Below are 57,671 nucleotides of genomic sequence, written 5' to 3'. Positions count from 1 at the left end.
ATGCTGGTGCTCATTTAAATGATGCAAAAACCGGTGAGATCATTTGGAAAAAACCATCAATAAAAGCAGGTGAAGATGGCGAGGGCCCAGGCCGTGCATGTGCGTTGGATCTGGATCCACGTTATCCCGGCGCTGAATGTTGGGTTGCTGGTGCAGGCATTACCGGAATGTTTGATATCAAAGGAAATAAGATCGCTGAAAAAACGCCGCCTTGTAATATGGGAATCTTTTGGGATGGTGATGCACTCAGCGAAGTACTCAATGGTGTAAACATCAGCAAATGGGATTATATCAATAGTGCATCTGTAAAATTATTTGATGGCCGTGATGATGGTTGTGCAAGTAATAACGGAACAAAAGCTAATCCATGTCTCAGTGCTGATCTGTTTGGCGATTGGCGTGAAGAAATTATTTGCCGTACAACTGACAGCAAGGAGTTGCGCATTTATAGTACATCAATTCCAACAGATATTAAATTATATACGCTGATGCATAATCCGCAGTATCGCTTAAGTATTGCCTGGCAGAATGTGGCGTACAATCAACCGCCACATACAAGTTATTATTTAGGCGATGGAATGAAGATGCCGCCGAAACCAAATATTGTAATTGTAAATAAGAAATAAATTGAATAAAAATTTTTTACTTCTGGGTTCAGTTTTTATAATCGCAACATCTTTTTTCATTTTTAAAAAAGATAAACCAACCTTATATATCATCGGTGACTCAACTGTACGTAATACCAATCGTCCTCAATGCGGCTGGGGCGAAATGCTAAATGAGTTTTTAGATACTACACAGATAAGCATCAGCAACCAGGCCATGGCCGGCAGAAGTACAAGAACATTTGTCAAAGAAAAAAGATGGGAAAAAGTTTTATCAACTTTAAAAGCTGGTGATTTTGTGATCATGCAATTCGGACATAATGAAGGAAGTAAGCCCGATACATCAAGAGGAGGCTATCGTGGTGTATTAAGAGGAACGGGTGATGAAACAATTGACTTACTTTGGAAAGACAGTACATTAGAAACAGTACATACTTATGGCTGGTATTTAAAGAAATTTGTAAATGATGCAAAAGCAAAAGGTGCAACCGCTATTATTTGCTCAATGATTCCCCGCAATCAATGGGATGATAAAATAAAAGGCGATACGACGAGTGGGAAGATCGTTAGAAGGGCAAATAATGATTTTGGAAAATGGGCAAAAGAAGTAGCTGAAAGCGAAGGAGCATTTTTTATTGACCTCAATGCAATAACAGCAGATAAATATGATAAACTGAGCCCGGATGAAGTAAGCAAACTGTTTCAGGGTGATCATACTCATACGAATGTTGATGGAGCAAGGATAAATGCGGCATCAGTTGCAGAAGGAGTGAGAATGTTGAAGAATCTCCAATTGAATAATTACCTGCCTGCCGGACAGGCAGGTTTAAAAGAAAAAAATTAGATTATGAGTTCACAGAAAAAGATTATTGCAATTTTAATGATAGCGGTAGTAGCTCTTTCTTCTTTTATGTTATTAAAAAAAGAAAAACCGGTATTTTATATTATTGGTGATAGCACGGTAAAGAACGGTGATGGTACAGGCAAGAACAACCAGATGGGTTGGGGAACTGTTATCCCTCCTTTTTTTGATACAACAAAAATAAGTGTCCGTAACCATGCTATTGGTGGCCGCAGCAGCCGCACATTTATTACAGAAGGAAGATGGAATAAAATTCTGGAAACATTAAAGAAAGGTGATTATGTAATAATGCAGTTTGGACATAACGATGCAAGTCCGTTGGATGATACAGCAAGGGCAAGAGGAGTCATTAAGGGAATTGGTGAAGACAGCACAGAGATATGGAACCCTATTCGGAAAATAAAAGAAGTGGTTCATACTTATGGCTGGTATATGCGGAAATATGTAAGAGAAACAAAAGCAAAAGGAGCGATTCCTATAATATGTTCGCTTGTTCCAAGAAATAACTGGAAAGACAATAAGGTCGGCCGTTCAAATGATTCATGGGCATTATGGGCCAAGCAGGTCGCTGAACAGGAAGGTGCTTTTTATATTGAGTTGAATGGATTGGTTGCTGATAAATATGATGCAATGGGTCAAACGGCAGTTAAAGCGTTCTTCCAGGTTGATAATACGCATACAAATAATGATGGGGCAAAATTAAATGCTGAAACTGTAGCCAATGAATTAAAAAGGATCAATCCCGGAAAGATCAAAAAATACATGAATTAAACTGATGCGGAATATTTTTCAGAAAATAGCTTGCTCAATTTTTGTTATTGCAACTCCTGCCATCTTATTCTCTCAAAAGATCGATCGAAAATCTGTAGTGCAACGGCATAATATTATTATAACAAAAATAGATTCGCTTTCATCGCTCTCTGTCGGAAATGGAAATTTTGCTTTCACTGTTGATGCTACCGGTATGCAAAGTTTCCCGGAGGCGTATGCAAAAGGAGTTCCATTGGGGACACAATCAGTCTGGGGCTGGCATAGTTTTCCCAATACTGAAAATCTTAAGATAGAAGAAGCACAAAAAACATATGAACTGGAAGGAAGAAATATTTCTTATACAGTTCAGTTGAAAGAGCCAGAGGAAAGTAAAAAAGCAGTTGAATACTTCCGGGTCAATCAGCATCGCCTGCAATTAGGTAATATCGGATTGGAAATAAAAAAGAAAGATGGTTCACTGGCAACTGCAGATGATATAAAAGACATAAAGCAAAAGCTTGATATGTGGACGGGAACTATCACAAGCTCATTCACTGTTGAAGGTGAACAAATAAAAGTCACAACGATCTGCCATCAACAATGGGATGCTGTTTCTTTTAGAGTAGAATCTTCTTTGTTGCAAGTGAATAGTATTCAAATACGAATTCGTTTTCCTTATCCCACCGGACAGTGGAAAGATGTTGGGAATAATTGGCAAAATGATGAAAAACATACTTCTTCTATTGTATCCCAACATATCGGGCAAGCAATTATCAAACGAACGCTGGATACCAATGTTTATTACACATCATTGAACTGGACTTCGGGTACTATTAAAAAAAATAGCGATCATTATTTCTTACTTCAACCCTCCAACAAAAAAAAATCATTTGAGTTTACTTGTCATTTCAGTCAAAGAGAACCCGTAACTATGCTTACTGATTTCTCGAAAACACAATCAAGCAGTACTGTTAGTTGGAATAAATTCTGGCTTAGTGGTGGGGCAGTTGATTTTTCACAGGTAAAAGATAAACGGGCATTTGAAATAGAAAGAAGAACTGTTTTATCACAATACTTGACAAAGATCCAATGTTCATCGCCTTATCCGCCGCAGGAAACAGGATTGACATATAATAGCTGGTATGGCAAACCTCATTTAGAAATGCATTGGTGGCATGCTGTACATTATGCACAATGGGGAAGAGTAGAGTTGATGGAAAAAAGTTTGGACTGGTATTTTAAAGTTGCTGATAAAGCTTTTGCAATAGCCAAACGACAAGGCCTCGATGGATTACGATGGCAAAAGATGACCGACAACGATGGCAATGAATCGCCGTCATCGGTCGGGGCATTTTTGATCTGGCAGCAACCACATTTTATTTATATGGCAGAAATGCTCTATCGCAGCAAACCAACAACGCAGGTATTAAATAAATATAAAGACCTTTTATTTGCAACTGCTGATTTCATGGCTTCATTCCCTTCTTACAATCCACAAACAAAAAAATATAATCTTGGTAAAGGATTAATTCCTGCACAGGAATGTTTTGATGCAGTTACAACTTTTAATCCAACGTATGAACTTGCATACTGGAGTTGGGCTTTGAATGTGGCACAACAGTGGAAAAAAAGATTAGGTTTATCAAGAGATAAAAAATGGGATGAGATAATAAATAATCTTGCTCCATTACCACAGGCAAATGGAGTTTATTTGGCAACTGAAAGCACACCCGATTGTTATCAACCTGATTCAAAATATCTCACCGATCATCCTGCAGTGTTAGGTGCATATAGTAGTTTACCTGCTGTTCATGGGCTTGATACAACGATCATGAAAAATACATTGGATACTGTTTGGAAAGTCTGGAAATGGAATGATACATGGGGCTGGGATTTTCCTTTGGTTGCAATGACAGCAGCAAGATTGCATTTGCCTGAAAAAGCCATTGATGCGCTACTTATGCCGATAAAGACGAATACTTATTTAATCAACGGACATAATTACCAGGATGACAGGCTCACGATTTATCTGCCGGGTAATGGTGGCATTTTAAATGCAGTTGCATTAATGTGTACAGGTGTTGATGCAGATAAAGAAATTAATATTGGGTTTCCTAAAGACTGGAAAGTGAGATGGGAAGGTTTGAAAAAAATGTTTTAGCACAGGATGCTGCGTGATAGATAAAGGTCTGAATTAATTTAACATTGAATAATATTTAATTGCTTCATATGAAAAGAATTTTTTCTTTTGTGTTGTTAATATTTCTAGCCGTTGCTTCAACAGCACAAAAACTTCCTGCTAAGAAAAAGATTTTAAAAACACTCAGGCTTACCAATCAATACTTCATGGATAAATGGCCGGATGCTGGCAAACCGATCTTTACTAATATAGAAAGACCGAGTAATATCTGGACGAGGGCTGTATATTATGAGGGTTTGATGGCTTTGTATAAAATAGATAAACAAAAATCATATTATGATTATGCTTTACAATGGGGTGAAAAGCATAAATGGGGTTTACGTGGTGGTGTAAGAACCAGGAATGCTGATAACCATTGTTGCGGGCAAACTTATATTGATATGTACCTGCTGGATAATAAACAACATCCTGAAAGAGTAAAAGACATTAAATTGTCTATTGACTCTATGATGCTTACAAGTAAGATTGATGACTGGAACTGGATCGATGCACTTCAAATGGCAATGCCAGTATTTGTGAAGTTGGGTAATCTTTACAGCGATTCAAAATATTTCGACCGGATGTATGCGATGTATGCTTTTACAAAAAACAAACATGGCGATAATGGATTATATAATCCAAAAGAACATTTGTGGTGGAGAGATAAAGATTTTGATCCGCCATACAAAGAACCGAATGGCGATGATTGCTACTGGAGCCGCGGCAATGGTTGGGTAGTAGCTGCTTTGGCAAAGACATTAGGGGCTTTGCCAAAAACTGACCCGCATTACAATGAATACCTGCAGGATTTTAAAGATATGTGTGTTGCATTACTTCCGTTGCAACGTGAAGATGGTTACTGGAATGTAAGCTTGAATGATCCGAATAATTTCGGTGGTAAGGAAGTTTCAGGCACATCTTTATTTATTTATGGTTTTGCATGGGGAATCAATAATGGAATATTTGATAAGAAGACTTATTTGCCTGCAATTACAAAAGCATGGAATGCGATGAGTAAGGAAGTTGTTCATCCTGATGGTAAATTAGGGTATGTGCAAGGAACAGGTATACAACCAAAAGATGGTCAACCTGTAAATTATGAACACACACCCGACTTTGAAGATTATGGCTTAGGTTGTTTTCTGTTTGCAGGCACTGAGATTTATAAGTTGAAATAATATCTTAATGAAACAATTTGTATTCTTAATAGTAGCATTTTTTACAACTATCACATTACCTGCACAACGACAGAAATATAATTTCAATCCCGGCTGGAAAGTATTTGTTGGCAATAATGCTGATGCTTATAAAAATGACTTTGATGATTCCCGTTGGAAGAATGTAACGCTTCCTTATGCTTGGAACGAAGATGAAGCATTTAAAAAAGATATTAAAGATCTTTCAGACAGTATTGCCTGGTATCGCAAACATTTTAAAATTCCTGCATCAGCAAAAGGCCAGAAAATATTTTTGGAATTTGAAGGCATACGACAAGCAGGAGAATTTTATCTCAATGGAAAGTCAATAGGCATGCATGAGAACGGTGTTATGGCTTTTGGCTTTGACATAACCGATCTTGCAAAATTTGGTAATGAAGAAAATGTTATTGCTGCACAAATTGATAATAACTGGGATTACAGGGAGAAAGCAACCAACACAAAATTCCAATGGGAGGATAAAAATTTTAATGCAAATTATGGAGGCATCAATAAAAATGTTTACCTGCATGTTACTCCTAAAATTTATCAAACGCTTCCATTGTATTCAAACCTGCAAACAACAGGAGTTTATATTTATGCAGATCAGTTCAACATTAAAGCAAGGTCTGCAACTATACATGCAGAAAGCGAAGTGAAAAATGAAAGTTCTGCGACGCAGCAGGTAACTTATCGTGTTTCTATAATTGATGTGAATGGTAAGCTCGTAAAATCTTTCACTGGCGATAAAATAAATATTGCAGCGGGAGAAACAAAAATAGTAAAAGCATTTTCACCTGTGTCAGGATTGAATTTCTGGAGCTGGGGCTACGGTTATTTATATGAAGTGCAGACAACTTTACTTATAAATAATATTCCTGGTGATGCAGTTACAACAAGAACAGGTTTCAGGAAAACTGAATTCAAAAATGGCATGATCTATTTGAATGATCGTGTTATCATGGTGCATGGCTATGCTCAAAGAACCAATAATGAATGGCCTGCCATTGGTGTTTCTGTTCCTGCATGGATGAGTGATTACGGCAATGGATTAATGGTAGAGGGTAATGGAAATCTCGTTCGCTGGATGCATACCACCCCATGGAAACAGGATATTGAAAGCTGCGACAGGCTAGGTTTGATGCAGGCAATGCCAGCAGGAGATGCAGAGGGAGATGTTACAGGCACAAGATGGGATCAAAGAAGATCAGTGATGAGAGATGCGATCATCTACAACAGGAATAATCCAAGTGTGATCTTTTATGAAAGTGGCAATAAGGGAATAAGAGAATCGAACATGAAAGACATGCACGACCTTAAATATAAATATGATCCATATGGTGGCAGAGCAATCGGTAGCCGTGAAATGCTCGACAGTAAAGTGGCAGAATATGGCGGTGAGATGTTGTATACAAATAAAAGTGCATCGATTCCTTTATGGGCAATGGAATACTCAAGAGATGAAGGTTCAAGAAAATACTGGGATGATTATACACCGCCCTATCATAAAGATGGTGTTGGCCCTTTGTACAACGGACAAGATGCATCATCTTACAACCGCAACATGGAAAGTCATGCAGTGGAAAATGTAAAGCGCTGGTTCGAGTTTTGGAATGAAAGGCCGGGAACAGGAAAAAGAGTAAGTGCAGGTGGGGTGAACATAGGCTGGGCCGAAGCAAATTCTCATCATCGTGGTGAAGAGAATTACCGGAGAAGCGGAGAGGTAGATGGATTAAGAATCAAAAAGCAAAATTTTTATTCCGACCAGGTAATGTGGGATGGATGGGTAAATCCTGAAAAGCAGCGTATGCACATTGTAGGTCATTGGAACTATGAGCCCGGTGTCAAAAAAAGTATTTATGTTATTTCTACTTCTGATAAGGTTGAATTAAAATTGAATGGACAATCATTGGGCTTTGGAGAAAAAAGTGATGGCTTTCTTTTCACTTTTAAAAATGTTGAATGGAAACCGGGTACTATAAGTGCAATTGGGTATGATACAAATAACAAACAGGTTACAAGCCATCAAATAAATACCGTTGGCCGGCCTGTTGCTTTGCGCTTAACACCCATAAAAAGACCTACAGCCTTTATTGCTGATGGGCATGATATTGCTTTGGTAGAAGTAGAGGTGGTGGATGCAAAAGGTAACCGCTGTCCAATTGCATTGAACATGATAAACTATACATTAGAAGGACCAGCAGAGTGGAGGGGTGGAATGGCAATGGGACCTGGCAATTATATTCTTGAAAAGAGTTTCCCGGTAGAGAATGGCGTTAACAGGTTCATGATAAGATCAACAACAACTCCGGGAACCATAACAGTTAAAGCATCAGCAGACGGATTAAAAGATGCAAAGATTACGCTGGTCACAAAACCATTTGCAACGCAGAATGGATTAGCAACAATATTGCCTTCTGCAGGTCTTCCATCAAGATTGGATAGAGGACCAACACCTTCGACCCCGTCTTATTCCATGACAAGAATTCCCGTTATGATCGTAAAGGCAGCCGCCGGAGCCCGTGCTGACAGCAGTTTTGCCAGCTACGATGATAATGAAAGAACTGAATGGGTAAATGATGGAAAGCTTTCAACAGCATGGATAGAATATGAGTTGGATGATGTGAGAACAGTAAGCGAGGTAACTATCAAGCTTAATAATTTCCGCTCAAGAATATATCCTTTAACAATTACTGTTGATGGCAAAGAGGCTTTTAATGGAAATACACAAACCAGTCTTGGTTATTATACTATCATATGCAAACCACAAACTGGTAAGAAGGTGAAAATACAATTGTCAGGTATTTCCCAGGACAAGGCAAATAATGAAATGGAAGTCTCCGGGAAAAAATTGGATGATGGTGTAGCCCGGGATGATGTAAATGCAAAAGGAACTTTAAGTATTATTGAGGTGGAAATTTATGAAGCTGTAAAACCCAAACAATGAAACTGGTTCTCTCAATAGTGCTTCTGGCATTTTTTTCATTTTCCCTTAATGCGCAGAAAAAAACCACAAAGCCAAATATCATTTTCATTTTCGCTGATGACCTGGGTTATGGAGAAGTTGGTTGTTACGGCCAGCAGAAAATTGAAACACCCAATATTGATAAGCTGGCAAAAAATGGAATGAGGTTTACGCAATTCTATGCCGGTTCTACAGTATGTGCTCCTTCAAGATCCAGTTTCCTTACCGGTTTGCATACAGGACATACTGCTGTCAGAGGAAATATTTCTTATGAACCCGAAGGACAAACTCCTCTCCCCGATTCCGTAATCACATTTGCAAATATGCTTCAGCAAAATGGCTATGCCACTGCTGCATTTGGTAAATGGGGACTGGGATATATAACTACCAGCGGCGATCCAAACAAAAAAGGCTTTGATAAATTTTATGGCTACAATTGCCAGACACTGGCACATGACTATTATCCTGATCATTTATGGAATAATCATGAGAGGATTGATTTGTCCATCAATTTAAAATATGATTCTGTTTATTCGGCAGATATGATTCATCATGAAGCAATGAATTATATAAAACAAAGCTCCGGCAAACCGTTTTTTCTTTATCTCCCTTACACATTACCACATGGTGATGTGATTGTGCCGCATGACAGTCTTTATAATTATTACAAACAAAAATTTAACGATCCTCCTTTAACAGGCAAAGCATTAAAGCCTTTGGATCACAATATGAATCCCGAACCATATCCTCATGCGGGTTTTGCTGCTATGGTAAGCAGGCTTGATAAATATGTTGGTGAAATTGTAAAACTGGTAAAAGAAAAAGGTATTGCAGATAATACACTAATCATCTTTACAAGTGACAATGGCCCGCATAAAGAAAATGGAGGCGATCCGGAATTTTTCAACAGCAATGGAATTTATAAAGGAATAAAAAGAGATTTATATGAAGGCGGCATCCGTGTTCCGTTTATTGCTTACTGGTCAGGTAAAATAAAACCCGCTGTAAATAATAATGCTGCTGCTCTTTGGGATATGTATCCAAGTTTTTTACAGCTGGCTGGTGTGAAGTATAAAAATAAAATTGACGGTATTTCATTAGTACCTTCTTTGCTGCAAACAGGAAAACAGAAACAACACGACTATTTTTACTGGGAATTTCATGAGAATAATGGAAGACAGGCTGTGCATTGGGGAAAGTGGAAGGGAGTGAGGCTTGCTGTAAATAAAAAAGCTGATTCAGAGATCGAATTATATGATCTTGAAAAAGACCCGCAGGAAATGAATAATATTGCCTTACAAAACGCAGCTATAGTCAGGCAGATAGAAAGCTTCATGAAGAAAGCTCATCATTCAAATATAGATTGGCCGCTTTTGCCTGCGGAAATAAAACAGTAGTTGAAGAATTAATTTTTTGAATGTACTGAGTCAGACGATGGAGAAAACCATTTAATGATCAATGATATATTGGCAAAAATATAAGTCACCAGTATCATCAATGCAAATAGGAAAGCCAGCGTCCATTCCTGTCTGAGATTCCGCATCACATACACATCAATAAGTATAATTGCATGTACAAAACAAATGATACGTGTTGACATGGCATGACTAATTCCTGCATTGGTTAATAAATGATGAATATGAGTTCTATCAGCAACAAAAGGAGATTTACCCTTCCATATTCTCATACCAAATACACGCATTGTATCAAAAACAGGTATCATTACAAGCCCAAGTGTAAAAACAGGAGCAAAGCTGATAACTGAACTTGAGTTGCCTGGGTTTATTTGCATAAACCGGATACAAAGCACAGAGATTATAAATCCCAAAACCAATGAGCCGGTATCACCCATAAATATCCGGGCAGGGTTTAAATTAAAATATAAGAATGCAAGTACACCGCCTGAAATGGCAAATGCAATTAAGGCAGTATTGGCGTCTTTAGCTATCGTAAGAAAAAGGCCAAGCGTAATGAGTGTCATAAAACTCAAACCACCTGCAAGGCCATCAATGCCGTCAATAAGATTAATAGCATTAGTGATGCCAACAATTGCAAGTATGGTCATTGTGTATTGTGCAGAAAGAGATAACTCATATACCCCGAATAGTCCTTCAAAAGAAGTTATTCTTATCCCTGATAATGCAATCAAGGTAGCCAGCCCGATCTGAATTATGAATTTATAACGGGCTGACAGATCTTTTAGATCATCCATTATTCCCAAACCCGTTAAAACTAATATTGAAAAGAAAAAACATACCTGCGTTAAGTTATTTGTAAACGGAAACCAGATTAATAGCGCAGCACACATACCTGCAAAAATTGCCAGGCCTCCCATCGTGGGTATAGGTATCGTGTGCTCTTTGCGGGCACCGGGTTGATCAAACAGTTTATATCTTTTAATGAAATAAATCAGTGGGGGAATTGCAAGCAGTGTAACTATAAATGCTGTTACTAAACAAAGCAAGGCGAATTTAAAGTCGCCGAGTTGCAGATTGGTCTGCAAAAGGTGGATGTGGAATTTCATTTAGTTATTGGCTTTAGATACCTGGTTAGGATAAAAGTAGGGTGAATATCCGGAAAATGCAACAGGCTATTTATTGTGTAAGCCTGTAGATAAAATTTAATACTATCTCGAGGTTATAACTGCAGATTTATGGCATGAACTTTCAGTTATTTTTGCCATAAATCGTTTAAACAATAGCCGCATCCCAAAATATATTATCAAATCCAATTGAGTACCTGAAAGGTGTTGGCCCTCAACGGGCTGATCTGTTGAAAAAAGAGTTGGGTATCTTCACTTTTGGTGACCTGCTCAATCATTTCCCTTTTCGCCATGTAGATAAAACGCAGCTCAACAGGATAAGCGATATAAATGCCGAAACCGAATACGTTCAGGTGGCTGGAAAGATCATCAGCTTTGAAGTGATAGGACAAAAATTCAATAAAAGAGCTGTCGCAATTTTAAAAGATGGCTCAGGCGAATTGGAACTTGCATGGTTTCAAAGTGTAAGTTGGGTACAAAAAACAATTGAGATCGGAAGACCCTATCTCGTTTATGGCAAACTCAGTTTTTTCCAGGGAAGGCCACAAATAGTACATCCTGAAATAGAAATACTCACTGAAGAAAAAAAAGATGGTAAAGGATATCTTGAACCTGTTTACCCAACTACTGAAAAACTAAAAGCAAAAGCTTTGGGCGGAAGGCAGATCGCAAAACTCACACAGGCTTTAATGAATATGGTTAGCGAAAAAGATATTCCTGAAAATCTTCCTGATCCCATTCTCAAGCAATTGAAACTTGCATCAAGGTTTGATTCTTTTTCCAAAATTCATTTTCCCAAAAACCCGGCCGACTTTGAACTGGCATCTTCAAGAATAAAGTTTGAAGAACTTTTTGTTGCACAGCTAAAGATGATTCAGATCCGCAGCAACCGACATCGCCATTCTAAAGGTGTATTGTTTGAAAAAGTAGGAGAGCTTTTTAATAACTTTTATAAAGACTATTTACCATTTGAATTGACGAATGCACAGAAAAGAGTGTTGAAAGAAATAAGAACAGATACAGCAACAGGCCACCAGATGAATCGTTTGCTGCAAGGCGATGTAGGAAGTGGAAAAACAATTGTCGCTTTGCTTACAATGTTGCTTGCGTCAGATAACGGTTATCAATCCTGCATGATGGCCCCAACGGAAATATTAGTTCAGCAACATTTCAACAGCATAAAAAAAATGCTAAAGGATATGCCGGTTAAAGTAGAGATCCTCACTGGCTCAGCAAAAGCAGCAGAAAGGAGAAGGATTGCTGCTGGTTTAAATGATGGTTCAATACAAATTTTACTAGGCACCCATGCAGTGATTGAAGAGGTGGTACAATTTAAAAATCTTGGTTTAGTGATCGTAGATGAGCAGCACCGCTTTGGTGTAGCACAGCGGGCCAAGCTTTGGGAAAAAGCCGAAACTCCACCGCATGTATTAGTGATGACGGCTACGCCTATTCCCCGCACATTAGCAATGACTGCTTATGGCGACCTGGATTATAGTGTGATCAATGAACTTCCTCCGGGTAGGCAGTCTATCACCACTGTTCATCGCTACGATACACAGCGCAGTAAAGTGATGGATTTCTTAAAAACAGAAATAGCAAAAGGCCGCCAGGTCTATATCATTTTTCCGTTGATAGAAGAAAGTTCTAAAATGGATTATGAAGACCTGATGAAGGGATATGAGAATGTGAAAGCTTATTTCCCTGAACCAAAATACTGGATAAGTATGGTGCATGGCCGGCAAACTGCGGAGCAAAAAGAAACTAATATGCAACGATTTGTCACCGGAGACACTCAGATTATGGTATCAACCACGGTGATTGAGGTAGGGGTGGATGTGCCGAATGCATCGGTGATGGTGATTGAAAGCACAGAACGCTTCGGACTTTCGCAACTTCATCAGTTGAGGGGCAGAGTAGGGCGGGGAGCAGAAAAAAGTTATTGCATACTTATTTCTTCCACCAGCATAGGTAATGATGCCCGTGAACGCATCAGGATAATGACATCAACTAATAATGGTTTTGAGATTGCAGAAAAGGATCTTGAGTTGCGTGGACCCGGTGATATTGATGGAACAAGGCAGAGTGGCATGTTAAACTTTAAGCTGGCAAACATAGTCAGAGACAGACCTCTGCTTGATATTGCCCGTAACACTGCTTATGACTTGATTGAGAAAGACCCGGATCTTATTTCGGCCGAAAATTTGCGACTAAAGAACTTCCTTCAACAAATGCATGGGGGAAGGATTTGGAGCAAAATTTCATAGAACCCAGCAGATTTATTTGTCAGCTCAGGGTAAAACCCCGCAGACTTATTTATCTTAACAAAAGAAATCAAACGAAAAACAATTAAATTTCGTTAATTTATAAAAGGAAATCTATAAACCCTTGAACCGACACCTTACACTTAGCATAGTTTGTTTTTTCATCTTAATACTTCAGGCAAAAAGCCAGGGTATAATAGAATTTGTAGAGAACAAAGGACAATGGGACAGCAAAGTTAAATACCGCGGCATGCTGAATAGCGGCGCCTTCTTTCTCCGCGATGGAGGCTTTACAGTTTTACAGCATAACCCAAACGATATACAGGCCTTAGCAGAAAAAGTACATGGCATTCGACCTGAGACTGGTCAATCAAAAGATGGCTCTGTTACAGTTAACTCGCATTCATGGAATGTTGACTTTATCGGGGCTAGTCCGCAAATGCGTATAGCAGCGGATAAACAAGTAAGCTCAAATAATAATTATTTTATTGGTGACGATCCTTCTAAATGGGCCAGTGATTGTCGCATATTCCAGGCTATTACATTACAAGAAGTGTATCCGAATGTAGATGTAAGATATTACACTGATAATGGCACATTGAAATACGATATTATAGCCAAACCCGGTGCCAATATCAGTAAGATCGCTTTGCGTTACACAGGTATAAATAAGCTCGAGGTAAAAAATAAAGAACTTTTTACTTCTACTTCATTGGGTGAAATGAAAGAATCATCGCCTTACACTTACCAATTTAAAAGCGGAATAAAAACAGAAGTCGGGTGTAAGTATGTTGTAAAAGATAATGTGGTAAAATTTGAATTGAAAAATTATGATCCGAATACAACAGTTATAATCGACCCTACACTTGTATTCTGCTCTTTTAGCGGAAGCTCTGCGGATAACTGGGGTTTTACAGCTACCTATGGACCAGATGGAAGTTTTTACGGTGGCGGCATAGCATTTGAAAGTCAGACGGGAAGTTTTCCAACATCACCCGGAGCTTTTCAAACGGTTTTCCAGGGTGGTGATAATAATGATGGTTCAGGAGCAACAGATATTGCTTTAATAAAATTAGCACCCGATGGAAGAACAAGAATGTATGCAACTTATCTTGGCGGTACAGCCAATGAACAACCGCATAGTTTGGTTGTAGACGGAGCCGGCAATCTGATTGTAGCAGGCAGAACAAGTTCATCCAACTTCCCTGTGACGGGTGGAGCAGGCGGAGTAATTGGGACTACCGGCAAGTATGATATTATCGTTACAAAACTGAATGCAACTGGTAGTGGATTGATTGGCTCAAAAAAAATAGGCGGCACCGAGAATGATGGAGTAAACATTACTACGACAAGACAGGGCGGTACTAATTTATTAATGAGAAACTATGGTGATGATGGAAGAAGCGAAGTAATAATTGATGGGGGAGGTAATATTTATGTTGCATCAAGCACCCAGTCTTCCAATTTTCCCGCTTCGGCAGGTTCATTTCAACCCAGTTTCGGAGGAGGTTTACAAGATGGGGTTGTACTAAAGTTTAATGCGAATGTTTCATCACTTCTATTCGCCAGTTTTCTTGGTGGTTCAGGAGATGATGCAGGCTATGTTTTATCCATAGCTCCAAATGGGACTATTTTTATTGGCGGTGGAACTACCAGTAATAATCTTCCGGGAAGCAGTGCTGGTACAGTTGGCCCTTCTAATCATGGACCCGCGAGCACCCCGATCGATGGATTCTTAACAGTTGTTTCAAATGATGGCTCTACGCCTATACGATCCACTTATTTAGGTACAGCCGGTATTGACCAGGTTTATGGTGTACAGTTCGACCGGTTTGGATTTCCTTATGTAATGGGGCAAACTACCGGCTCATGGCCGATTCTAAATGCAACTTTCAGTAATGCGGGTGGTAAGCAATTCATCGCAAAATTGCAACCTGATCTTTCCGCATATGTGTATTCCACAGTTTTTGGCTCTGGATCGGCTACTCCTAATATTTCACCGATAGCATTTCTTGTTGACAGATGTGAGAATGTTTATGTGTCTGGTTGGGGAGGACATTTTTTTGATGTTAATAATTTCAACAGCGCAGGAACTTCAGGTTTGCCAATAACACCCGATGCTATAAAAAGCACAACTGATGGTAGAGATTTTTATTTCTTTGTTTTAAAGAAAGATGCCACGTCCCAGTTATTCGGAAGCTTCTGGGGAGAAAACAATAGTCTCCAGGCAAATTCGGGTAGCGACCATGTGGATGGTGGTACAAGTCGTTTCGATCAGAATGGTGTTATCTACCAGGCTATTTGTGGTAATTGCAGACTAGGACAACCACCAATTCCATACCCAACCACTCCAGGGGCATGGAGTACCACAAATAACACCAGTGCTACAAGTGGTGGCGGCTGTAATCTTACAATGGTAAAAATTGCCATGAACCTTGCTGGTGTAGATGCACAGGTGCAATCGTCCATAAACGGAGTGCCAAGAGATACTGCGGGTTGTGTGCCATTAAGAGTTGATTTTACTGATTCAGTACGTAATGCTGTTTGGTATCAATGGAATTTCGGCGATGGATCGCCAACAGTAGGGCCGTTGCCGGCTGTAACAGGTTATACTCAATCCCATACCTATAATACGATTGGCACTTTCCAGGTAATGTTGATCGCTATTGATTCCAGCACCTGTAATATTCGTGACACTTCGTATATACATATCCGTGTTGGTGATTTGCGGGCTACATTAAATTTTCAACCAGTAAAACTGAATCCCTGCGATTCGTTTAAATACCGGTTTGATAATTTATCCGTTGCACCACCTTCAAAACCATTTGGTCCCCGTTCATTTGTATGGGATTTCGGTGATGGTTCACCAAAAGATACAACCGGCGCAGGCAGCGTATTCCATAATTATCCTGCACCCGGTACTTATAATGTAATTCTTCATCTGATTGATACAAGCTATTGTAATTCGCCTGATGCGGATACCATACAATTAAGAGTATCTGCAATAGTCGATGCGCAGTTTATAACACCACCTACAGGTTGTGTACCGTATACAGCAACCTTTAATAATACTTCTGTTGGAGGACTTACCTTCCAGTGGTTTTTTGGTGATGGAGGTACTTCAACAGCAATTAATCCAACACATACATATAATACGGCAGGTAGCTATGATGTGGTACTGATTGCAACTGATCCGAATACATGTAATGTAACAGATACGGCGAGGTTTACTATTAATGTATTTAATAATCCGCTGGCAAGTTTCAGCTATAATCCCGTTGTGCCGATTGAAAATACATCTCATACATTTACCAATTTATCATCATCCGATGCGGTAAGATTCCGTTGGGACTTTGGTGATGGCGATACGTTGCTTACTACAACAAGATTGCCGGTGGTTCATCAATACAATTCAACAGGCACCTTTAATGCATGTCTCAGGGCTTATAATGCAGCTGGCTGTTTTGATGATACCTGCCAGCAGGTAACAACCCTGATCACTCCGCTGGTAGATGTTCCCAATGCATTTACCCCTCAAACAGGTAACGAAAACAGTATTGTATATGTAAGAGGTTTTGGTATCAGTAAAATGCGTTTTATAATCTGGAACAGGTGGGGACAGAAAGTTTTTGAAACCGCTAACCGTTTACAGGGTTGGGATGGAAAGTATAGGGGTGCGGTTCAACCTATGGATGTTTACGCCTATACACTTGAAGTAGAGTTTTTTGACGGTACTAAAACAACTAAAAAGGGTGATATAACGTTAATCAGATAATACGAATGAAGAGCAGAATTATCATATTGTTTGGAATCTGGAATTTTTGTTTTGCTGTTTCTGTCAAAGCACAGGATCTGCATTTTTCGCAATTCTTCAATTCACCATTAACAACTAATCCTGCTAATACAGGCTTTATTCCTGAAGGCGACTACCGGTTAGGTGTTAATTTCAGAAACCAGTGGTCTTCAATTATGACATTACCTTATAAAACGATGAGTGCATTTGGAGATTTCCAGGTAATGAAACCCGGGGACGAGGAAAGTGAAAAAGGATGGTTAGGATTAGGTGCTGTTATTTTAAGAGATGTTGCAGGAAGTGGCAATCTTACTTCTACAAAAATTTATGGCTCGGTAGCTTATCATCAGCCATTAGGTTATTCCAGTTTATTGAGTTTGGGTTTTAATACAGGTTGGGTAAATAAACAGATCAGCGTAGGCAATCTTAAATTTCCTGATCAGTTTGATGGACATTTTTTTGATAGCAAATTACCCACTGCAGCCATCTTATCCGCCAATAATATCAGCTACTTTGATATGCAGGTAGGAATGAATTATGCACTATTTCCTAGTGATAATGCATATGTGAATGCAGGCTATTCTGTGCATCATGTAAACAGGCCACGGGAGTCATTCTTTAATAATCTTGCAGACAGTAACAGGCTGGCGAGAAGACATATCGCTTTTCTGAATGGCGTATTTAAATTGAATGATCAGTGGCTGATCAGCCCGAATGCCTATTTCACAATGCAGGCTAAAAGCTGGCAACTGAATATCGGCGCCAATGCACATTACAACCTGAGTGGTGATGGCGAAAAACAATTACTGGCAGGATTATATTTCAGAAGCAAGGATGCGATCATTCCATTGATTGGCTTAGGCTATAAGGATCTTACATTTACTTTTACATACGACGCTACCATCTCCACTATGAGTAATTATAACAATGCAAGAGGAGCATTCGAGTTCTCTTTGATCAAGCAGGGAATGTTCGATCAGTTTACGGGTAACAAACGGGATTTCAAGTGTCCGTCTCTCAGGCAGAATTAAATAAAACAAAGGCTATTGGTATTTTCTGTAATCCCGGAATGGTAAAAAAACCTAGGGAATTGATCCTGTTGATAAAAAAACCAGCGAGAACAATCACCCTGAATTGCCGGATTGCCCTCATTCAAAGAAATTTTTAAGACATTGTGCCCGTTTATAAGTCAATGAAATAGAGCAAGAGAGTTAAAGAATGTATTTGAACCGAAGTAAAATTTTTTGATATAAAATGAGCATTTTTCCGTCAGAATTCACACAATCCATTTATAAGTCCGGTCGTTCCACCTGGGTAGGCTTTGTTATTGTAATTGTTGTAGCTATTATTTCCGCTGTAATTGTGAACCAGGTTTTTGGCCCCTTAACGGATGACAGGGATGTCATCAATTTCATTTTATTGCTGAATGTAACCTTAACTGCCGGCCTGCTTATATTCGGATTCAGGGTTTATAACAGTCGTATCCGCGAATCAATTGCAGAAGGTCGTCATTTGCCGGATAAACTAAACCGCTACCGTTCTGCTATAGCTGTATTTCTTGTTATCTGCACTTTCCCGATTTTTATAGCCTTATTATGTTTTGTCTTTACTGGCAATATTTACATTTTTGTAATAGTGGCGATGTGTTTTGGCGCTGTACTTATGAAGGCCCCTACACGAGCAAGGGCTACATCTGAATTACAGCTTACTTCATCTGAGAAAAAAGAATTCGCTGAATAAAATTTAAAATAGTTGTTTAATAATTTTTCCCGGAATTATTTTATCAGCTGCCAGTCGTAACTTCAAGCTTTATAATGTTCTGAAATTTAACCGCAATATTAAGCTATGAAAAAAATGTTGTTTCTTCTTTTAGCCAACCTTGTTCTTTTAAGCACAATCAAAGCACAGGATGAAGATGAGGATGAAAAAAAAGGTTTTAAGAAAGAAAACCTTTTTACCGGCGGTAGTATATCACTTGCTTTTTACAGCAATACATTTTTAATTGGCGGCAGCCCTGTATTTGGCTATAGTCTTACTAAATGGCTCGATGCCGGTTTAGTAATTAATTATAATTATACATCATACCGGGATGTATACATTTTCGACGACAGGATGCGTCAATCAAACTGGGGTGGTGGTGGTTTTGTAAGATTATATCCTATTAAATTTTTATTTGCACAAGCACAGGCCGAGCATAATTGGATGCAGTTAAAATATATTTATCCCAACGATAGCAGCCCCGATGAAAAAACAAAATTTTCCGGTAACAGCTTTTTAGTTGGCGGCGGTTATTGCACAGGTCGTGAACCCAAAAGCGGACAACCTTTTTATTATCTCTCGATCATGTTTGATATTGGTAATGATATAAATTCGCCTTATACCGATGCATATGGGAGATCAATACCTATCATCAGGGGAGGTTTGGAGATTCCAATATGCCAGGGTAAAAAAAGAAGATAATTACAAATAGGAAATAAAATCTTTTGGTTCATTTAAGATATGAACTCTTTCTTCCAGTTTATCATACAAGAAATTATCTTTTTCTAATTGTTTCAAATGCTCTATCAGGTGATTGTAGAATCCGCCTGAATTCAGGATAAATATTTTCTTGTTGTGAATAGAGAGCTGGTTCCATGTCAGCATTTCAAATAATTCATCTAATGTGCCGAAGCCACCTGCGAGTATCAATGCTGCATCACATAATTCATACAATTTCTTTTTTCGGCTGTGCATATCATCAACAACGATCAATTCGGTAATTCCTTCATGCTGGTGTTCCCACTCGATCAGCAGTTTTGGAATAATGCCAATAACTTTTCCGCCATTATTCATTGTACTATCAGCAATGGCGCCCATTACACCTTTGCTACCGCCACCATAGATCAACGTAATTTTATTTTTACTCAAAATTTTTCCTAACTCTTCCGCGTCATTCACATATACCGGGTTGTTTCCATTTTTTGAGCCGCAAAAGACCGCCAATGATTTTATATTCATACATTTAAATCTGGTTTCAAATCTAAACTTCTAATTGTAATTTATTATGACCCCAGCATTATTATTTTCTTTTGTGATCGGTTATTTCGTCATTTTATTATTGGTAGCCTGGTGGACATCAAGAAAATCCGATAATGAATCTTTCTTTATCGGCAACCGCAATAGTAACTGGATGCTGGTGGCATTTGGAATGATCGGTACTTCACTCAGCGGAGTCACATTTGTAAGTGTACCCGGGGGTGTTGGTAGCGGAAGCTTTTATTATTTTCAAGTTGTATTGGGTTACTTGCTGGGCTACGCAGTTATTGCTTTCGTCTTAATCCCTTTGTATTATAAAATGAATCTTACCAGTATTTATACCTATCTGGAAAAAAGATTCGGGATGAATGCACATAAAGCCGGAGCTTTCTTTTTTATTCTTTCCCGTACGGTTGGAGCTACTGCCAGGTTATATCTTGTAATTAGTGTTCTCCAGATTTTTGTATTTAATCATATTCAATTCATGGGTAAAACAGGGATCCCCTTTGAATTAACAACTCTTGTGATTTTAGGGCTGATTTTACTTTACACTTTTGAAGGCGGTGTAAAAACAATTATTTATACGGATACATTGCAAACGACGGGAATGCTGGTTGGGCTAGTGGTTTGCATAATCGTAATTATAAAAGCATTAGGGACTGACTTTGGTGGTGCATGGACTATGATGACTGAAAAGGGCTACAACAATATTTTTAACTGGGATGTAAAAGCAGGTTCTTATTTCTGGAAACATCTTATCGGGGGAATGTTTATTGCCATTGCAATGACAGGACTTGACCAGGAAATGATGCAAAAAAATATTAGTGTAAAGACACTAAAAGATTCTCAAAAGAATATCATGACTTTCTCCACGATATTAATAATCGTGAATTTTCTTTTTCTTGTCCTGGGAGGTGTTTTATATCTGTATGCGAATGCAAATAATATTAAGGTACCGCCAGATGATCTTTTTCCAACTATTGCTTTGAGTGATACATTCAGCGGAGCAATCGGGATCATTTTTATTATTGCCATTATATCAGCGCTTTTTCCGAGTGTTGATGGCGCAATTACATCTCTTACTTCCTGCTTTTGTATAGATATTTTGGGCATTCAAAAAAGCAATGCTGATGAAAAAGCAAAAAAACGTACAAGACTAAAAGTGCATTTCAGCTTTGCCGTAGTTTTTTTCATACTTGTTCTCATTTTTAAATGGATGAATGACAAGCTCATTATTGATTTCATTCTCAAGTTTGCAGGCGTAACATATGGGCCGCTTCTGGGTTTGTTTGCATTTGGTATTTTAACTAAACGAAAACTGAACGAAAAACTAATTTGGATCGTTTGTATTATAGCGCCATTATTAGCATTAGGTATTGATATGCTGAGTAACCCCGTTTGGTATGAAGTCAAATTGCATATGAAGCTGGGTCTCGATAGTTTGTCAAAAACAATTTTTAACGGTTATAAAATCGGTAATGAACTGATTTTAATAAATGGCATCCTTACTTTTACAGGTTTATGGTTTATATCAAAACCTGAAGCCAATAAACAATAAAATTCTATGAGTCATCCCGTACAAAAATCAAAACAACGTAACTGGACCGAATCGAAAGCACATAGCAGTTGGCAGATATTTAAGATCATGGCAGAGTTTGTTGATGGCTTTGAAGCATTAGCGAAGATCGGACCCTGCCTTTCCATCTTTGGCTCAGCCCGTACAAAACCCGGAGAGCCTTATTATGAATTGACAGTTAAAACCGCTATGTTATTGGCAAAGGAAGGATTCGGCGTTATTACGGGTGGTGGTCCGGGCATTATGGAAGCAGCAAACAAAGGCGCTGCGGAAGGTGGAGGTAAATCAGTTGGGTTAAATATTGAATTGCCGTTTGAACAACATGCAAATGAATTTGTAGATAAAGACCGTAACCTGCATTTTGATTATTTTTTTGTACGCAAGGTCATGTTTACAAAATACTCACAGGCTTTCATCATGATGCCAGGTGGTTTCGGCACCTTGGATGAATTTTTCGAAGTGGCTACATTAATTCAAACAGGTAAAATGCTGCAAGTGCCATTGGTGATGGTAGGTAAAGATTACTGGCAAGGTTTACTTGAGTGGCTGAAAAAAACAGTGCAGGAAAAAGAAAAATATATTTCGCTTGAAGATTTTGATCTATTAAAACTCGTGGACACTCCTGAAGAAGCAGTACAGGAAGTTTTAAATTTCTATTCTAAAAACGCATTGCAACCTAATTTTTAAACAGTCTGCAATCAACAATCAATGACTGAATACTGCCAATTGCAGACTGCCGACTGACAAGTATCTTTGCCGCATGGAATTAATTAATCCATTGGTGCAATCTTATGCCGAAAGCCTGAGTTCTCCCGAAGATGATCTGCTGCAGGAGATAAATAATTTTACCTTAAATAATCACAGTGAATACCAGATGCTGAGCGGTCATTTGCAAGGCAAATTACTGGAGATGTTAAGCTGCATGATCCGGCCCCGCAGAATACTGGAGATTGGAACATTTACCGGCTACAGTGCTATTTGCCTGGCAAAAGGATTAACGGATGATGGTATGCTGCATACCATTGAATTACGGGAAAAAGATGCGAATACTGCTAAAGAATTCTTCAAAAAATCGACTTACGGGGCTAAAATCGTCTGCCACACGGGCAATGCGAAGGATATAATTCCCGTTTTAAATGAAACCTGGGACCTCGTTTTTATTGACGCAGATAAACCTGGCTATATCGATTATTTTAACCTTGTTTTACCGGCTGTCAGGCAAAATGGATTTATTTTCGCAGATAATATATTCTTTCACGGCCAGGTATTGGAAGAACCAGTGTCAGGAAAAAATGGAAAAGCCATGAAAGCATTCAATGAATTTATTGCGGCACGGAATGATATTGAAAAAGTTGCTGTTACTTTGCGGGACGGCTTGTACCTTATAAAAAAACGATAATCCCAATAACTATGTTCGGAAAGAAACTCTTGCTAAGCTTTATTTCAATTTTTACCGCTGCCATACTGGTTGCGCAGGATGAAGCTACGATCCGGGAATATATTTCCAAATACAAAGACATTGCAATTGCTGAAATGCAGCGTACGGGAATTCCTGCATCTATTAAACTGGCGCAGGGCATTCATGAAACCAGTGCCGGTACCAGTGTACTGGTTCAAAAATCAAATAATCATTTCGGGTTAAAATGTAAAACAGAATGGACAGGCATGACCGTAAAGCATACCGATGATGCACCCAATGAATGTTTCAGAAAATATTCTAACCCTGCTGATTCTTATAAAGACCAGTCCGATTATTTGAGAAACACTCCACGTTATGCATCGCTTTTTGAGCTTGACCCTACTGATTATAAAAGCTGGGCAACGGGATTGAAAAGTGCTGGCTATGCTACTAATCCAAAATATGCACCTGTATTGATCAAGCTGATTGAAGAATATGGGTTGCAGGATTATACATTGATCGCATTAGGCAAATTGAAAGAGTCTGATTTAGCAAATAAAATTTCAATTACTGACCCCGTAATGATTCAGCCAGGTCCTGCAGAAGAAATAGTTCTGCCAGAACCAGTAAAACCCTCATATCCTACTGGTGAGTTTAAAATAAATGAAACCAAAGTTGTATATATCACAAAAGGAACATCTTATCTATCTGTCGCACAACAATACAATATTCCGCTAGCAAGAATTTTTGACTTTAATGATATGAAAGAGACCGAAGCAGCCGATAAAGACAGGTTGATCTACCTGATGCGGAAAAGAAAAACAGGTAACAATGAATTTCATATTGTAAGACCCGGCGAAACACTCCATGATATTGCACAGGAGGAAGCAATCAGGATTGAATCTTTGCTCGAATACAACTACCTTTCTTATAATCAAAAACCAGCAATTGGTGAAAAACTAAACCTGCTCACAAAAGCAGCGGCACAGCCAAAACTTGCTTTGAATGAAAATGTAAATCTGGGTTTTGCAAAAATCAATAATGAAAAGCAATCCGTAGTTGTAAGCGCAGAAGGAAAAACAGGAACACTTGAACATGTAGTGGCACAGAAAGAAACGATTTATTCTATTGCCCGTAGGTACGATGTAAAAATTGAGGATATTGTAAAGTGGAATAGCCTGCAGGGTTATGATCTGAAAACAGGACAGCAGTTAAAAATAATTAAGCTTTAAGATTCATGGCGATTGTAAACGTTCACGACAAAAAATTTGAAACTTATCTTTCAGATGAAATGATTCAGAAGCGAGTAAAAGAAATTGCTGAACAGATAAATAAGGAATATGCAGGCAAACGTCCGCTGTTTATTGCTATACTGAATGGTTCATTCATGTTTGCATCTGATTTGTTCAAGAACCTGGCGTTGGAGGCAGAGATTTGTTTTATTAAGCTGGCATCATATAAAGGGATGAAATCTTCCGGAAAGGTTGTATCTACTATCGGTCTAGAAGAAGATATTTTTGGAAAGGATGTGATGATTGTAGAAGATATTGTCGATACCGGTAAAACGTTACATCATTTTTTGCCCAAACTGATGCATATGCAGCCGAAGTCATTGAAGATAGCAACGCTGTTGCACAAGCCTGAAGCAACTGAGTATCCATTAACACTTGACTATATTGGTTTTTCCATCCCCAATAAATTTGTGGTTGGTTATGGACTTGATTATTCCGGACTAGGTAGAAATCTTAAGGAAATTTACCAACTGGTTTAAAACCTTATCACACACACTGCAATTTTTGTATTTTACACTATTAATAAACCTGTGTGAAACCGCTGATTAGCATTGCCATATTTTTTTACTTCATTTCGCCTGTTTTTTCACAGGATTATTATATCCGTGGCGAAACAAGGGATGAGGCAGGTAATATTTTGCAAAATGTCAAGATACTCCAGCAAACAACCGGGTTAATTTTTCGTTCAGGGTCTTACGGCACTTTTGGAATTACTACTAAGAATAAGCCTGATACTTTTTTGTTTTCCCTTGATGGCTTCCGGTCGGAAAGGGTAGTAGTAAATTCAGAGGAGTATGTAAAAGTGCAATTAAAAATTGCGCCTACTACGAATATCAATGTTAAGAAAGATAAACTTTCGTCACTTACAAAAGACTTATCAAGAGAGGTCCAACGCAAATGGTTCACAGCCGATGAAACTTATACCAGCCTGCTGGAAAACCAGTTTGTAAAAGCAGATAAATTTCCGCTTACCGGAATATCATTGAATATTGACCGTGCTTCTTACAGCAATATACGCAGGTTTATTTCGCAGGGTGCTTTGGTGCCACCCGATGCAGTGCGGATAGAAGAGATGCTGAACTATTTTAATCTCGGATATCGTCAACCCGATGCGGATAAGATCTTTCATATAAAATCAACCCTTACTTCCTGCCCATGGAATAATGACAACCAGCTTTTCTTAGTTAATCTTTCAGCACAAAAAATAAATACAGATTTATTACCACCTACCCATCTTGTTTTTCTTATTGATGTTTCTGGTTCAATGGAGATCACCAACAGGTTGCCCTTATTGAAGTCAGCATTTCGTTTGCTGGTTAATAACCTGCGTGAACAAGATACTGTTTCAATAGTTGTTTACGGCGGTGCATTAGGTATTATGCTGCAACCAACATCTGGAAATGAAAAAGCAAAAATCATTAAAGCAATTGATGAATTGGCTGCAGGTGGATCTACCCCTGGTGAGGCTGGCATCCGTACAGCCTATGGTTTGGCAAAACATCATTTCATAAAAGATGGAAATAACCGTGTGATACTTGCAACGGATGGAGATTTCAATGTCGGATTAAAAACAGAAGATGAGCTTGACCAGTTGATCTCCCAGCACCGGGAGTCGGGAATTTATCTGACCTGTCTGGGTGTAGGTATGGGAAATTTAAAGGATTCAAAAATTCATACACTAGCAACCAAGGGCAATGGCAATTATGCATACATAGATTCATATACAGAAGCAGAGAAAGTCTTGCTGAAAGAATTTACGCAGACCTTATATACTGTTGCCGATAAAGTTTTTATGAATGTCAATTTCAATGCTGAATTTGTAAAAGAATATAGATTGGTTGGTTTCGATAATAAAGCTGGCGAAATTGCTGATTCACTTACCAATATCGAAGGAGGAGAAATTGGTTCCGGGTTTTCAATGACAGCAGTTTTTGAGATCATTCCAACCGAAAAAAATAATTCGGCAATTCAAACCGGTTTAGCTTCCGGAAACCTGGCGGATTTAAATGTAGAATATAGCCTTCCGGCAGATACTATACGCAGGCTATTTCCGTACGGTTGTGATTTTCGCTTTTCACGATTCAAGGAAATTGATAAATGTCAGCGTTTTTCCGCTGCTGTGGCAATGTTTGGCTCTAAACTCCGTGCCTCCCCTTTTACTAAGAATGTTGAATGGAACGATATCATTTCAATGGCAAATTCATCCGCTGATGCTAATGATATTCAACAAAAAGAATTTGTTAGCATAGTAGAAAAGGCAAAAGGACTTTATATAAAGTCAAAGAAGAAAAAAAAGAGATCTAAAAAAGAAGAAGGCGAATAGAGCTTAAGAAAACATATCTCTCACCTTATCAAAAAATCCTTTATCGTTTTTATCCGGGTTGGGTTTGAAATTATTGGACTGACTTAATTTTTCCAGCGCCACTTTTTCTTCTGCACTTATATTTTGTGGTGTCCATACACTCACATGAATTAACTGGTCACCTTTTTCATAAGAGTTAACAGCCGGAAAGCCTTTTCCTTTCAATCGGAAAACTTTTCCACTTTGTGTTCCGGCAGGTATTTTAATTTTTGCACGGCCGTCAATAGTAGGTACTTCCACCTGCGTGCCAAATACTACATCTGTAAATGACAAATGCAGATCAAAGGCAACATTCAATCCTTCACGTTGCAGTTCTTTATGTTGTTCTTCTTCTATAAGGATTATCAAATCGCCATTCATACCGCCACGTTCACCAGCATTTCCTTTGCCACTCAGTGTCAGTTGCATTCCTTCCTGCACGCCGGCGGGAATTTCAATCGAAATATTTTCTTCCGCATATACTCTTCCTTCACCTTTACAGTTTCCGCATTTTGCTGTTATAGTAGAGCCTTCACCATTACAGGTAGGGCAGGTAGTTACGGTTTGCATTTGTCCGAGAAAAGTATTCTGCACTCTTCTTACCTGGCCGCTGCCGCCGCAAGTATTACAAGCCTGTACACTTCCTTTATCTTTTGCGCCACTGCCACCGCATGTGCTACAGGCAACATGTTTTTTTACTTTGATATTTTTTGTAACGCCTTTTGCAATTTCTTCATAAGTCAATTTTAGTTTGATGCGGAGATTGCTTCCTCTTACACCACGGCTGCGGTGACCGCCTCTTTGTTTTCCACCAGCACCTCCACCAAAAAAACTTCCGAACATATCATCGCCGAATATATCACCGAACTGGCTGAAGATATCTTCCATATTCATACCACCACCACCCTGGTAGCCCCCACGTCCGTTGCCACTTACACCTGCATGACCGTAACGATCGTACTGGGCTTTCTTATCTGCATCGCTGAGTATTTCGTAAGCCTCTGCTGCTTCTTTAAATTTTTCCTCTGATGATTTATCTCCTGGATTGCGGTCAGGATGATGTTGCATAGCCACTTTACGGTATGCTTTTTTAATTTCATCCCCTGATGCGCCTTTTGCAACGCCTAATATTTCGTAGAAATCTCTTTTTGCCACTTAAAATTAATTAACCAATTAATGAATCTTATTTTCCTACAACCACTTTTGCAAACCGAATGATCTTATCGTTGAGATAATATCCTTTTGTCACTTCGTCCATTACCTTGCCTTTCATATCTTCATTAGGCGCAGGTATTTCGGTAATGGCCTCATGCAGGTCAGTATTAAATTCTGTATTTACTGCCTCCATTACTTTCAATCCTCTTGCCTGCAGTTTGTTTCTGAGCTTATTAAAAATGAGAGTAACACCATCTTTCAGCTGGTTAACATCATCACTTGTTTCAAACTGCTTTTGTGCACGGTCACAATCATCCAGCACATCCAGCAGTTCAGTGATCACTTCACGGCCGGCAGTTACTATCAGCTCCAGTCGTTCTTTTGCATTTCGTTTTCTGAAATTGTCGAACTCGGCCGTTTTGCGCAGTAATTTATCCTTCATTTCTGCCAGCTCAGCTCTCAGTTTCTCGATCTCCGATTCTTCAGCAACAGGTTCATTCAGGTGGCTGGTACCACTCATATTTTCATCTGTGTTAATATCAATTCCGGGTTCGTTTTCTGGGGTAATGGGCTCTTTTTCTGTCATATCCTTCTTTGTCATTTTTTCAGTATTGTGTGCAAAGGTAGGGTTGTCAAGAATACTGCCAACAGCGGGTTTCGGGACATTTTGTCCTTGAAGACCAACAACGTATGTCATACTTCCAAACAATGGCATAGGTTTGCAAAACTTATGAATAAAGTTTACCTGAATAGAAAGATTTCTAACCGTATTGTCAGCGGCCATCCCTGGATCTTTAATAATGAAGTAGAGAAGGTAGAAGGCAATGTAACCGGGGGAGAAGTAGTCGAAGTTTTTTCTCATGATAAGAAATTCATTGGCAAAGGATATATTAATCCCAAATCTCAGATATTGGTTCGTTTGCTCACCCGTGATAAACAGGATGTGATCAATGATGAGTTTTTTCACCGGCGTATACAGCAGTGCTGGGAATACAGGAAAAAATTAGGTTATACAGAAAATTGCCGGCTTGTTTTTGGAGAAGCCGATGAACTACCGCAACTGATCATCGATAAGTTTAATGATTACTTCGTTATTCAAACACTGGCATTAGGGATTGATGTATGGAAACCGGCGATCGTGAAGGCATTGCAAACTATTTTCAATCCTAAAGGAATTTATGAACGCAATGATGTACCGGTTCGTGAGCTGGAGGGATTGCCTCAACAAAAAGGATTTTTATCAGCTTCGTTTGATACAAAAATTATCATCAATGAAAACGGTTTGAATTTTCATGTAGATATTGAGAACGGGCAAAAGACCGGATATTTTTTGGATCAACAAGATAACCGCCGCGCCATTCAGCATATTGTAAAAGGAGCAGACGTACTCGGTGCATTTACCTATACGGGCACTTTTGAAATTCATGCTGCACATTATGGTGCCAAATCAGTTTTAGGAATTGATATTTCTGAAAATGCTGTGCAACAGGCAAACAAAAATGCTGAATTGAATAATTTTGATTCTATTTGTAAATTCGAAGCAGCCAATGCATTTGATGTATTAAAAAAGTGGGGTAAAGATGGGAGACAATATGATGTGGTAATGCTGGATCCGCCTGCATTTACCAAAAGCAGGGAAACAATTGAGAAAGCGATTGCGGGGTATAAAGAAATTAATTTACGAGGAATGAAACTCCTAAAGCCCGGAGGATTTTTAGTTACATCATCATGCACTAATCTTGTAAATCCAAAAATGTTTTTGGAGATCATTGGAATGGCTGCAAAAGATGCAAGAAGAAAAATAAGACAAGTTTGTTTTCAACCACAGGCTGCTGATCATCCGATTGTGCCGGGTATAGAGACAACGGAGTATTTGAAATTTTTAATTGTTGAGGTGAGATAAAAAAACTTATTAAGTAATGATTACAAAAGAAAAAATAAGGATTTTTAAAAAATACGATGGCGATGGTGATGCTTGGTTAAGAGGAGCATGGCCTTGGAACAGAAGAAAAATGAATGGAGAGGACTGGGGATTGATAGCACAATTAATTCAAGATATAAAACTTGTTGAAAAGGGGCTTGCGTCGGAATCCTATGCAAATAATTTGGAAAATACATTGAAGGAAAATTGCAAGGATGCCGAGACAATAAATGAATTAAGAAGAGTTTCTAAATTATTATAAAGATTACTTCGACACCTGGAACTTTCCAGACTTAACCAATCTTCCAGTTGCATCGGAGAGATGATAGATATAAACGCCACGAGTATATTCCTCCAGCGTTATTGTAGCCTTCTGTGAAAAATTGGATTTCTCGTACATTTTTCTTCCGAGAAAATTATAGACAATCAGTGTATAATTAGCAGTATTCGTTTTCTCAAGCTCAATATTAATAAAGGTATTTGCAGGTACGGGATAAGTCTTTACAACAATATCTCCCGGTGTTCCCGGTGTGGTCCTGTTAGCCTGCGCATTTGCGTAGCTGGCAATCAAGATAAAGGATAATATGGTAATGAGGCGTTTCAACGTAGTGGCTTATGCCTTTATTGCCCTAAAACTAAGCCAAATTATTCATTCAGTTAACGCAAAAACCGCAATTTTTTATGAAAAATCCCTACTAATTGGCTAAACGGCGCATTTATAGGATGAAAAAGCTCAGTTCAATTGTTCCAATGTCTTGTTAATTGCTGCAAAATCTGGAATTAGTCCGGCATTTTCCAGCACTTCGGCATAGCGAATGATTCCTTCTTTATCTATTACAAATGCCGAACGTTTGGAAACTCCTTTCATATTATACCCGAACATTTCATAAATGGTATCATAAAGTCTTGAAACATCTTTATTGAAATCGCTGAGTAAGGTAAAATTCAATTTCTGGTCTTCTTTATATTTTGCCAGTGTATGCAAAGCATCTACTGATATTCCAAACACCGTTGCATTTGCATGATTGTACCAACCTATATTATCCCTGATAGAACATAATTCTTTTGTACAAGTGCTGGTGAAAGCTAACGGAAAAAACAAAAGCAAAACATTCTTACCTTTTAGCTGAGAAAGTGTTACCTGGGTTTTATCGCTTGCATAAAGTGTAAAATCAGGGGCAGGTTGTCCAACTTCTATTTTCATAATTTTAATTTTGTCAAATTAGTTCGCTATAATTTCAAGTTAGTTTCTTTAACTTCAAAGAAACAAATAACCTTTTGAAAGGTTGTCATTTGTTTATTTTTTACCTTAAACCAACCGTTATGAACAAGTACATTACAGAATTTATCGGAACCTTTTTTTTAGTAATGGCAGTAGGGATGGCATCAACAATGGGAGCTATGGCCCCTGTTGCCATCGGTGCCACATTGATGGTGATGATCTATGCAGGGGGTCATATTTCCGGGGCGCATTACAATCCTGCAGTTACACTTGCAGTTATGCTTCGCGGACGAATTAGTATGAACGAAGCATTGCCTTATATGCTTGTACAAGTAGCAGGTGCAGCAGTAGCGGCACTAATTTGCAGCCAGGTTCTGGAAATAAAAGGTGCAGGTGATTGTGCTGTTGCAGAAGGCAATACTATTAAAGCATTGGTTGGTGAAATATTAGGAACTTTTGCACTGGCATATGTGGTGCTGAATGTAGCAACTTCAAAAGCAAATTCAGGTAACAGTTATTTTGGCCTTGCAATCGGTTTTACAGTAACAGCCATGGCATATACTTTTGGAGGATTCAGCGGGGGAGCATTTAATCCGGCTGTTGCGATTGGACAATCAGTTGCAGGTAATTTTTGCTGGGCTAATATCTGGATCTATTTAGTTGGATGTTTCGGTGGTGCTGCGCTTGCAGCAGTTGTATTTAATGTGAATAACCCTAATGATAAATAAAAATTGCTGAGCATACTAAAAAGCGAAACAGATACTGTTTCGCTTTTTTATTTCATTTAAAACCGTGGGCATCTCATATACTCAACGGTGGAATTATTTTTCCTGGATCCGATGTATGAAACGGATAATTCAAAACCTCCGCGACCATAGCTGCTCGGTTTTAGTTTTGAAATATTAGCATCATAGCTTATCGCTACAGAGAAGGGATTGTAATCTAATTTGATCACAGGTATCAACGCATCATTCCATCTTAAGAATGCACCGGCGTGAAGAGTATATAAAGGATTGTCCGGGTCTTCACCTAATTTAAACCCATACATAGCGCCGGCAATCATTTCTTTAGCCCCCGCCTGCATGCTGTAATCCCCTTGTAATGTCAAATAGCTATAATCAGTAACAGCAAACTTTATGCCTCCGCTGAAAACATATTTAGGCGCCAGTTGCAATCCCATGTTCTGGTAAAAAGAATTTTTCGGCTTATTAAAATGATGATAAGCAGCACCAATAAAGAAATTATTATCAGGATTTGCATTTACCTGCGAATTAAAACTCATACCAACGGCACCATCAGCATACGTATAAGATGCAGATTGAAAGTATTCACCATCCGTTCCATTATCATACGTACTATTAGTTGTCATCTTGCTTCTGTCGAACCGGCGGTTTACAATACCTCCCATAAAGCCTAAGGATAAATAAGTATTCCAGTCATTGCTCAACGATTTATGATAGTTGATAGCAGGCAATGCATGTGCTGACGTCCATCCAATCGTTCCTGCTTTATCAAATAACATTTGTATACCGGTTGTTATAAAATCATTTGCTTTACCAATCGGCATTTTAATTTCTGCATTCAACGAGCCTGTTCTATATGCATTCGTTACACTGTTCCATTGGTCGCGGTACACAGCCTGTGCCCTGATATCTCCTTTAAAAATTCCTGCCAGTGACGGATTGCGCAGCAATGGCGCTTCAAAAAATTGGGAGAAATGAATATCCTGTCCCTGCATTGTTAATGCAGACGATAAAAAGCAAATGATCATTATAGTATGTAACGGTTTCATTATTGTCTTATCGGATTAGAGCAATGTTGCCTGAATATTTTATTAACTCACCATTTGCACATAATATTTCCAATTGATAAATATATACATCAGATTGAGCAGGTTTTCCTTTGTAATTACCATTCCAGCCTGAGCCAGGATTGTTAACGGGAACCTCCCTGTTTTCAAATACAACTTCTCCCCACCTGTTGAAGATGCGTAATGTTTTTACCCGGAATATGCCTGTGCCTCTTAAATAGAATACATCGTTGCTGCCATCGCCATTAGGAGAAAAAGTATTTGGTACAAAAAAGTTTTGGCCTGTACAAATCACCTGAACGGTAACATCTCCTTTATTAATACAACCATATCTGTCTGTGACTGTAACACTGTATTTAGTCGTAAATTGAGGATTAGCTTCTGGCCGTGGACAATTAGTACAGTCAAGCCTGGTTGGTGGAAGCCAATTATAGGAAACAATTGGTCCTGTATAATTCATAGCAAGCTCTGTTGACGTTCCTGAAATAATAGTGATCGGATCTGTTACAGGAGTTGCTGTAGGTAGTGGTACTACATTTATATTCGTTCTAGCCGTATCTGCACAACCAAGTTTGTTGGAAGCGATCAATTGAACTGGATAATTGCCAGGGCTATTATAAGAAACAGCAACTTGTTGCGTTTGAGCAGTATTCCCATTTCCTAATGTCCATTGCCATTTAATAGTTGAATCAGGTTGAAACAATACTCCTGAAAATATTTCTGATTTATTAACACACAAAGTATCAAGTATGTTAAGAGATAACACAGGGGTAGGATATACCCGAACTGTATCGAAAAACGAACGTGAACATTGGTTTACCGTAGTTACGGTCAAAGTAACAATATATGTATCGGCTCCATTATAAAAGTGAGAAGGGTCAGTTGCGGTACTTGTTGTGCCGTCACCAAAATTCCATACGTTTGAAATAATCGGGTCATTACTTAAAGAATAGTTTGTAAAAAACACTTCACTAGTGTCACAAAACTCTTTTTTGTCTTTTCCAAACAAAGGAATAGCACCATATACTATGACAGGAGAGGCTGCAGAAACAACCGCATTACAACCAAATTTGTCCGTTAAAATCAAGTAGGGAAAGAAATTTCCTGGCGAATTATAAGTATGTGTAAGACTGGTTCGGCGTGTTGTATCCGAACTACCATCGCCAAAATAAAATTGGAAATTAAAACCAACTGGAACAGAGATATTGAAATTTGTTGTAATTGAATGGCAGGCAGTATCGGGCCCAAGAGTGATTTGTGTTGCTAAAGCCGGGTTATACAAGTTAACTGTTTTACTTGCAGAGTCAATGCAACCACCAGGACCAGTAAGATATAATGTTGCAGTATATGCTCCATATGCATTATAAAAATGTGAAGGGTTTAATGCAGCATTGCTGCTGCCATCACCGAAATCCCATAAATGGCTTTGATAATTAGACCCCTGGAAAACAAAACTTGTTTGCAATGGAATACAAATACCGGAGCTATCTATTATATCAAAAGCCGCCCGCGGACTCCTGATATAAATATAATTTGTTTTAAGTACAGAATCCTTGCAGCCTGCTGCATCCTGAATGGTAAGCTTAACGTTGTAAATATTATCACCCAATGGATATATATGTGTAGGATTCTGTAATGTGGATGTTCCTCCATCTCCAAAGCTCCAGTTATATGTCAATCCGGAACCTGAAGACGTATCGGTAAACTGTAATGCCGCTAAAGGACAATAAAAACTATCCGCCCTGAAAGCGGCTACAGGTCTTGTGATCAAAACTGAATTTGGAAGTGTAATTGTATCTGCACAGTTAGCATTGTCTTTTATTGCAAGTGAGACAGTATAACTGCCGGTTTGAGTATAGGTATGGGTAAAAGGCGAAGAAGTAAATGTTTGTTGATTGCCATCTCCGAAATTCCAATTCCATTGTGTAATTGGAGATGCATTGGGAATTGATAGATCGGTAAAACTTATAGTACTGTTTACGCAACCACCCGGACCGTTTACTGAGAAATTTGCACGAGGGCCACTCACTACAATAAAATTAGAAAGTAGAGTTGTGTCAAAACACCCATTAATGTCTTCAATGGTTAATGCTACGTCATAGCTGCCATAATTTCCCAAACTATAATTAAGGGTACGTGTAGTATCATTAATCGCTGTAGCTCCGATCAACCATGAATAATCCCTGATATTAGCTGGGTTGCTGACAACGGCATTAAGTGTAAAGACCTCACTTTTACAAACAGGATTTTTATTGATTGTAAAACTTGGCGTCTCGTTGACCAGTATGATCTGTCTCGATCTTTGATAAGAGCAGGCGCCATTTGTAACGATTAACGTTGCAGTATAGGTACCGTAGGCAGGATAGGTAAATGTTGGTGGTGGTAAACCAAAGAAAATTGTATTAGCAGGATCACCCATCCTCCATTCATAAGTAATGGGGCCATAAATAGGATTGGTTAATGAACTGTCCAGGAATGTTGCACGCAGACGATTATTGCAATCTACCATGTAACCAAATTTGGCTACGGGTGGAAGAATCTGTATTGGCCGAAAGGCTGAATCGCGGCAACCATTATTCGAAACAACGAGTTTAACTGTTAATGCTCCAGTATCCTCATAAATATGCTGTGGATTTTGAAGAGTAGAAAAAAGACTATCGCCAAAATCCCAATCCCACTCAACAAATGCGCCAGGTGAGGTTACTGAAAGATCTGTAAACTGAACAGGAGTGCTTGCACATACATTATTCGGGGTAAAGCTAAAATTGACTGTAGGCCTTGTACCAGTTCTTACTCCGTTAGGTATGGTAATGGTTTCAGTACATCCTGTTTGAGTTGTGACAGTCAGACTGATTGTATAATTTCCCGCTGTATTGTAAATATGAGTAGGAAATTGTGTTGTATAAATTCCACCCGGCTCTCCTAAATCCCATAAATAACTAATAATATTATCAACAGATTGTATTTGTGGAATAGGGCTATAGCTAAAAGGAATGCAACCGCCAGTAGGGGCATTTGCTATTGCTACAGTAGTGTTGAGGATTTTGATCAATTGCGGCTTCGTTATTGTATTCGTGCATCCTCCCGGAAGTGTTATGGTTAGAGAAACATCAAAAACTCCTCCACTCGTATAGGTATGCGATGGATTTTGAAGATTGGATGTTCCTCCATCACCAAAATTCCATAGCCAGGTTGAAGCAGCAGGACTTATATCGGTAAACTGAACTGTAAAAGGAGAACGACATGCTGTACTATCGTTCAAAGTGAAATTAACAGGAGGTTGACTTGTTATAGTTACATTTCGTGTAATGGAGTCTATGCAGTTTCCATAATTATTAATCAGCTTTACCGGATATGTTCCACCTGATAAGAATGTTTTATCAGGATTGATCTGTGACGAAGTAGTACCATCACCGAAGTCCCAGAAAGATGATATCGGTGCCGGTGAAGAATTGTTTTGAAAAGTTATCATTTGCCCAATGCAAATGCTTGGAGGTATATTGAAATTTGTCGTTTTGCCTGTGATCACTACATTTTTTGTTATTGTACCACTACACCCGAGATCACTTTGAACATTAAGACGTACAGTATAAGTGCCGGCAGCAGCATAAGTGGCAGAAGGATTTTGTAAGGTTGAAGTAGGACCGCCGTTTCCAAAATCCCAAACATAACTTAGCGTTCCCGGTCCACTCGAGAGATCCTGAAAGTTAATAGTGAACGGAGCCTGGCAGGTGCCTGGTTGTGAGAAACTAAAATCTGCAGTAATACCGCTTACAATACGAATGTACCTTCCGATTGAAGTAAAACTTTGACAACCTGTTGTGCTGGTTATTCTCAATGAAACAGTATAAAACCCTATAGCAGTATAAGTATGTGAAGGGTTTTGAGAAGTTGAAGTAAAGCCATCTCCAAAATCCCATAGCCAACTTATAATTGTCCCAGCACCGGGAGGAACCGTAGACTGATCCGTAAACTGAATGGTTGCTGGTGCGCAGGCAGTTGTAATATTAGCTGATAGACTTGCTGAGGGAGAAGGTGTGACTGTTATGAAGTTCGTTTTAATCTCTTCATCAATTCCAGCTGAATTTCTCACGACGAGTCTCACAGTATATGTTCCAGGTATGGAATAATTCACTATAGGATTTCGGAGAGTGGATAATTGTCCGTTTCCAAAATCCCAGTTCCAGGAAGTCGGGTTGCCGGTTGATAAATCCTGGAATGAAACAATTAATGGGGAACAACCTGATCTTGGTGTAGCTGAAAAATTTGCGACAGGCGAGGTCTGCCCAAAACCAATAATGGTAAATAGTAAAAGGTGGAATAATATTCCCGCAGTTTTCTGGTGTATATGAATTAAATATTTTCCCAAGGGTTCAAAAATTTCCTTGTTGCTATTAAGTATTATCAAAAATCATCCCGCATATTGGTCATAAGAGGAGTTTGACAAAACCTGCAACAGGTTGTTTAATTCATAGGGGGTATGGAAAAACAGAAGATTACAGCTTTTCAAGCCGCATATTCTTTACATCTGAGCCAACAGTTTGCGTGGCTACAACATAGGTCCAGCTATTATTTGTAATGTTCCAATTGCCATTTATCAATTGCAATGGATTTACAGCAGAAGGAAAATTGGCCGAAGTGGTCATGGTACTGGCATTGCCATCCCAGGTCCCGGTTTTTTCCACAATGCCATTTTTTATAGCATCCACAGTTTTGTTACTGTAGTATTGAAATTTATAACCATTAAAATCTGATGTGATATTCGTTCCGTTGAGTGAAAAACTGGTAATTGACCATTGACCATCGGTCATTGCCTTTATTACAAGGTCCTGGTAAATATTCTCCTTGGCTTTTTTACAGGATAGGGTAAAAACAAAAAAGGTGATTAATGGTAAAAGTCGTTTCATAAGTTACACAAAATACAGCTTCAAGACCGTTTATACAACACGATAAGGCTATTATAACGCCAAACCGGGTACAAAATTTTGCATTGATTTTGAAAAGTTTAGAACTCAAAACAGAAGCTTAAGACTGAAAATTCATTAGTTTAGGCCAATTTTTAAAGATGAGAGGAATTTTTATAGCCATTGTCACTTTAGGGTTTACACATTTATTAGCTGGTCAGACCCCGTCCCAAGCATTAAATAGATGGTCTGCCAGGTCCCCGATTGAAAAAGTTTATTTGCATACGGACAGGGAAGAATACCTGGCTGGCGAAACAGTATGGTTTAAAGCCTATTTATATGCAGAATATATTCCGGATTCAATCAGTTCGGTTGTATATGCAGAATTATATGATCAAAACCAGCAACTGGTCAATCGGGCTATATTGCCGGTAATAGATGGGGATGCTTTTGGTGATATTGATATACCCGTTACGGCCACATCCGGTAATTATTTTATCAGGGCTTACTCACCAACTATGCTTAATCATGATCATGAGTTTTTATACTCAAAAAAGATCAGGGTTGTTGGTAAAGGAAAAATGCCAGCGGTTGCGGAAGATAAAACATTGCGGATAGAATTTTTTCCGGAGGGTGGAAATCTTGTCAACGGATTCTCGGGTGCTGTGGCATTTAAAATAACTAATAAGTCCGGTGTACCTGTAAATGGAGTTGGCGTTATCAGAGATCAGAATGGTGATTCGATCTTATCTTTTGAAAGTTATCATGACGGAATGGGGCTATTTGAAATAGAATCAAAGCAAGGAGTTTCATATTATGCTCAATTGACTGGCGATGCTAGCTCAGAAAAATTTCAGTTGCCCCAAGCTGTTGAAAAAGGAATTGCCTTCAGCCTGATGCCTGACCCGCAAGGAATTTATTATTCAATAAAACATCGCAAAGATGAAACTGCATTTGCCGCTTCATACATGATTGGTCAAATGGGCCATCGTGTAGTTTTTGAAAAACAGTTCAATTCAAAAGAAGATTGGGTAACAGGGGTAATTAATTTGGACAAACTATATTCTGGCATTTTACAAGTAACCGTTTTTAATATCAATGGTATTCCATTGGCAGAAAGGCTATGGTTTGTAGATAACAAAGAATATTTACTCAAAGGAGATTTAAAACCCGATACATTAAACTTTAATAAGAAAGCTCTCAATCAGATTACATTGTCGATCAGGGATACCATCATCGGGAGTTTTTCATTGTCAATAACCGATCCTGACCTGAGTGCAAATGAACTGAGAACAGAAAGTATCATTTCAAATTTGCTTCTTATCAGCGATCTGAAAGGATATATTCATAACCCGGTTTATTATTTTTCTACTGATAATGATTCGGTAAAAACAGCTTTGGACCTTGTGATGATGACCAATGGCTGGCGCAGGTTTAAATGGGTTGATCTGTTAGCTGGTAAAGCTTCACCGGTTACTTACATCGACCCGAAATATATTTCTTTGAAAGGACAGATCAATGAAAGAGATTCTAAAAAACCGGTGCCTGATAAGGAACTTGTTGTGTTAATTAAAACTCCCAAGAATGCAAGCAATACCAGCCGGATGATAAAAACAGATGCAAAAGGAAATTATAAACTCGACTCATTGATCTTCTATGGACGTTCAAGAATTCTTTTCAGTGATATCAGGGGCAAAAAAAGTAAATGGATCGATATAATTAATAATTCAGATAGTCTTTCAAAATCCTATTCGCTTGCTAAGATCAATACGAGTTTATTTCCTTCAATTTCTCCTCATGCTTTGGCATCTGTTATAGACGGAAGATTGAAAAATGCCCACGAAAGTCTTTCAGTGTTTGATAATACACTGGAAGAAGTGATTGTAAGTGCCCGTAAGAAAAGCCCTTTAGAACTAATGGATGAAAAATATACCAACGGTATGTTTTCCGGTAATGCCATGAAAACGCTTGATCTTTTAAATGCAGATGATGTCTTTGGTTATTCTTCCATATTCGAATATATTGAAGCAAGGATACCCGGAGTTACTGTTGCAAAAGACGGGTTTGATTACACTATTTATTACCGGCAGGCAGTTACGATGAGTGCAAGCGGGCCAATTCCCATGACAATATTTTTAAATGAAATGCAAACAGATATCGCCTTTGTTTCTGTTATTCCGATAACTGAAATTGCAATGGTAAAAATCTACAATTCGTTTGTTGGTGTTAGCGGCAATGCACCGGGAGGTGTATTATCTATTTACACAAAAAAGGGTTCTGACCTTTTTAAGGATATGCCTTCATCTTCTGATGTGTTTGAGTACAGCGGTTTTTCATTTATCCGTGAATTTTATTCTCCCAATTACAGTATTGATTCATTGAAAATGCAAAATGACAATCGTATAACACTGCTTTGGAAACCGGATATCTATTTACGCACCATCAACCCTGTTGTACCGATCCGGTTTTATAATAATGATAATAGTAAACGATTTAAAGTGATAGTGGAAGGAATGACAAAAGATGGCAAAATGATCTTTCTCGAAAAAATATTTGCAGCGCCTCCGCTAAAAGGATTCTGATAATAAAAAATCCCGCAGCGCTGCGGGATTTTTTTAAAATATGTTTATTGATCTTATTTAGGAAAATTCGGATTGGCTTTTACTTCTTCCATTTGCTTTCTGTGTCTTTCTGTATGTGCAGTCATAAATAGTGCCATCTGGTAACAATCAACAGTTCCAAATGGCATTTGAACCATGTGGTTTCTCAAATCTTCTGTTGTCGTTTTTACATACTTTATATGTTCGGCACGCATTTCCTTAAATGCATTCATGGCTTCTTCCATTGATTTATAAGGGGTGTTCTGCGGCTCCAATGGCGGGAATGTTTTTACTTTCTTTTCGCGGCTTTCTACTGTGGCCACTACCTGTTCATCAGTCATTTTTACCTCAGATCTTTTATCGGGAGTAGCCTGGCCTTTCATGGCGGCTTCCATCATATCCCATATTCCTTTTTCTGTAATTGCAATATGATACATACATTCTTTTACTGACCAGGATTCAGCGGAAGGCTTGAAATTTAATTGGGCATCTGACAAACCTTTTACTGATTGCATCAGGCTTGTCTTATGATCTTTCATCAGGGTAGTCGCATATTTTCTTTCTTTTTTTGAAAGCGAAGTGTTCCGGAGCGTACCAGCAAGCCCTGAAATAACCAGCAAGGTCAGCAGCAGGCGACCATAAGTTCTTTTTAACATAGCAGGAGTTTTAAATGAATAATAAAACCATGAGTGATCATGAGGGGCAGGAAAGGGGAGCAAAAGTTACAAAAGATTTTCATTCCGCAAAGTTTGATTTATGAACTTTTTAAAGCTATCCATCTTAACTTCCCCGCATGAAAATCGCCGAGATCACTTCTTTTCTTGAATCTCTTGCCCATCCGGTCTTGCAGGAACCCTATGATAATGCAGGACTAATAACGGGCAACCCGGCTTGGGATTGTAACGGAATTGTTATTTCTCTTGATGCTACAGAAGATGTGGTAAATGAAGCCATCACAAAAAATGCCAATCTTATTATAGCACATCACCCTATCATCTTCTCAGGTTTAAAAAAGATAAACGGGAAGAATTATGTGGAGAAAGCGATAATTGCTGCTATTAAAAATGACATTGCTATTTATGCCATACATACTAATCTTGATAATGTATTAAGTGGTGTAAATGGGAAAATGGCGCAACTGCTAGGTGTGAAGAATTGTACTGTACTGGCTCCTAAGATTAATACACTAAAAAAGCTTTTCACTTTTGTTCCTTCAGCCCAGGCTGACCAGGTGAGAAATGCAATATTTGAAGCTGGAGGGGGAAATATTGGCAATTACTCTGAATGCAGTTTTAATGCGGAGGGTACAGGCACATTCAAAGCTGGTGACAACACTGATCCATTTGTTGGCAAGCGAGGCGAACGTCACCATGAAAAAGAGATTAAAATCGAAGTAATATTTCCGGGCTTTCTTGAAAACAGGATCATTGCAGCCATGAAATCAGCGCATCCTTACGAAGAGGTGGCGTATGATATTGTTAATCTTGCAAACTCGCACCAGGGAATAGGCAACGGCATAGTTGGTGAACTGGAAAATCCCATAGATGAGATAAGTTTCCTGGAACTGGTAAAAAAAACGTTCAAGACGCCGGTTATCAGGCATACCGAACTGAGGGATAAGACTGTTAAAAAGGTGGCCCTTTGTGGCGGCGCAGGCAGTTTTTTGATTGGGGCTGCAATTAGCGCAGGCGCAGACTTTTATATTACTGCTGATATGAAGTATCATGAATTCTTTGATGCCAATGGCCACATGGTTATTGCCGATATCGGCCATTACGAAAGCGAGCAGTTCACCATCGACCTTTTAAAAGAGGTTTTGGAGCAAAAATTCCCTACTTTTGCCGTCCTTAAAACAGCAGTGATAACCAACCCTGTGAGGTATTTTTAAACGGTCAGGTAAGTCAAATGTATAAGGATTTTAAATGACACATATGACTCATGACTTTCAGAAATTTCAAACTATAAACAATCATAATGGCACACGTAAAAGAATTTTCCGTTGAAGAAAAATTAAGTTCACTTCTTTACCTGCAAAAAATTGAAAGCAAGCTGGATGAAATTCATATCCTGAAAGGTGAATTGCCGATGGAGGTGAATGACCTCGAAGATGAGATCCAGGGATTGCATGCCCGTAAGGTGAGAATTGAAGAAGAGGTTAACGGTGTGAACGAGTTTATTGAAAAGAAAAAAGAAGCAATTAAAGAAGCCCAGGCGTTGATAAAGAAATACGAAAAGCAAAGTGAGAATGTAAAGAATAACCGTGAGTTTGAAGCGATCAATAAAGAAATTGAAATGCAGCAGCTCGAAGTGAAGCTTTGCGAAAAACATATTAAAGATGCAAGCGAAGAAATTGCGGAAAAAGCTGAAACTTTAGAAAAAGCAAACAAAGGAATTGCCAGTAAAGAAAATGTATTGACGAACAAAAAAGGGGAGCTGGAAAAGATCATTGCTCATAACGAGAAAGATGAGAAGCATTTTAATAAACTGGCTGCCGAAGCAAAAGAGCATGTTGAGCCACGCCTGATGACCAGTTATACAAAGATCAGAACAAGTTACCGCAACGGATTAGCTGTTGTAGCAGTAGAACGTGATGCCTGCGGCGGATGTTTCAATTCTATTCCTCCTCAAAAGCAAAGCGAAATTCGTCAGCGTAAAAAAATTATTATCTGTGAAAACTGCGGCCGTATCCTTGTTGATGGGGACCTACACGCCTCAGTAGAAATAAAATAATATTCCCCCATTTCTAAAATGGGTACTATGAAATTTTCTTTTTTATTTTCCCCTGACATTTAATGTCAGGGGTTTTTATTTCTCATCATTAAAAAAAACTGAACCTTCTCTTAGGCTGGATGAAAATTCGCTAATTTGCTGCATCACATGCTTCAGAAATTAACGATACAGAATTATGCTATCATCGATGAACTGGAAATAGATTTTTCAGGCAAACTGAATATTCTTACTGGTGAAACCGGCGCCGGTAAATCGATTATCCTTGGAGCTTTGGGTCTGATACTAGGCGAAAGAGCAGATAGTTCTGTGCTGGTAAATAAAACAAAGAAATCTGTGATCGAAGGTTTGTTTGATGCTCATGGTAAAAAAGAGATCAAACAATTTCTTGAGCAAAATGATTTTGATATTACTGATGAGCTGGTAATAAGAAGAGAGATAGCAGCTACCGGAAAATCCCGTGCTTTTATAAATGATACACCTGTAACATTAAATCAATTAAATGAGTTAAGCTCCTTACTTGTCGATCTGCACCAGCAGTTTGATACACTGGAATTAGGGGAAAGCCATTTTCAACGTGAGGTCCTGGATGCGTTAGCAGGACATGCTGACTTGTTAAGTGAATACAGTAAACTTTTTAATCAATGGAAAACGCTGCAACGGGAATGTGATGATCTCAAACAACAAAAATTGCAATTCGATAAAGAATCTGACTACAATAAATTTCAGTTTAATGAACTAGATGAGGCAGCATTCAGGGAAAATGAACTGGAAGAAACGGAAGCTGAATTGAAATTGCTGAGTAATGCTGAAGGAATCAAATCGGTTCTTGGTAAAGTATACCAGGAGTTACAAGAAGGAGAGAGCCCGGTTGTTCAGCAATTAAAAATATTGGTAAACCAGTTACAGAATTATTCTTCTTATCATGCCCGGTTGCCAGAATTGATTCAACGGCTGCAATCAACACAAATAGAACTGCAGGATGTTGCGGATGAAATTGACGGGATCAGCAATCATATCAATTATAGCCCGGAAAGAATTGAGCAGTTAAATGAACGTTTATCATTAGGATATAAGTTACTGAAGAAACATGGAGTGAAAACGACTGCGGAGTTATTGCAGATCAGGAATGAACTGGAGAGTAAATTGCAGGCCGTGTTGAACATCGATGAAACAATTCAGCAGAAAGAGAAAATTCTTTCAAAAACAAAGCAAACCCTTTCCGAAAATGCACAGAAAATATCTGATGGTCGTAAAAAACAAGCAAAGCCTTTAGAAGATAAAGTGAATAAACTGCTGGTACAGGTGGGAATGCCAAATGCAAAGATCAAGGTTGAAATTAAAAGCGACCAGGAATTGAATGCATTCGGAACTGATAGTATCGAGTTTTTGTTTGATGCAAACCGGAGTGGACAGTATCACCCCATTCGAAAAGTAGCCAGCGGTGGTGAGTTGAGCCGTTTGATGCTTTGCATAAAGTCATTAGTAGCAAAAAAGATCGACTTGCCTACGATGATATTTGATGAAATTGATACCGGTATTTCAGGTGAAGCCGCGAGACAGGTAGGTGTAATTATGAAAGACCTTGCAGCCAGCAGGCAAGTGATTTGCATTACCCATCAGCCACAGATAGCCGGCAAAGCCGATGCTCATTATTTTGTTTATAAAGAAATAGTAAAGGATGCGGTGAAGACAAATATCCGCAAACTGACTACTGAAGAAAGAATTACAACGATTGCAAAAATGCTGAGTGGAGAAAAACCAACAGTTGCTGCAATTGAGAATGCAAGGGAAATGGTTTCTAATTGACAAAACTCCGGAAATGAGGATCTCGGTACTATTAATTATCATTGCTTTCCTGGCTGCTGCTTTTTTTCTCAATGTTTATTTTCAAAAACTGATCAACCCACGCAAATCACCCGGAAGACTTTTGCTTTATTTTCTTGCAACAATTGTCATGATACTCGGTCTGACTACTTTAATGATTTTTATTATCGGCCGCCTTTTTCCGCAGGAGATAATGAAATAATAATTACTTCATACATTTACCCACAATTCTAAAAATAACAAAGGCTATGTCAAATAATTTATTACAGGGAAAGAAAGGGATCATCTTCGGCGCACTGGACGAAAAATCCATTGCCTGGAAAACGGCATTGAAATGTCATGAAGCAGGAGCTCAGTTGGTACTCACTAATGCACCTGTTGCATTAAGAATGGGAGAAATAAACAAACTGGCTGAAGCTGTGAATGCACCAGTCATTGGCGCTGATGTAACCAATATGGATGATCTGAAAAACCTGATGGAAAAATCAATGGAACATTTTGGTGGTAAAATTGATTTTATCCTTCATTCAATCGGCATGAGCCTGAATGTTCGCAAAGGGAAATCTTATACCGAGATCAATTATGAATGGAATACAAAAACACTCGACATATCTGCAATGAGTCTTCACCGTGTATTACGTACTGCATGGGATTTGGATGCACTGAACGAGTGGGGGAGTGTGGTGGCATTAACTTATATCGCAGCACAAAGGGTGTTTCCTGATTATAATGAAATGGCAGATGCCAAAGCATTACTGGAAAGTGTAACAAGAAGTTTTGGTTACAATTATGGTGTAAGAAAAAAGGTACGGGTAAATACAATCTCACAATCACCGACAAGAACTACAGCAGGCAGTGGCGTAAAAGGCTTTGATGGGTTTATAAGTTTTGCAGAAAAAATGAGCCCATTAGGAAATGCTTCTGCTGAAGACTGTGCGAACTATACTGTAACACTTTTTAGTGACCTCACAAGAATGGTAACCATGCAAAATTTATTTCATGATGGGGGATTTTCTTTTACAGGTGTAACGAAAGAAGTGATCGAGCAAATGGAAAAATAAATTATATCAGACCTAAGAATAATGTCAAAATGGAAAGTGTGTAGATATGTGGTTTGTTATTTTCCAAAAACTTGTCTCACTTCTTTTGGAATAAAAGCATCTATGCCCTCTGGATTTGTACTTGATAAGAGATACCACTTCTTTGATTTGCTATCATAGATAAACCAATTTTCAGTTTTTGAATTAATTTCAATCTTGAACTTCGATTTATTGCATTCGACATTATTTTCACCGAAATATTTTTTTGATCCCTCACAAAATTTATTAAACAGGATAGTTGAATCACCAGTTTTAGATGATTTCAAGTTTAAAGAGGATTTGGAGTTGATATTTATTAGTGAATATTTACTAGAGTCATGAATAGTTACTTTGTAACCAGGATCTATGGTCATCGAATTTATAATAATATCGTAATCAGGAGAATGAACCCCATCCTTTAAATCACTAATAATTTGTTCTTTAGTATAATCCTTAAATACTTCCGGGTATTTGAATTGATACATCGTTTCGTAATCTTCGGAAATGACTGCGGCAGAGTATTGGTTAAATAAATCCTTTATTGTTTTTTCGTCATCATCTTTGGAAAAATTGCAAGAGGAAAATAAAAATAAAAAGAGACTTAATAAACGAATATTTTTATTCATACACAATTAGATTATTGCTTTGAGTATAATCTCTTTAATCTTATCAATAGAAATTCTTTCCTGCTGCATTGTATCACGATGACGTATCGTAACAGTGTTGTCTTCTTTTGTTTGGTGATCTACAGTAACGCAGAATGGAGTACCAATCGCATCCATCCGGCGGTAACGTTTTCCAATTGTATCTTTTTCTTCATAGAAACAACGGAACGAAGCTTTGCAATCATCCATGATTTTTCTTGCTATTTCTGGTAATCCATCTTTTTTCATCAATGGTAATACAGCAAGTTTCATCGGAGCAAGTTTAGCTGGGAATTTTAATACAACTCTGCTGTCTGGTTTTTCAGGAGTACTCAGATCCTGTTCTTCATAAGAATGACTGAGTACGGCAAGGAACATCCTGTCTAAACCAATTGAAGTTTCAATTACATAAGGAATATAATTTCCATAAGGCTTGCCTGTAGCAGGATCTATATCATTATCAAAATACTGTTGTTTCTTTCTGCTATATTCCTGGTGCTGTTTCAGATCAAAATCTGTTCTTGAGTGAATACCTTCCAGTTCTTTAAAGCCAATTGGGAAGTTGAATTCAATATCACAAGCTGCATCTGCATAGTGTGCCAGTTTGATATGATCATGAAAACGATAATTCTCTTGTCCGAAGCCCAAAGCCAAATGCCATTTCATTCTTTCTTCTTTCCAGTACTCATACCATTTTTTCTGAGTGCCGGGCTGAATGAAGAATTGCATTTCCATTTGTTCAAACTCTCTCATGCGGAAGATGAATTGTCTAGCTACAATTTCATTACGGAACGCTTTACCAATTTGTGCAATACCAAAAGGAATTTTCATTCTTCCTGTTTTCTGCACATTTAAAAAGTTTACAAAAATTCCCTGTGCGGTTTCAGGTCTTAGATACACTTTATTGTCAGCATCTTCACTTGAAACAGTAGAACCAAATTCTGTTGAGAACATTAAGTTGAACTGGCGGATATCCGTCCAGTTAGCAGTTTTACTGATGGCACATTTGATCTTATTGTCCTCGATCAGTTTTTTCAAGCCAGCAAAATCATCTTTAGCCAGCAAAGTATCCATCGCAGCCAATACATCATTTGCCACTTGCTCATTACCTGCTGTTTTTTGTTCTTCAGCAAAGCCTTCTATCAAATGATCAACACGGTATCTTTTCTTGCTGTCTTTATTATCGATCATTGGGTCGTTGAAATTATCAACGTGGCCACTTGCTTTCCATGTAGTAGGGTGCATAAAAATAGCGGCATCAATACCTACAATATTTTCATTCATGCGGGTCATACTTTCCCACCAATAATCTTTGATATTTTTTTTCAGTTCACTGCCCCATTGACCATAATCATAAACGGCCTGCAGGCCGTCGTAAATTTCACTGCTGGGAAATACAAAGCCATACTCTTTTGCATGGGAAATAATTGCCTGGAACCTGTTCGAATCGTTTGCCATAGGGCGCAAAGATAACCCGCCGGGTATACAGGCGAAAATGAATTTTTAATTAGTTTAATTAAGATAACCGAAGAAAAAACAAATAATTTTTTACAGGTACGTAACCTGGAAGATCATGCAGGAGGGAAATTCTATTTCTGGCAAAAATTCATAATTCAATTTTTCAAACAGGTTTACTTTGATCCACCATGATCCTTTTCCAGGAACTACTGTCTGGTACACGGCAGCATCTTTCTTAGCATCTCTTACTGTACTGACAGGAATTTTCTGCCATGTTTCATCTCCCGTGAACCGTCTTTCATTGTTGGCAGTCATTTTTGTAATTAATACTTCAATCCTGTATTTCTTGCTATTGTTTTTTATATCCACTTGAAATACTCCGGAAGTATTTGCAAAATAACCCAAAGCGGGAATGGTAATAGGTGCTTTAGAAAGAAAGAGGTATTTGCTGATGATTGGCATCAGCGCATATTCATTCAATGTTATTTTATTTTTTAAAAACTGGCAGGTAGTGTCTTCAGGAAGATGACTGTAAATAAATTTTTCAGGTGGCGTATCGAACCAAAAATATTCCATATCTCCATCTTTTTCGCTTGCCCATGTTACATCCATTAGTTTCCAGTTACCATTTATTTTTACAGCATTCCAGGCATGGTCAGTACGTGAAGTATTTACTTTTGCATCGGGCCATATTTTACTATAGCCTGAAATTTTTATTGCTTCCAGTCCGCATTGTTCGGACATATATTGAAACAGGCTTGAGTAATGATCACAAACTCCTTTGCGTTCTTCAAATGTCTGTAAAGCATCTTTTTTATAATCCCATGTAGTTTTTATTAATCCGCTTGTATAGGCATCCCAATCGTAATTAATATTTGTAGCAATCCAGCAAAAAACGGCTCTTGTTTTATGAAGTGGCGTTGTAAAATTTTTATTGATAACAGCAATTACTTCTTCCAGTGTTTTTGTATTGTTGGTACTGAAAAGATTTTTCGTTTTATCATCGATATATTTTAGTGAATCGGCCGGGTTCCATTTTTCCTGGTATATTTTTTCTATTTGTTTAACTGTTTCATCGGCTTGTTTTACAAATTTTAAAGAGTCCTTTAGCCATTGATCTTTCCATTCCTTCATCAATTTAATAGAGTCCATCCGCCATTCTTCTTCAAATTTTTTCAGATCTTCTTCTGAGTTAATAACGGCTTCTTTCTTTAATTCTTTTCGGGTTGATTTATCATTTACCGGTTGGGTAAAACATAATTGTAGAGTCAGCAGAAGTGTAAGTGTAAATATCAATTTGGTGGCCGTCATACAGTGGTGGTTAGGTAACGATAGAAATAAAGATTTATTTCGATTTCATCTGTTAAATAAACACCATTTGGCTTTCCAGTTTGCCATACCTATGATGTCTCAGGTTCTTTTACTTCAATCACTGTTTTCTCATCCGTATGTTCCTGTATTGATTTTTCCGATTCTATTTCAATTTGCTTAACAAGAACAGCATAGTTGTTAGGATAAATAATTGTGCCTTTGTATTTAGCATAAGAATGGGTAAAAGCAGCCCCGAAATACAATATCATGGAGGAATAATAGACCCACATTAAAATAACAATGACAGAACCCGCAGCACCATATGCTGTTGTCATCCTGTTATGCCCGAGGTAATAACTGATAACAAACCTGCCGATCATAAATAAAGAAGCTGTTACAAAAGATCCTACCCATACATGTCTCCAATTAATACGGGCATCGGGTAATACTTTAAAGATTGCAGCAAAAATAAATGACGTGATAAGAAAGGTGAAGACGATATTCAAAATATAAACAAGCACCACTGTTAACTCAGGGTATTTTACCGTCAGCTTAGTTAGTAAGAAATCCATTGAGGCATTAATAAGGAGGGATACCAGTAATATAAAACCCAACGTGATGATCATTGAAAAGGAAAGTAACCTGTCGATGATCAGCTTCAACCATCCTAAACCCTTTCTTGGTTTTGCTTTTATTCTCCAGATATGATTGATAGAACTCTGTATTTCTCCAAATACACTTGTAGCACCAATGATCAGCGCAATAAGGCCAACTATCGTTGCAAACTGGCTACCGGTAGAGGTGGTTGCATTATGTATGATTTCCTGTATATCGACGGCGGCTGAATGACCAACAAAGGACTCGATCTGTTTATACACTGAACCTTCTATTACAGTTCGGCCATAGAACAGATCGCTAAACCAGATAATAATAATGAGTAACCCAGGCAGTGAGAATATAGTATAAAAAGCTAAGGCGCCGCTGAGTTTCAGTACATCGCATTCAAAAAAATCTGATACAGAATGTTTTATTATTTTCCAACCATCACTCATAGTCATAGCTCCCGAGATTTAAAAATTATGCCAAAGGACCGGCTTATACTAATTTGTCGTTATTCTTATGTCTTTCTGCATCCCGGGTGGTCTTTTTTTCAAAATTTTTTTCCAATGCCTCAGTTAAGTTCACCCCTGTTTGGTTGGCAAGGCAAATTAATACCCACATTACATCGGCCATTTCATCAGCCAGGTTTTTTTCCAGGTCTGTTTTTTTGAAACTTTGATCGCCGTAAGTACGGGCCATGATGCGGGCCAGTTCGCCAACTTCTTCAGTAAGTATGGCCATATTGGTGAGTTCGCTGAAATAACGGACACCAACGGTCTTTATCCAGCTATCAACCTGTTGCTGGGCTTGCTCAATAGTCATTTTTAAAAAATTTAGTGCGGTTATCTGCAATATAGCATGATTATTGTCGTTAGAGAAACCCTTCCTTTACGGAAGCTGTTAGGACACCGTATCCCACTGAAACTTTAACCCAAATTCCTGTTACAAAAACTATTATTCTATGATGAAGCACCATCTATGGGCTACTTTGTTGTCGCTAAGCCTCTTTGTTTCGCTGATTGCACCTGCACAATCTTATAATTCTGATAAAAACGAAATTGCTGCGCCTAAGCCGTATAAAATTCTTACAAATGGCAAACGAATAACTGTTCAGTCAAAGCAGAATATTAAAACTGTATTTGTATGGACAGCCAATGGTCATCGGTTTATTGAACAAAAGGAAATAAACTCAAATTCTTATTCCTTTAATATTACGATCGCTGAAAAATTTTTTTTTGCAAGAATTGAACTGGAAGACGGTAAAATGTATTCTCAGAAATTTGGGGTCCAATAAACTTACTCCTTATTCTTTGTATCAAATAAGATCGTCACAGGTCCATCATTCAATAATTCTACTTTCATATCGGCTCCAAAGATCCCTGTCTTGATCATTTTATTCATATCGCGGCAGAGTTGCTGGATCATTTTTTCATAAAGCGGAATGGCGATATCTGGTTTCGCTGCCCGGATATAGGAGGGACGATTGCCTTTGCGGGTGGAAGCATGTAAAGTAAACTGGCTAATTAATAAAATATCGCCATCAATTTCTTTGATGGGAATATTCATCACGCCACCCGGATCATTGAATATACGCAGGTCAACAATTTTTCCGGAAAGCCATTCAATATCTTCCATTGTATCGCTGTCTTCAATGCCCAACAGAACCAATAATCCATCTTCAATAGATGCATGTACTTTGCCATCGATAGTTACGCTGGCATGGGTTACTCTTTGTACTACGGCTCGCATAAGCTGGTTGTTTGTTGTTGGTTTTGTAGTTCTATAAAGATAATTGCATTCAGAATACGATATTATCTTTGATGGATATTACCGGCACCATGATTGACTTTACCAATGAAATAATTTTTCAAACCACCCGAAGTGGCGGCAAAGGGGGGCAGAATGTAAATAAAGTAGAGACCGCTGTGATAGGATATTTCAATATTGATGCTTCTTTATTATTGACCGGGGAACAAAAGCAATTATTGAAAGAAAAACTTTCCAATCGCATCAATGCAGACGGATCGTTGTTTGTAAAAAGCCAGGTACACCGTACACAACTAAGCAATAAACTCGAGGCTGCAGAAAAAATAAATGAACTTGTGCATAAAGCTTTACTGAAAAAAAAGAAACGATTAGCAACCAGGCTACCCAAAGCAGTAAAAGAAAAAAGGCTTGAAGGCAAGAAGAAAAAAAGTGAAGTAAAGGAAGGGAGGAGAAAATTCAGACCGGATAGTTTTTAACTACAACTTTATTCGGTTATATTACGTTTATAATTATGATGTCCCGAAAATTATTCTTTCTTACTGTAATAACTGGCTCGGTTATTTTCCTTTCTTATTTAATGGGTGCTTGTTCAAAATCAAAATATGAAGGTATTGGGACTTATATGGCTCAAGAAATCCCGGCAGGATTTCCAAAACCCCCTTACACATTCGTAGATAACCCGCTGAACCAGGAAGGTTTTGAATTAGGTCGCAAATTATTTTATGACGGACGACTTTCACGGGATGGAAATTTTCCCTGTGCAAGTTGCCATGAACAAAGGGGAGCATTTGGAACGTTCGAACATGACCGGAGTCATGGGTATAATAACTCACATACATTGCGTAATGCTCCACCATTATTTAATCTTGCATGGGAAAAGGAGTTTCACTGGGATGGTGAGTATAAAACTTTATTACAAGAAGCAAGTCATCCTCTCAATGCTTTTGATGAGATGGGAGCAGATGTAGCCGGTGCCGTTTCAAGATTGGAAAATGATGAGCAGGTAAAGAAAATGTTCAAAGCTGCTTTCGGCAGTAGCTGGATAACTGAAGAGAGGATCATCAAAGCATTATCACAGTTTACAGGCAATATCGTTTCATATAATTCGAAGTATGATAAAGTAAAAAGAGGCGAGTTAAGTTTTACTGTACAGGAACAAAATGGCTATAATGTGTTTTTGTCAAAATGCATCAGCTGTCATCCTGAACCGATGTTTACAGATTACAGTTACCGGAATATTGGCTTGCCGATCGATCCTACATTAAATGACCTGGGGAGAATAAGAGTGACAGGCAATGCAGATGATAATTTAAAATTCCGGGTACCAACTTTACGAAATGTTGTTTTGACCTCTAATTATATGCATGATGGACGATTTGCAACGGTAGCCCAGGTCATCAATCATTACAGAACCGGAGTGCAGAACAGCGCTACAGTCGATCCGCTAGTACAAAACGGGATCAACATGACGAACAATGAAGCGATCGATCTATCTGTATTTCTGAAAACGCTGAGCGATTCTTCTATTCTTACAAATCCAAAGTATAGACTGCCGTGAGCAAACAACTTTTCAAAGGCATTTAATTAACCTACGATTTTTTTCTTCTTTTTGATTTTAATTCTTCAAATGCTTTACGTTGATTCTCTAATTCCATTTTTTCCTTTTCCTGCTTTTTTTCATTTTCAACTAAGTTGTCCTGAAGGGTTTTAATTTTTTCTTCCATATCACTTCTTTCCGTAGTAAGCTTTTTCATTCTTTTGTCTGACTGGATTACCAACGTTTCCGCAGCGACTATCTTAAGTTCCAGGTCAGAATCTTCAATGTCGGGCAATAAGTTATCTAAAAAAGTTTTAGCCTTGGTCAGTTCTTCATAGCTCAGCTTTGCTAAATAATTAGTATCCTTTTTCATAATGATCATGTACAAGATTGCTTCATCGGTTGTCTTATGGTTTTTTTGATCTATGTTGATCAAATAATCATAGCGGCTGGCACTGATGTCGCCGAGTAAAGCACCTTTGAATATATGAAACCCTTTATCTCTATTAAATATCCCTTTTTCTACTTTTCCTTTATACCCTAATTTAGCCAGCTTCAGTATAAGGGCATCTTCAACAGCCTCGGGAGGAAAATTATATACAATTGCCAGGGCCGGTTGTTTTACTTTGTTGTATTCAATCTTATCTTCGTAAGCCTGTGCAGAAATGGAAAATGAAATAGCAATAGTAGCCAGTAAAAAAATGATCTTGCGCATAACTTCTGTTTTGAGGTTAAAGATAAGATAAAGCTTAAATGGGCTAAATACAAAAGCCAATTACTATTGTGCAATCAGGTGTCAAAGATTAAATTTGCTGAAATCTACTTTTATTGAGCAGTATTAAACAACTGGCGGGGCAGACTTTATGGTACGGCATACCAACTATCGCCAGTCGTTTTCTCGGCTACCTGATGAACCTCTCATTGCCGCTCATTTTTGCACAGCCAGCTACCACTGCTGATCTTACACAGACATATGCGATCATCCCTTTTTTAAATGTATTGTTTACATATGGCCTTGAAACTGCATATTTCCGTTTTTCACAGGATAGTGATCAAAAGAAATTGTACAATACATTGTCAATTTCACTGATCGGCTCTACTATTTTATTCACCACACTTCTTTTTGTTTTTAAAAACCAGATTGCCCAGGCAGCTAATCTTGAAAAACATCCTGAGTATATCACTTTAATGGCAGGAATTATTTTCTTTGATGCGATTGCAACGCTTGCTTTTGCAAGATTGCGGCAGGAAAACAGGCCGAAACGCTATGCTTTTGCAAGAATAGCAGGGGTGGTGGTAAATGTGATGGTTGTAATTGTTTTTCTCGGTGTGTTGCCAAAATATCTGCAGGACAATCCCGATAGTTTTTTAAGTTCCATTTATAATAAAGACACAGGCATTGGCTATTACCTGATCGGTAACCTTGCAGGCAGTATTCTTGTTTTTATTTTATTATGGAAAGAGTTTAGCCAAATTCATTTCAGCTTTGATAGTGCTTTATGGAAAAAAATAATGCACTACAGTTATCCTCTTATTATTGTAGGCATGGGCGGAATGGTTAACGATATGCTGAGCCGGTTGATCTACCAGCATGTAGTAAACGAACCTGAAGCTGTTGCCAAACACCAGTTGGGTATTTTCGGAAACATTTATCGTCTTGCTGTTTTGATCACGATAATGATACAGGCATTCCGTATGGCGGCCGAACCTTTTTTCTTTAACCGCAGTAAAGAAGAAAACCCGCAACGCATTTATGCCCGCATCATGAAATTTTTTGTGATAGCCTGCTGCTTTATGTTTTTATGTATCAGTTTGTATATAGATGTGTTCAAATGGTTTTTTGAAGCAATTGATAAACCAGCATGGGTAGAAGGTTTGCAGATCGTTCCGTTACTTGCTTTAGGAAATATTTTCCTGGGTATTTATTATAACCTTAGCATCTGGTATAAGCTAACACATAAGAATATGATCGGTGCATGGATAACATTGGGGGGTGCCGCTATTACTATTGTATTGAATGTACTGTTGATCCCGCAGTTCCATTATCTCGGTGCTGCTATTGCTACTTTCTGTTGTTATTTATTTATGATGATCGCCAGTTATATGTTGGGGCAAAAACATTATCCCGTTCCCTATGCCCGAAAAAAATTGATTGCCTATATAGTGTTGGTTGTACTTATCTATTTACTCCATCTCGGGATGATCTACTTATGGAATAATAACTGGTTTAATTTAGGAACAGCAACACTGCTGCTCGTGTTGTTTACATTGTTTGTTGTGAAGATTGAGAGAAAAGAGTTAGAGAAAATGCCTTTTATTGGCAAATACCTTTCTGCAAAGCCTTCCTAAATTCTCCTTTACCCGGTTTTCTCATTTGCAATTTTCGCAAATCGTCATTTAGCATTGCAAAATTCGCCAAGGAATAGGTGATGGCTGATTCTATTTTAGTATCATCAAAATTATTCATTATGAAAAAGCTTACTTACACTTTCCTATTGTCATTCTGTTGGTTGCAAAGTTGGAGCCAATCGCCAAAACATGAATTATATACTACTGCAGGTATTGGCACTGTTCCTTTAATTGTAAGATCGTTCAATCAATATTCTTTTGGTGTTTCAGGTCTCTTTTCTTATGGCTATGAAGAAGAAACGCCTAAAGATCATATATTACCGGTTTTTACATTAGGTTATCAATACAGACTTTCAAAAAGATTCAAGATAGGAGTTGAAATAGTTTATGATAAGTTTCAGTTATACAATAAAGAGAATAGTTATCGATATGTTAGTTTTATGGGTCGTTGTAGCTATAAATTGAGGGAGTCAAAAAGGTTTATTCTATCTACCGCTATTTCTGCTGGTATTACAAATGAACATTCAATAGAAATGGAACAGGGTGTTAAGGTTGAAAAAAACAATATGATTCCAGGATTACATTTTTATATTCTTGAAGTTGATTACAAGCTTAAAAATTTCATAATAACATATAATACTGGTTTGGGAATGTCAGGACTTATTAATCTTGGAATCAAATATCGTTTTTGATCTATTATCAATACAACTTCACAAACGGGTTATTCATTTTCTCAAATCCCACGGTTGTTACCGGCCCGTGCCCGGAATAAACCTTTGTATCATCCGGCAAGGTGAACAGCTGAGTTTGAATACTATTGATTAGAATTTTGAAATCGCCACCGGGAAGATCGGTACGGCCAATGCTGCCATTGAACAATACATCACCGCCAATAACAAACCCGCCGGGTTCATGATAAAAACAAACACTGCCTGGTGAATGGCCGGGTGTAAACCGGATTTCTAACTCATCATCTCCCAGGTTTATAAAATTTCCTTCTTTTAAATAAACCAATTCGCCATCATAATTGTCGAAAGGCAGTTGCCACATTTGGCCGGATTGCGGACCAAAATCCAGCACGGGTTTTTCCAACGGGTGAATGTGGAGGGTAAGACTCCATGTTTCGCTTACGAATTTGTTGCCGAATATATGGTCAAGGTGGCAATGGGTATTGAGTAAAAGCATTGGCTGGAGTGAGTTTTGCTCAATAAAACTTTTCAGTTCTTCGTTCTCTTCGGGAAAATAACAACCGGGATCTATAATGCAGCATAGCCCTGCTTCGTTATACAAAACATAGGTATTTTCCTGGACGGGATTAAATGTAAATTGCTTAACGCTTAACATGGAGGGTTTTCCTTAATTTAGAACCACGATAATAAGGATTAAAAAGGATTTTGGAGGAGATAGATCATGCCCGGTTTTTGCACAATAGAATTCCGGGACGATGAACGGAGCGTCGCAACAACATTTTAAAAGTAGCAATGCTGCCGGCTTCCAAAAAGTAAGATCCTTCGATTTAATAAGCAATACGTATCAATAAAGACGCTATGAAGAAACTTTTTGCTCTGCTATCTGTTGGTTTTGCCATATCTGCAATACAGGTTCATGCACAGGTTAACTCAGTTGAGTTTGGAAAGAACCGTGTTCAATTCCAGAAGTTTAACTGGAAATATTATCAAACCGAAAATTTCAACGTTTATTTTAGCCAGGATGGGTTGGCGCTGGGTAAATATGTGGCACAGGTCGCTGAGCAGGAACTGCCCAGCCTGGAAGAGTATATTGAGTACGGACTGCAACGCCGTGGTAATATTGTTGTCTACAACAATTTTGATGAATACCAGCAAAGCAATATCGGTATCGGCATTGACTGGCAGACTGCCGGTGGTGTAACCAAATTGGTGAACAATAAAATGATGCTGTATTTTGACGGCAATCATGAAAATTTGAAGCTGCAGATACGCCAGGGCATTGCAAAAACCCT

Annotated in this window: 51 protein-coding genes (2 of these 51 running past the window's edge); 33 read left to right on the top strand and 18 right to left on the bottom strand. The window is 38.3% G+C overall.

Annotated features, from left to right (window positions below):
• The 7 genes from E6H07_00970 to E6H07_00940 all read left to right on the top strand — a co-directional run.
• Positions 1-626, top strand: partial view of a rhamnogalacturonan lyase gene (locus tag E6H07_00970; protein ID TMI64520.1) — the 3' portion only. It extends 1,255 nt beyond the left edge of the window; only the last 626 of its 1,881 coding nucleotides appear in the window; its start codon lies beyond the left edge, outside the window; the stop codon is at positions 624-626.
• A 1-nt stretch (position 627) separates the two neighbouring features.
• Positions 628-1,449 carry a rhamnogalacturonan acetylesterase gene (locus E6H07_00965; protein TMI64519.1) on the top strand — a complete coding sequence of 274 codons (822 nt, stop codon included), beginning with the start codon at positions 628-630 and terminating at the stop codon, positions 1,447-1,449.
• Between the two features lie 3 nt (positions 1,450-1,452).
• Positions 1,453-2,238: a rhamnogalacturonan acetylesterase gene (locus E6H07_00960; GenBank protein TMI64518.1), complete on the top strand. Its 786-nt coding sequence runs from the start codon at positions 1,453-1,455 to the stop codon at positions 2,236-2,238.
• Between the two features lie 4 nt (positions 2,239-2,242).
• Complete coding sequence (locus E6H07_00955) at positions 2,243-4,378, top strand: hypothetical protein (GenBank protein TMI64517.1); 2,136 nt, start codon at positions 2,243-2,245, stop codon at positions 4,376-4,378.
• Positions 4,379-4,446: 68 nt separating this feature from the next.
• Positions 4,447-5,574 carry a glycoside hydrolase family 88 protein gene (locus E6H07_00950; GenBank protein TMI64516.1) on the top strand — a complete coding sequence of 376 codons (1,128 nt, stop codon included), beginning with the start codon at positions 4,447-4,449 and terminating at the stop codon, positions 5,572-5,574.
• 7 nt (positions 5,575-5,581) lie between these two features.
• Positions 5,582-8,539: a glycoside hydrolase family 2 protein gene (locus E6H07_00945; protein TMI64515.1), complete on the top strand. Its 2,958-nt coding sequence runs from the start codon at positions 5,582-5,584 to the stop codon at positions 8,537-8,539.
• Positions 8,536-9,954: an arylsulfatase gene (locus E6H07_00940; GenBank protein TMI64514.1), complete on the top strand. Its 1,419-nt coding sequence runs from the start codon at positions 8,536-8,538 to the stop codon at positions 9,952-9,954. Before E6H07_00945 ends, E6H07_00940 begins: the two co-directional genes overlap by 4 nt.
• A gap of 8 nt (positions 9,955-9,962) precedes the next feature.
• Here E6H07_00940 and E6H07_00935 read toward each other — a convergent pair whose 3' ends face one another.
• The gene (locus E6H07_00935) at positions 9,963-11,081 is read right to left on the bottom strand and encodes an undecaprenyl/decaprenyl-phosphate alpha-N-acetylglucosaminyl 1-phosphate transferase (GenBank protein ID TMI64513.1); all 1,119 of its coding nucleotides are present in this window, start codon (positions 11,079-11,081) and stop codon (positions 9,963-9,965) included.
• A gap of 191 nt (positions 11,082-11,272) precedes the next feature.
• On the opposite strand from E6H07_00935, the gene recG reads away from it, so the two are divergent.
• From recG to E6H07_00910, 5 genes are all read left to right on the top strand, one after another.
• Entirely contained in the window at positions 11,273-13,366 is a 2,094-nt protein-coding gene (gene recG, locus E6H07_00930; protein TMI64512.1) for an ATP-dependent DNA helicase RecG, read from the top strand.
• Between the two features lie 109 nt (positions 13,367-13,475).
• Positions 13,476-17,138: a PKD domain-containing protein gene (locus tag E6H07_00925; GenBank protein ID TMI64511.1), complete on the top strand. Its 3,663-nt coding sequence runs from the start codon at positions 13,476-13,478 to the stop codon at positions 17,136-17,138.
• Positions 17,139-17,143: 5 nt separating this feature from the next.
• Entirely contained in the window at positions 17,144-18,187 is a 1,044-nt protein-coding gene (locus tag E6H07_00920) for a type IX secretion system membrane protein PorP/SprF (protein ID TMI64510.1), read from the top strand.
• Positions 18,188-18,410: 223 nt separating this feature from the next.
• Positions 18,411-18,896, top strand: a complete 486-nt coding sequence (locus tag E6H07_00915) for a hypothetical protein (protein TMI64509.1) — start codon at positions 18,411-18,413, stop codon at positions 18,894-18,896.
• A 105-nt stretch (positions 18,897-19,001) separates the two neighbouring features.
• Entirely contained in the window at positions 19,002-19,616 is a 615-nt protein-coding gene (locus E6H07_00910; GenBank protein ID TMI64508.1) for a hypothetical protein, read from the top strand.
• On the opposite strand, the gene E6H07_00905 is transcribed toward E6H07_00910, so the two are convergent.
• A complete protein-coding gene (locus tag E6H07_00905) occupies positions 19,617-20,153 on the bottom strand; it encodes a TIGR00730 family Rossman fold protein (GenBank protein ID TMI64507.1) in 537 nt (178 codons plus the stop codon). It abuts the gene before it with no gap.
• A 46-nt stretch (positions 20,154-20,199) separates the two neighbouring features.
• On the opposite strand from E6H07_00905, the gene E6H07_00900 reads away from it, so the two are divergent.
• The 6 genes from E6H07_00900 to E6H07_00875 all read left to right on the top strand — a co-directional run bounded on the left by E6H07_00900 (position 20,200) and on the right by E6H07_00875 (position 26,761).
• Positions 20,200-21,729 carry a sodium:solute symporter gene (locus tag E6H07_00900; protein TMI64506.1) on the top strand — a complete coding sequence of 510 codons (1,530 nt, stop codon included), beginning with the start codon at positions 20,200-20,202 and terminating at the stop codon, positions 21,727-21,729.
• A 6-nt stretch (positions 21,730-21,735) separates the two neighbouring features.
• Positions 21,736-22,434 carry a TIGR00730 family Rossman fold protein gene (locus E6H07_00895; protein ID TMI64505.1) on the top strand — a complete coding sequence of 233 codons (699 nt, stop codon included), beginning with the start codon at positions 21,736-21,738 and terminating at the stop codon, positions 22,432-22,434.
• Between the two features lie 73 nt (positions 22,435-22,507).
• A complete protein-coding gene (locus tag E6H07_00890) occupies positions 22,508-23,146 on the top strand; it encodes an O-methyltransferase (protein ID TMI64504.1) in 639 nt (212 codons plus the stop codon).
• Between the two features lie 11 nt (positions 23,147-23,157).
• Positions 23,158-24,378, top strand: coding sequence for a LysM peptidoglycan-binding domain-containing protein (locus tag E6H07_00885; GenBank protein TMI64503.1), 1,221 nt, complete (start codon positions 23,158-23,160; stop codon positions 24,376-24,378).
• Between the two features lie 5 nt (positions 24,379-24,383).
• On the top strand, positions 24,384-24,917 hold the full coding sequence (hpt, locus tag E6H07_00880; protein TMI64502.1) for a hypoxanthine phosphoribosyltransferase: 534 nt from the start codon (positions 24,384-24,386) through the stop codon (positions 24,915-24,917).
• 53 nt (positions 24,918-24,970) lie between these two features.
• Positions 24,971-26,761, top strand: coding sequence for a VWA domain-containing protein (locus E6H07_00875; protein TMI64501.1), 1,791 nt, complete (start codon positions 24,971-24,973; stop codon positions 26,759-26,761).
• Between the two features lie 3 nt (positions 26,762-26,764).
• Here the strand turns inward: E6H07_00875 and dnaJ are convergent, their stop codons facing one another.
• Positions 26,765-27,934, bottom strand: coding sequence for a molecular chaperone DnaJ (dnaJ, locus tag E6H07_00870; protein TMI64500.1), 1,170 nt, complete (start codon positions 27,932-27,934; stop codon positions 26,765-26,767).
• Positions 27,935-27,962: 28 nt separating this feature from the next.
• Positions 27,963-28,535 (bottom strand): nucleotide exchange factor GrpE, encoded by a 573-nt coding sequence (locus tag E6H07_00865; GenBank protein ID TMI66429.1) that lies wholly within the window; start codon positions 28,533-28,535, stop codon positions 27,963-27,965.
• A 129-nt stretch (positions 28,536-28,664) separates the two neighbouring features.
• Here E6H07_00865 and E6H07_00860 point away from each other — a divergent pair, with 129 nt between their 5' ends.
• Positions 28,665-29,837 (top strand): class I SAM-dependent rRNA methyltransferase, encoded by a 1,173-nt coding sequence (locus E6H07_00860; protein ID TMI64499.1) that lies wholly within the window; start codon positions 28,665-28,667, stop codon positions 29,835-29,837.
• Between the two features lie 16 nt (positions 29,838-29,853).
• Entirely contained in the window at positions 29,854-30,117 is a 264-nt protein-coding gene (locus E6H07_00855; GenBank protein TMI64498.1) for a hypothetical protein, read from the top strand.
• Between the two features lie 3 nt (positions 30,118-30,120).
• Here E6H07_00855 and E6H07_00850 read toward each other — a convergent pair whose 3' ends face one another.
• Positions 30,121-30,459, bottom strand: coding sequence for a T9SS type A sorting domain-containing protein (locus E6H07_00850; GenBank protein ID TMI64497.1), 339 nt, complete (start codon positions 30,457-30,459; stop codon positions 30,121-30,123).
• Positions 30,460-30,588: 129 nt separating this feature from the next.
• Entirely contained in the window at positions 30,589-31,059 is a 471-nt protein-coding gene (locus E6H07_00845; protein ID TMI64496.1) for a redoxin domain-containing protein, read from the bottom strand.
• A gap of 119 nt (positions 31,060-31,178) precedes the next feature.
• On the opposite strand from E6H07_00845, the gene E6H07_00840 reads away from it, so the two are divergent.
• Positions 31,179-31,805 (top strand): porin, encoded by a 627-nt coding sequence (locus E6H07_00840; protein TMI64495.1) that lies wholly within the window; start codon positions 31,179-31,181, stop codon positions 31,803-31,805.
• A gap of 56 nt (positions 31,806-31,861) precedes the next feature.
• On the opposite strand, the gene E6H07_00835 is transcribed toward E6H07_00840, so the two are convergent.
• From E6H07_00835 to E6H07_00825, 3 genes are all read right to left on the bottom strand, one after another.
• A complete protein-coding gene (locus tag E6H07_00835) occupies positions 31,862-32,869 on the bottom strand; it encodes a type IX secretion system membrane protein PorP/SprF (GenBank protein TMI64494.1) in 1,008 nt (335 codons plus the stop codon).
• Positions 32,870-32,876: 7 nt separating this feature from the next.
• Positions 32,877-37,295: a PKD domain-containing protein gene (locus E6H07_00830; GenBank protein TMI64493.1), complete on the bottom strand. Its 4,419-nt coding sequence runs from the start codon at positions 37,293-37,295 to the stop codon at positions 32,877-32,879.
• 88 nt (positions 37,296-37,383) lie between these two features.
• Positions 37,384-37,794: a hypothetical protein gene (locus E6H07_00825; GenBank protein TMI64492.1), complete on the bottom strand. Its 411-nt coding sequence runs from the start codon at positions 37,792-37,794 to the stop codon at positions 37,384-37,386.
• A gap of 158 nt (positions 37,795-37,952) precedes the next feature.
• On the opposite strand from E6H07_00825, the gene E6H07_00820 reads away from it, so the two are divergent.
• A complete protein-coding gene (locus E6H07_00820; GenBank protein ID TMI64491.1) occupies positions 37,953-40,373 on the top strand; it encodes a hypothetical protein in 2,421 nt (806 codons plus the stop codon).
• Positions 40,374-40,426: 53 nt separating this feature from the next.
• Here the strand turns inward: E6H07_00820 and E6H07_00815 are convergent, their stop codons facing one another.
• Positions 40,427-41,047, bottom strand: a complete 621-nt coding sequence (locus E6H07_00815; protein ID TMI64490.1) for a DinB family protein — start codon at positions 41,045-41,047, stop codon at positions 40,427-40,429.
• A gap of 137 nt (positions 41,048-41,184) precedes the next feature.
• On the opposite strand from E6H07_00815, the gene E6H07_00810 reads away from it, so the two are divergent.
• The 5 genes from E6H07_00810 (at position 41,185) to E6H07_00790 (ending at position 46,006) form a co-directional block, all read left to right on the top strand.
• Complete coding sequence (locus E6H07_00810; protein TMI64489.1) at positions 41,185-42,279, top strand: Nif3-like dinuclear metal center hexameric protein; 1,095 nt, start codon at positions 41,185-41,187, stop codon at positions 42,277-42,279.
• 86 nt (positions 42,280-42,365) lie between these two features.
• Positions 42,366-43,121, top strand: a complete 756-nt coding sequence (locus E6H07_00805) for a hypothetical protein (GenBank protein TMI64488.1) — start codon at positions 42,366-42,368, stop codon at positions 43,119-43,121.
• Between the two features lie 147 nt (positions 43,122-43,268).
• Complete coding sequence (gene recN / locus E6H07_00800; GenBank protein ID TMI64487.1) at positions 43,269-44,927, top strand: DNA repair protein RecN; 1,659 nt, start codon at positions 43,269-43,271, stop codon at positions 44,925-44,927.
• 13 nt (positions 44,928-44,940) lie between these two features.
• Positions 44,941-45,147 carry a hypothetical protein gene (locus tag E6H07_00795; GenBank protein ID TMI64486.1) on the top strand — a complete coding sequence of 69 codons (207 nt, stop codon included), beginning with the start codon at positions 44,941-44,943 and terminating at the stop codon, positions 45,145-45,147.
• A 46-nt stretch (positions 45,148-45,193) separates the two neighbouring features.
• The gene (locus tag E6H07_00790) at positions 45,194-46,006 is read left to right on the top strand and encodes an enoyl-ACP reductase (GenBank protein TMI64485.1); all 813 of its coding nucleotides are present in this window, start codon (positions 45,194-45,196) and stop codon (positions 46,004-46,006) included.
• A 56-nt stretch (positions 46,007-46,062) separates the two neighbouring features.
• On the opposite strand, the gene E6H07_00785 is transcribed toward E6H07_00790, so the two are convergent.
• The 5 genes from E6H07_00785 to E6H07_00765 form a co-directional block, all read right to left on the bottom strand.
• Positions 46,063-46,650 (bottom strand): hypothetical protein, encoded by a 588-nt coding sequence (locus E6H07_00785; GenBank protein ID TMI64484.1) that lies wholly within the window; start codon positions 46,648-46,650, stop codon positions 46,063-46,065.
• A gap of 6 nt (positions 46,651-46,656) precedes the next feature.
• On the bottom strand, positions 46,657-48,126 hold the full coding sequence (locus E6H07_00780) for a glycine--tRNA ligase (GenBank protein TMI64483.1): 1,470 nt from the start codon (positions 48,124-48,126) through the stop codon (positions 46,657-46,659).
• A gap of 90 nt (positions 48,127-48,216) precedes the next feature.
• The gene (locus E6H07_00775; GenBank protein TMI64482.1) at positions 48,217-49,437 is read right to left on the bottom strand and encodes a hypothetical protein; all 1,221 of its coding nucleotides are present in this window, start codon (positions 49,435-49,437) and stop codon (positions 48,217-48,219) included.
• An 89-nt stretch (positions 49,438-49,526) separates the two neighbouring features.
• Positions 49,527-50,495 (bottom strand): YihY/virulence factor BrkB family protein, encoded by a 969-nt coding sequence (locus tag E6H07_00770; protein TMI64481.1) that lies wholly within the window; start codon positions 50,493-50,495, stop codon positions 49,527-49,529.
• A 37-nt stretch (positions 50,496-50,532) separates the two neighbouring features.
• On the bottom strand, positions 50,533-50,859 hold the full coding sequence (locus E6H07_00765) for a nucleotide pyrophosphohydrolase (protein TMI64480.1): 327 nt from the start codon (positions 50,857-50,859) through the stop codon (positions 50,533-50,535).
• A 139-nt stretch (positions 50,860-50,998) separates the two neighbouring features.
• On the opposite strand from E6H07_00765, the gene E6H07_00760 reads away from it, so the two are divergent.
• Positions 50,999-51,331, top strand: coding sequence for a hypothetical protein (locus E6H07_00760; protein ID TMI64479.1), 333 nt, complete (start codon positions 50,999-51,001; stop codon positions 51,329-51,331).
• Between the two features lie 2 nt (positions 51,332-51,333).
• On the opposite strand, the gene E6H07_00755 is transcribed toward E6H07_00760, so the two are convergent.
• On the bottom strand, positions 51,334-51,786 hold the full coding sequence (locus tag E6H07_00755) for a D-tyrosyl-tRNA(Tyr) deacylase (GenBank protein ID TMI64478.1): 453 nt from the start codon (positions 51,784-51,786) through the stop codon (positions 51,334-51,336).
• 89 nt (positions 51,787-51,875) lie between these two features.
• Here E6H07_00755 and E6H07_00750 point away from each other — a divergent pair, with 89 nt between their 5' ends.
• On the top strand, positions 51,876-52,280 hold the full coding sequence (locus E6H07_00750; protein TMI66428.1) for an aminoacyl-tRNA hydrolase: 405 nt from the start codon (positions 51,876-51,878) through the stop codon (positions 52,278-52,280).
• Between the two features lie 35 nt (positions 52,281-52,315).
• Positions 52,316-53,362, top strand: coding sequence for a cytochrome-c peroxidase (locus E6H07_00745; protein ID TMI64477.1), 1,047 nt, complete (start codon positions 52,316-52,318; stop codon positions 53,360-53,362).
• A gap of 31 nt (positions 53,363-53,393) precedes the next feature.
• Here E6H07_00745 and E6H07_00740 read toward each other — a convergent pair whose 3' ends face one another.
• Positions 53,394-54,056: a hypothetical protein gene (locus E6H07_00740; protein TMI64476.1), complete on the bottom strand. Its 663-nt coding sequence runs from the start codon at positions 54,054-54,056 to the stop codon at positions 53,394-53,396.
• A 113-nt stretch (positions 54,057-54,169) separates the two neighbouring features.
• Between E6H07_00740 and E6H07_00735 the strand changes: the two genes are divergently transcribed.
• The gene (locus E6H07_00735) at positions 54,170-55,690 is read left to right on the top strand and encodes a polysaccharide biosynthesis protein (protein TMI64475.1); all 1,521 of its coding nucleotides are present in this window, start codon (positions 54,170-54,172) and stop codon (positions 55,688-55,690) included.
• Positions 55,691-55,809: 119 nt separating this feature from the next.
• On the top strand, positions 55,810-56,382 hold the full coding sequence (locus E6H07_00730) for a hypothetical protein (GenBank protein ID TMI64474.1): 573 nt from the start codon (positions 55,810-55,812) through the stop codon (positions 56,380-56,382).
• A gap of 7 nt (positions 56,383-56,389) precedes the next feature.
• Here the strand turns inward: E6H07_00730 and E6H07_00725 are convergent, their stop codons facing one another.
• The gene (locus E6H07_00725; GenBank protein ID TMI64473.1) at positions 56,390-57,034 is read right to left on the bottom strand and encodes an MBL fold metallo-hydrolase; all 645 of its coding nucleotides are present in this window, start codon (positions 57,032-57,034) and stop codon (positions 56,390-56,392) included.
• 203 nt (positions 57,035-57,237) lie between these two features.
• Here E6H07_00725 and E6H07_00720 point away from each other — a divergent pair, with 203 nt between their 5' ends.
• Positions 57,238-57,671 carry the beginning of a hypothetical protein gene (locus E6H07_00720; protein ID TMI64472.1) on the top strand. The gene runs 2,947 nt beyond the window's last position, so the window shows 434 of its 3,381 coding nt (coding positions 1-434); its start codon is at positions 57,238-57,240; its stop codon lies beyond the right edge, outside the window.

It is taken from the genome of Bacteroidota bacterium (assembly GCA_005882315.1).
Taxonomy (GTDB): Bacteria; Bacteroidota; Bacteroidia; order Chitinophagales; family Chitinophagaceae; genus VBAR01.
This window is presented reverse-complemented; position numbering and strand designations above follow the sequence as displayed.

Excerpts from the sequence above, each read along its gene's own strand:
- E6H07_00960 (TMI64518.1), top strand. The coding sequence starts at position 1,453 with ATGAGTTCACAGAAAAAGATTATTGCAATTTTAATGATAGCGGTAGTA.
- E6H07_00955 (TMI64517.1), top strand. The coding sequence starts at position 2,243 with ATGCGGAATATTTTTCAGAAAATAGCTTGCTCAATTTTTGTTATTGCA.
- E6H07_00950 (TMI64516.1), top strand. The coding sequence starts at position 4,447 with ATGAAAAGAATTTTTTCTTTTGTGTTGTTAATATTTCTAGCCGTTGCT.
- E6H07_00945 (TMI64515.1), top strand. The coding sequence starts at position 5,582 with ATGAAACAATTTGTATTCTTAATAGTAGCATTTTTTACAACTATCACA.
- E6H07_00940 (TMI64514.1), top strand. The coding sequence starts at position 8,536 with ATGAAACTGGTTCTCTCAATAGTGCTTCTGGCATTTTTTTCATTTTCC.
- E6H07_00935 (TMI64513.1), bottom strand. The coding sequence starts at position 11,081 with ATGAAATTCCACATCCACCTTTTGCAGACCAATCTGCAACTCGGCGAC.
- E6H07_00920 (TMI64510.1), top strand. The coding sequence starts at position 17,144 with ATGAAGAGCAGAATTATCATATTGTTTGGAATCTGGAATTTTTGTTTT.
- E6H07_00915 (TMI64509.1), top strand. The coding sequence starts at position 18,411 with ATGAGCATTTTTCCGTCAGAATTCACACAATCCATTTATAAGTCCGGT.
- E6H07_00910 (TMI64508.1), top strand. The coding sequence starts at position 19,002 with ATGAAAAAAATGTTGTTTCTTCTTTTAGCCAACCTTGTTCTTTTAAGC.
- E6H07_00905 (TMI64507.1), bottom strand. The coding sequence starts at position 20,153 with ATGAATATAAAATCATTGGCGGTCTTTTGCGGCTCAAAAAATGGAAAC.
- E6H07_00900 (TMI64506.1), top strand. The coding sequence starts at position 20,200 with ATGACCCCAGCATTATTATTTTCTTTTGTGATCGGTTATTTCGTCATT.
- E6H07_00895 (TMI64505.1), top strand. The coding sequence starts at position 21,736 with ATGAGTCATCCCGTACAAAAATCAAAACAACGTAACTGGACCGAATCG.
- E6H07_00890 (TMI64504.1), top strand. The coding sequence starts at position 22,508 with ATGGAATTAATTAATCCATTGGTGCAATCTTATGCCGAAAGCCTGAGT.
- E6H07_00885 (TMI64503.1), top strand. The coding sequence starts at position 23,158 with ATGTTCGGAAAGAAACTCTTGCTAAGCTTTATTTCAATTTTTACCGCT.
- hpt (TMI64502.1), top strand. The coding sequence starts at position 24,384 with ATGGCGATTGTAAACGTTCACGACAAAAAATTTGAAACTTATCTTTCA.
- E6H07_00865 (TMI66429.1), bottom strand. The coding sequence starts at position 28,535 with ATGACAAAGAAGGATATGACAGAAAAAGAGCCCATTACCCCAGAAAAC.
- E6H07_00860 (TMI64499.1), top strand. The coding sequence starts at position 28,665 with ATGAATAAAGTTTACCTGAATAGAAAGATTTCTAACCGTATTGTCAGC.
- E6H07_00855 (TMI64498.1), top strand. The coding sequence starts at position 29,854 with ATGATTACAAAAGAAAAAATAAGGATTTTTAAAAAATACGATGGCGAT.
- E6H07_00845 (TMI64496.1), bottom strand. The coding sequence starts at position 31,059 with ATGAAAATAGAAGTTGGACAACCTGCCCCTGATTTTACACTTTATGCA.
- E6H07_00840 (TMI64495.1), top strand. The coding sequence starts at position 31,179 with ATGAACAAGTACATTACAGAATTTATCGGAACCTTTTTTTTAGTAATG.
- E6H07_00835 (TMI64494.1), bottom strand. The coding sequence starts at position 32,869 with ATGAAACCGTTACATACTATAATGATCATTTGCTTTTTATCGTCTGCA.
- E6H07_00825 (TMI64492.1), bottom strand. The coding sequence starts at position 37,794 with ATGAAACGACTTTTACCATTAATCACCTTTTTTGTTTTTACCCTATCC.
- E6H07_00820 (TMI64491.1), top strand. The coding sequence starts at position 37,953 with ATGAGAGGAATTTTTATAGCCATTGTCACTTTAGGGTTTACACATTTA.
- E6H07_00815 (TMI64490.1), bottom strand. The coding sequence starts at position 41,047 with ATGTTAAAAAGAACTTATGGTCGCCTGCTGCTGACCTTGCTGGTTATT.
- E6H07_00810 (TMI64489.1), top strand. The coding sequence starts at position 41,185 with ATGAAAATCGCCGAGATCACTTCTTTTCTTGAATCTCTTGCCCATCCG.
- E6H07_00805 (TMI64488.1), top strand. The coding sequence starts at position 42,366 with ATGGCACACGTAAAAGAATTTTCCGTTGAAGAAAAATTAAGTTCACTT.
- recN (TMI64487.1), top strand. The coding sequence starts at position 43,269 with ATGCTTCAGAAATTAACGATACAGAATTATGCTATCATCGATGAACTG.
- E6H07_00795 (TMI64486.1), top strand. The coding sequence starts at position 44,941 with ATGAGGATCTCGGTACTATTAATTATCATTGCTTTCCTGGCTGCTGCT.
- E6H07_00790 (TMI64485.1), top strand. The coding sequence starts at position 45,194 with ATGTCAAATAATTTATTACAGGGAAAGAAAGGGATCATCTTCGGCGCA.
- E6H07_00785 (TMI64484.1), bottom strand. The coding sequence starts at position 46,650 with ATGAATAAAAATATTCGTTTATTAAGTCTCTTTTTATTTTTATTTTCC.
- E6H07_00780 (TMI64483.1), bottom strand. The coding sequence starts at position 48,126 with ATGGCAAACGATTCGAACAGGTTCCAGGCAATTATTTCCCATGCAAAA.
- E6H07_00775 (TMI64482.1), bottom strand. The coding sequence starts at position 49,437 with ATGACGGCCACCAAATTGATATTTACACTTACACTTCTGCTGACTCTA.
- E6H07_00770 (TMI64481.1), bottom strand. The coding sequence starts at position 50,495 with ATGACTATGAGTGATGGTTGGAAAATAATAAAACATTCTGTATCAGAT.
- E6H07_00765 (TMI64480.1), bottom strand. The coding sequence starts at position 50,859 with ATGACTATTGAGCAAGCCCAGCAACAGGTTGATAGCTGGATAAAGACC.
- E6H07_00760 (TMI64479.1), top strand. The coding sequence starts at position 50,999 with ATGATGAAGCACCATCTATGGGCTACTTTGTTGTCGCTAAGCCTCTTT.
- E6H07_00755 (TMI64478.1), bottom strand. The coding sequence starts at position 51,786 with ATGCGAGCCGTAGTACAAAGAGTAACCCATGCCAGCGTAACTATCGAT.
- E6H07_00750 (TMI66428.1), top strand. The coding sequence starts at position 51,876 with ATGATTGACTTTACCAATGAAATAATTTTTCAAACCACCCGAAGTGGC.
- E6H07_00745 (TMI64477.1), top strand. The coding sequence starts at position 52,316 with ATGATGTCCCGAAAATTATTCTTTCTTACTGTAATAACTGGCTCGGTT.
- E6H07_00740 (TMI64476.1), bottom strand. The coding sequence starts at position 54,056 with ATGCGCAAGATCATTTTTTTACTGGCTACTATTGCTATTTCATTTTCC.
- E6H07_00730 (TMI64474.1), top strand. The coding sequence starts at position 55,810 with ATGAAAAAGCTTACTTACACTTTCCTATTGTCATTCTGTTGGTTGCAA.
- E6H07_00725 (TMI64473.1), bottom strand. The coding sequence starts at position 57,034 with ATGTTAAGCGTTAAGCAATTTACATTTAATCCCGTCCAGGAAAATACC.